Source organism: Oceanicola sp. 22II-s10i (assembly GCF_002210105.1).
Classification (GTDB): domain Bacteria; phylum Pseudomonadota; class Alphaproteobacteria; order Rhodobacterales; family Rhodobacteraceae; genus Pseudooceanicola.
In genome coordinates this window covers 1-55,501 of sequence record NZ_AQQU01000002.1, presented here as the reverse complement: position 1 = coordinate 55,501, position 55,501 = coordinate 1, and the positions used below count along the sequence as shown (strand labels likewise).

Below are 55,501 nucleotides of genomic sequence, written 5' to 3'. Positions count from 1 at the left end.
AGCGCATCTCACGGCCGATCTGGCCGACGAACAGGATCATGGGCGTCGAGTCCTGCATGGCAACGTGCACGCCGGCTGCCGCATTGGTCGCGCCCGGCCCGCGGGTGACGAAGCAGATGCCCGGCCGGCCGCTCAGCTTGCCCCAGCCTTCGGCCATCATCGCCGCACCGCCTTCCTGCCGGCAGGTGACGAGGTCGACGCCGGAATCGATCAGCGCGTCGAGAACGCTCAGGTAGCTTTCGCCCGGCACGCATGAGGCGTGGGTGACACCCTGCGCGATCAGCTGGTCGACCAGGACACGGGCCCCGGTGCGTTCGGTGAGGGTGACGGTCATCGGGGCGGCTCCTTCGCTTGTTCCGGCGCCACTCTTTCCGAAAGGACGGGAAAGGGAAAGGGGGCGAGCGCCGATGCCATGCGCGCGGACAGGGGAGCATTCATGTTCTCGCCTCATGAGTGCTTTCGATTTTCCACCGATTATTTCGGCCCCGTCACGGGACTACCTGTCACGTCGAAGGACACGGCATCCTCCCCGGCCCCGAGGGACAGGGGCGTGCACACCGCGATCCGGAAATCGAACGCCGCTGCGGCGCGCGTGATGAAAGGAAGACTGATGATACTGCAAGAGACATACACCCTGCCGAACGGCGTCGCGATCCCCAAGCTGGGTCTCGGCACATGGATGATCGAGGACGACAAGGTCGCCGACGCGGTCAAGGCCGCCGTCAAGCTCGGCTACCGGCACATCGACACCGCGCAGGCCTACCAGAACGAGCGTGGCGTGGGCGAAGGCGTCCGCGACAGCGGCGTGGCGCGCGAAGACCTGTTCGTGACCACCAAGCTGGACGCCGGGATCAAGTCCTATGACGAGGCCAAGGCGGCCATCGACTGGTCGCTCGCCACGATGGGGCTGGACTACATCGACCTGATGATCATCCACAGCCCGCAGCCCTGGCAGAACTTCGCGGGCGACGACCGCTTCTTCGAGGGCAACCTCGCGGCGTGGAAGGCGCTGGAAGAGGCCTATGCGGACGGCAAGCTGCGCGCCATCGGCGTGTCGAACTTCGAAAAGGACGACCTGCAGAACCTGATCGACAATGCCGAGGTCAAGCCGATGCTGAACCAGATCCTCGCGCATGTCAGCAACACGCCCTTCGAGCTGATCGACTACATCAAGGCCAACGACATCCTCGTCGAAGCCTATTCGCCGGTCGGCCACGGCCAGATCCTCGACAATGTCGAGATCAAGGCGATGGCCGAGAAATACGGCGTCAGCGTTCCGCAGCTCTGCATCCGCTACGTCCTGCAACTGGGCCTGCTGCCGCTGCCCAAGACGGCGAACCCGGCGCATATGCAGAACAACGCGGACGTGGACTTCGTGATCTCCGACGCGGATATGGAGGCGCTGAAGAACGCCGAGCCGATCAAGGATTACGGCGACGCGAGCGTCTTCCCCGTCTACGGCGGCAAGATGTGAGCAGGTCGGGCCGGTCCTGCCCTCCCCGGACCGGCCCGATATGCCGCAGCGGCGCGCACCGGTCGACCGGTGCGCGCCGTTTTCCGTTCCGCATCCTGTCACCTGCGCCCTTCGGCTTCTCATCCACCAGTGTCCTGCGGTATGTCCGCCGGGACGCAACGGAAACAGACGAATGAGGCAGGAATGACAGCGCAGGACAAGGGGCAGAACACGATCGGGCAGGACACCGCGCGCGCGGTCAGCTGGGACATCGACGGGCTGACCTATCAGGGCCTGTCATGGGGCCCCGAGGACGGCACCCCGGTTCTGGCCCTGCACGGCTGGATGGACCACGCCGACAGCTACGGCATCCTCGCCCCCCTGCTGACCGGCTGCCACGTCGTGGCGCCCGACCTCAGCGGACAGGGGCTAAGCTCCCGCCGCGCGGCCCATGCCACCTACAACATCTGGGACGACCTGCCCCAGATCGCCGAACTTCTGGACCTGCTGGGCTGGAGCGACTGCATCATCATGGGCCATTCGCGGGGGGCCAACATCTCGTCGCTGTTCACGGCGGCGCAGCCCGAGAAGGTCCGCGCGTTCATCGCGCTGGACTCGCTGGTGCCGGCGGCGAACGATCCCGCCGACTTCGCCACGACCCTCCGCGCCTTCATCGAGGACACCCGCAGGCGCAAGACCGGCACGTTGCGCACCTTCCCGAGCCGCGACGCCTATATCCGGCGCCGTCAGGAGCAGGGAAACTCGCCCCGGACCTCCGAGGCGCTGGCCGCCCGCGCGTTGGAGGAGGTGCCGGAGGGCGTCAGGATGCGCGGCGATCCGCGCCTGTTCGCCAGTTCGGCGGTCAAGCTGACGCGCGAACAGATGGAAACCGTCCTGCGGTCGCTGCAGTGCCCCGTGCTGAACATCTGGGCCGAAACCGGGGTCCGCAAGAAGCGGCCTCAGACCACCGACCTGATCGCGCTCGCACAACGGCTGGTGCCGGTCTACGAGACGCTGGATCTGCCGGGCGACCACCATTTCCACCTCGATCCGGCGATCGCGGAACCGATCGCCGCGGCGGTGCTGGACTTCATCGACCGCCACGGACTGCGCTGACTCATGACGCCCCGCCCTTTCACGGGCGGGGCGCCACAGGCGCGGCCTCTAGCCGAAGTCGTGCCGGGACAGCGGCAGGCTGCGGATCCGCTGGCCCGTCAGGGCCGCGACCGCGTTCACGATGGCGGGCCCGACCGCAGGCAGCCCCGGTTCCCCGACCCCGCCCATGGGCGCGCCGCTTTCAAGGATCGCGACGCGCACGGCGGGCATCCGGTCCGGCCCGAGGATCGGATACATGCCGAAGTTCCGCGCCGTGGGTTCGCCGTTCTCGTAGACCAGTTCCTCCAGCAGCGTCTGCGACACGCCAAGCGCCACGGCCGACTGCACCTGCGCCTCGACAATCGCCGGATTGACGATCTGGCCGGGGTCCAGCGCGGTCCAGACGGTGTGCACACGCACCTCGCCGTCCTCGAGCGAGACCTCGGCGATCGCCGCCGCCTCGGACCCGAAGGGCGAAGCCATCGCGATCCCGCGCGCCCGGCGCGAGCCGTCCTCGGCCTCGTAGGGGCCGGGCCGCCAGCCGCCGGACAGTTCAACCGTCGCCTCCAGCAATGCCGTCAGCCGGTCGTTCCCCGCCAACAGCCCGCGCCGCATTTCATAGGGGTCCTGACCGCCCGCCGCGGCGAGTTCGTCAAGAAAGCACTCGTACATGAAGTCATGCATCGAATGCCCGACCGACCGCCAATAGCCGATGACGGCGGGGTTCGGCACGTAGACCTGGCCGATATGGCTGTTCGGAATGGCATAGGCCTTGCCCGATATGCCTTCGGTGGCCGAGGCATCGCGGCCCGGAGGCGCGCCATACCAGCGGCCCGTCGGGCCCTCGCCCACCACCTCTGCGGTCAGCGCGACGGGGCCATCGGGTCCGGGCACGCCGCGGAACCGCGCCAGTCCCAGCGGACGCGGGGCGTCACGCAGGAAGTCTTCCTCGCGGGTCCAGATCAGCTTGACCGGGCGCCCGACGGCGCGGGCCAGCGCGATGGCCTGCGGGAACGGGTTCGCGGTTTCGTAGAGGAAATGCCGCCCGAAGAACCCGCCCAGCATCTGCCCGTGGATCCGCACGTTCTGCGGCTCGATCCCGGCCGCGGCAGCCGCTGCGGTCATGAACTGCTCAGGCGCCTGGTTCGGCAGCCAGACATCCAGCGTGCCGTCTTCGTTGAACCGCGCCGTGGCCGATGGCGGCTCCAGCTGGCCATGCACGACAAAGGGGGCGTCATAGGTCGCCTCGATCACCGTCCCGGCCGCCTCGAGCGCGGCGGCGGCATCGCCCGTCGCCTCGATCTGCACCACCTCGCCCGTGGCCGAAGCCAGCGTGTCGCGGAACCCTGCGGAGGAGAAATCCTCGGGCATAGGCCATTTCGACGTGCCCGGCCCCCATTCGATCTGCGCCTCGTCGATCGCGCGGCGGGCCTGCCAGAACCGGTCGGCCACCACGGCCACGGCCCCGTCCAGTAGATGCACCGAATGCACCCCGCGCATCGCCTCGATGGCGGCCCGGTTGGTCACTTCGGTCGGCGCCAGCCCGAGGCGCGGCGCGTGCCGGACGGCGGCCAGCAGCATGCCCTCGACCTCGACGTCGATGGCGTATTTCGTCTGGCCGGTGGATTTGTCACGGACATCCAGACGGGCCACAGGCGTCCTGATCCAGCGGAAATTCGACGGGTCCTTCAGCGGGGCCTCGGCCGGCACCGGCAGGTCCATCGCGTCAGCCGCCAGTTCGCCATAGGCCAGACGCCGCCCGCTGTCGGGATGCAGCACCGCCCCCGGTTCGGTGACAAGCGTCGCGGCTTCCACGTCCCACCGGGTCGCCGCCGCCTCGATCAGCATGGCGCGGGCCGAGGCGCCCAGACGGCGCATCAGGTCGTAGGACGTCCGGGTCGAGGCGCTGCCGCCGGTCAGGCGGAAGCCGCCCATCACGCCGAACGGGCCGCCGGGGGGCGCGATCTCGACCGTGAAGCTGTCGGGCGCGAGGTCCAGTTCCTCGCCCACGATCTGGGCCATGGTGGTGTAGATCCCCTGCCCGCCCTCGTGAAACGGACTCTTCAGTAGGGCCGTCCCGTCGGGCCGCAGTTCCAGAAAAGCCTGAACGGCCGGGCCGCCCTCGGCCGCCTGCTGCCCGCGCGCGGGGCGGAGCGGCAGGGTTGCGGCAAGGACGAGCGCACCGGTTCCGGCCAGAAAGCCCCGGCGCGAGACGTTGACGGGGGTCCGCGACGCGATCCTGTCGAGAAAGGTCATGGATCAGCCCTCCGCCACGCTGCGCACGGCATCGCGGATCTTGTTGTAGGTCCCGCAGCGGCACAGGTTGGTCATCGCGTCGTCGATATCGGCATCCGTCGGCGCGGGCACATCGCGCAGCAGCGCCGTGGCGGCGAGAACCTGCCCGGACTGGCAGTATCCGCACTGCGGCACCTGATGCTCGACCCAGGCGGCGACCACGCGGCGGCCGGTCTCGGTTTCCTCCACGGTCTCGATCGTCGTGATGCGCTGGCCTTCGACGGTGTCGGCGGGCGTCACGCAGGACCGTGTCGGCTGTCCGTCGACCAGAACCGTGCAGGCCCCGCAGGCGGCGATGCCGCAGCCGTATTTCGTGCCGGTCAGGCCCAGCTCCTCGCGGATGACCCAGAGCAGCGGCGTATCCGGCTCGACATCGACTTCGTGGGTGGCTCCGTTGACGTTCAGTTGCATGGCATTCCTCTGCTGCGGCCCGGTCCCCCGCGCCGGCGCGCGGAAGGACTGCTGGTCCACAAGGTGGCTCAGAGGCTGGCAACCACAATGACCGACGCCCGATAGCGGTCATGAGACGACTTCATCAGTTCGCCGGGCAGGTTCGGCGCCTCAGCGCGACAGGGCCGCGACGATCTCCGAGGCGGTGATACGGCCCATGGCCCCGTCCTCCCCGGCGACCGTCAGCACCGTGTCATCCCCGGCCAGCCGCGCGATCACCTCGCGCAGCGGGGTGTCCGGCGCGATGACCGCGCCCTCCTGCGCACCGGTCGCGGGCGTCATCACGTCGGCAGCGCGCAGGACACCGAGTGGGTTCATGTGGGCCACGAACTCGGCCACGTAATCCGTTGCGGGTGCTGTGATAATCTCGGACGGGGTGCCGCACTGCACGATCCGCCCGCCCTCCATGATCGCGATGCGGTTGCCGATCTTGAAGGCCTCGTCCAGATCGTGGCTGACGAACAGGATCGTGCGGCGCAGGTCCTTCTGCAGCGCAAGCAACTCGTCCTGAAGCCGGGTGCGGATCAGCGGATCGAGCGCCGAGAACGGCTCGTCCATCAGCAGGATCGGCGCGTCGGTGGCAAAGGCGCGGGCCAGACCCACGCGCTGCTGCATGCCGCCCGACAGCTCGGCCACCTTGCGGTCGGCCCAGCCCGTCAGGCCGACAAGCTCCAGCTTCTCCTCCGCGCGCCGGTTGCGTTCGGCCTTTCCGACGCCGTCCAGTTCCAGCCCGAAAGCCACGTTGTCGCGCACGTTGCGCCATGGCAGCAGGCCGAAGCTCTGGAACACCATCGCCACGCATTGCCTGCGCAGCCGCCCGAGCGCCTTGGCCCCGTCGCCCGGCAGGGTGCAGCTCCAGTCGCCGTCGCGGATCGTGACCGAGCCGCGCGTCACGGGGTTCAGCCCGTTGACGGCCCGCAGCAGCGTCGACTTGCCCGATCCCGACAGGCCCATGAGGACGAGGATCTCGCCTTCCTCGACCGCCAGCGTACAGTCGTGGACGCCCAGCACCTGCCCGGTCGCCGCCTCGACCTCGGCGCGGGTCTGGCCCTTGTCCATCAACGGCAGCGCCTCGTCCGGCTTGCCGCCGAAGACGATGGAGACGCGGTCGAACTCCACAACGCTCATTTCCGCCCCCCGACCCGCAGCATCCGGTCCAGCACGATGGCCACGACCACGATGACGAACCCGCTCTCGAACCCGAGCGCGGTGTTGACCGAATTCAGCGCCCGGACCACCGGCACCCCAAGCCCGTCGGCTCCGACCAGCGCCGCGATCACCACCATCGACAGCGACAGCATGATCGTCTGGTTCAGCCCAGCCATGATCTGCGGCAGGGCGTAGGGCAGTTCGACCTTCCACAGCAGTTGCCGGGGGGTCGCGCCGAACGCCTCCGCCGCCTCGCGCAGTGCCACGGGGGTCGAGGACACGCCCAGATGCGTCAGCCGGATCGGGGCGGGCAGGACGAAGATCACCGTGGCGATCAGGCCCGGCACCATGCCGATGCCGAAGAACACGATGGCCGGGATCAGGTAGACGAAGGTCGGCAGCGTCTGCATAAGGTCCAGCACCGGCTGCATCCACGCATAGACCCGCGGCCTGTGCGCCGCCGCGATGCCGATCGGCACGCCGACGCCCATGCAGACGATGCAGGCCGACAGCACCAGCGTCAGGCTCTCCGTCATTTCCTCCCAGTAGCCCTGGTTGAGGATGAACAGCAGCCCGACCGCCACCAGAACGCAGGTCTGCCACCGGCGTTGCAGCACCCATGTCAGCCCGGCGAAGAGCGCGATGACGATCAGCGGATGCGGTGCCTGCAAGAGCCACAGCAGACCGTCGATCATCGCCTCCAGCAGGTCGGAGAGCGTATCGAAGAAGAACCCGCCCTTCCGCTCAAGCCAGTCGAAGACGGTCTTGGCCCATTTGCCGACCGGGATCTTGGTGTCGGTCAGCCAGTCGAGCATCGGGCATCCTTTTGTGTTTGTGCGTCGCCGATGGTCCGCAGGAACAGCCCGGCTTCAGAGGTCGCCGCCGCCCGGTCCCACGGACCGGACAGCGCCCGCCCCGCCCCAAAGGGCGGGCGCATCTGCGCCCCCCCTCGGGCCGGGCGCTGCCCTGCGTCACGCATCATCAGACCGAAGCCCCCGTGGCCCCGCTCACTCCAGCTCGGCCTTCACCGCGGCCACGGCGTCGCCGCCGTCCTCGGTCGTCACGCCGTCGAGCCAGGCCATCCAGACGTCCGGGTTGGCCTTCAGCCATTTCTCCGCCGCATCCTCCGGCGACTCGCCGTCGTCGAGGATCGCGCCCATGATCTCGTTCTCCATGGCCAGCGTGAACGACAGGTTGCCAAGGAACTTGCCCAGGTTCGGACATTCACCGGACAGCCCCTTGCGGGTGTTCGTCATCACCTCGGCCCCGCCGAGGTTCGGGCCGAAGTAATCGTCCCCGCCCTCCAGGTAGGTCAGTTCGAAATTGGCGTTCATCGGATGCGGCTCCCACCCGAGGAAGACGACCGGCTCGCCCTTGTCGGTCGCGCGGCGCACCTGCGCCAGCATCCCCTGTTCCGAGCTTTCGACCACCTCGAACCCGTTCAGGCCGAAGGCATCGGCCCCGATCATGTCCATGATCAGCCGGTTGCCGTCATTGCCCGGCTCGATGCCGTAGATCTTGCCCTCCAGCGCATCCTTCTGCGCCGCGATGTCGGCGAAGTTGCCGATCCCCAGATCGGCGGCCGCCTTGTTCACGGCCAGCGTGTATTTCGCGCCCTCGAGATTGGTGCGCACCGTCTCGACCGAGCCATCCTCGCGATAGGGCGCGATGTCGGCCTCCATCGTGGGCATCCAGTTGCCGAGGAATACGTCCACGTCGCCCTTGCTGAGCGCGGTGTAGGTCACCGGCACCGACAGCACCTTGATGTCCGTCTCGTAGCCCAGAGCTTCCAGCACCGTCGTCGTGGCCGCCGTCGTCGCGGTGATGTCGGTCCAGCCCACGTCCGAAAACACGACCTCGCCGCAGTCCGCATATGCCGTGCCCGCGCCCAGTGCGATTGCCAGCGCGATACCGCTCACCATGCTCCGTTTCGTCATTCAGCACCTCCATGCCTGTTGCCGCGCCTCTTGCGCGGTTATTGATTGATGAGTTAATCAAAAACATAGCGCCCCCGGCAAGTCTCCCCAGCCGGGCGCGTCGCCGCCACACTAGAGGAGATTCCCGGCCATGCCAAAGGTGGGAATGGAACCCCTTCGCCGCGAAGCGATGATCCGCGCCACGATCGAGACGATCGGCGAGGCGGGATCGCTCGACGTGACCGTCAGCCAGATCGCCAAGCGCGCCGGCATGTCCTCGGCGCTGGCGCATCACTACTTCGGCTCCAAGGACCAGATCTTCCTCGCCGCGATGCGCCATATCCTCAAGGTTTTCGGCGACAACGTGGCGCTGCGCCTGCGCAACCTCAGCGACCCCGAGGCGCGAATCCGCGCGATCATCGCGGCCAGCTTCTCCGAGGGGCAGTTCGACAAGGACGTCGTGGCCGCATGGCTGACATTCTATGTCCGCGCGATGCAGTCCGAGGACGTCGCCCGCCTGCTGATCGTCTATGCCAAACGGCTGCGGTCGAACCTGCGCCACGACCTGCGGCAGCTCTTTGACGACGAGACGGCCGAACAGGTGGCGCAGGGCCTCGCCTCGATGATCGACGGCTTCTACATCCGCCACGCCCTCCAGCCGGTCGCCCCCGACCGCGACGCGACGCAGGCGCTGGTCTGCGACTACCTGACCCTCTGGCTCGAAAGGAAAGCCCGTGGCTGACCGCCCCAATATCCTCATTCTCATGGTCGACCAGCTGAACGGGACCCTCTTCCCCGACGGCCCCGCGGACTTCCTGCACGCCCCGAACCTCAAGGCGCTGGCCGCGCGGTCCATCCGGTTCCAGAACGCCTATACCGCCTCGCCGCTGTGCGCGCCGGGCCGGGCGTCGTTCATGGCAGGCGCCCTGCCCCGTCGCACCCGCGTCTACGACAACGCGGCCGAGTTCGCCTCGGACATCCCGACCTACGCCCACCACCTGCGCCGCGCGGGCTATGCCACCACGCTCTGCGGCAAGATGCATTTCGTCGGCCCCGACCAGCTCCACGGGTTCGAGGAGCGACTGACCACCGACATCTACCCTGCCGATTTCGGCTGGACCCCGGACTACCGCAAGCCCGGCGAGCGGATCGACTGGTGGTATCACAACATGGGCTCCGTCACCGGCGCGGGCGTGGCCGAGATCTCCAACCAGATGGAATACGACGACGAGGTCGCCTACAACGCGACCCGCAAGGTCTATGACCTCGGCCGCCGCCTCGACGACCGGCCGTGGATGATGACGGTGTCCTTCACCCATCCCCACGACCCCTACGTCGCGCGCCGCAAGTACTGGGAGCTCTACGAGGACTGCGAACATCTGACGCCCGAGATGCCCGCGATCCCCTACGAGGAACAGGACCCCCATTCCAAACGCATCTTCGACGCCAACAACTGGCGCGAATTCGACATCACCGAAGACGACGTGATCCGCTCGCGCCGCGCCTATTTCGCCAACATCTCCTATCTCGACGACCACATCGGCGGGATCCTCGAGGCGCTGCGCGGCACCCGGCAGGAGGACAACACGATCATCGTCTTCTGCTCGGATCACGGCGACATGCTGGGCGACCGGGGCCTGTGGTTCAAGATGAACTTCTTCGAAGGCTCCGCCCGCGTGCCCCTGATGATCGCCGGCCCCGATGTGGCGCCGCGCCACGAGGACCGCCGCGTCTCCACCATGGATATCACCCCCACCCTTTGCGAGATGGCGGGCATCGACATGGCCGAGATCGAGCCATGGGTCGACGGCGCCAGCCTCGTCCCGATCTTCGATCCGCGCGGGTTGCGGATGGACCCGGTGCGCGTCGAATACGCCGCCGAGGCGACGATCACCCCGATGGTCTGCCTGATCGACGGGCCGTGGAAATACATCCGCTGCAATGCCGACCCCGAGATGCTGTTCCACCTCGACACCGACCCGGACGAACGCCGCAACCTGATCGGGTCTTCGCTGCTGGATACCCTGTCGGACGGCGAGGACGTGCTGGCCGCACTCCGCGCCGAGGCCGACGCCTACTGGGATCTCGACGCCTACGACGCCGAGGTCCGCCAGAGCCAGGCCCGCCGTCATGTCGTCTACGACGCGCTCAGGAACGGGTCGTATTTCCCGTGGGACTACCAGCCGCTGCAGAAGGCGTCGGAACGCTACATGCGCAACCACATGGACCTGAACGTGCTCGAAGAGAACAAACGCTTTCCGAGGGGCGAATGACCATGCGCGCCCAGCCCCCCGCCTCGCATTTCATCGGTGGTGCCTATCGCGAAGACGCAGCCGTCACGCCGGTGCCGGATCGCTATCCGTTCGACGGCTCCGTCATCGCCGAGATCCGCCCCGCCACCCGCGCCGACGTCAACCTCGCGTTCGAGAGCGCGCAGGAGGCGCAGAAGAAATGGGCCGCACTGCCCCCCGTCGAACGCGGCCGCGTCCTGCGCCGTGCTGCGGACATCATCCGGTCGCGGAACGAGGACCTGTCGGAACTGGAGACGCTGGACACCGGCAAACCGATCCAGGAAACGCTGGTCGCCGACGCGAGCTCCGGCGCGGATGCGCTTGAGTTCTTTGGCGGAATCGCGACGACGCTGAACGGAGAGATGATCCCGCTCGGCGACGACTGGGCCTACACCCGGCGCGAACCACTCGGCGTCTGCGTGGGCATCGGTGCGTGGAACTATCCCATCCAGATCGCGTGCTGGAAAGCCGCGCCCGCGCTGGCCGCGGGCAACGCGATGATCTTCAAACCATCCGAAGAAACCCCGCTAACCGCCCTGAAACTGGCGGAAATCCTTGTGGAGGCCGGGGCGCCTGCGGGCCTCTTCAACGTCGTGCAGGGCGCGGGCGATGTCGGCGCGATGCTCGTCACCGATTCCCGCTGCGCCAAGGTCTCGCTCACCGGCTCGGTCCCCACGGGCCGCAAGGTCTATGCGGCGGCAGCCGAGGGCATCCGCCACGTCACGATGGAGCTTGGCGGCAAGTCCCCCCTGATCGTGTTCGAAGACGCCGATATCGACAACGCCGTCAGCGCCGCGATCAACGCGAACTTCTATTCCTCCGGCCAGATTTGCTCCAACGGAACAAGGGTTTTCGTGGCGAAGCCGATCCTCTCGGCCTTCTGCGAACGCCTGACCGAACGCACCGCAAACGCCGTCCTCGGCGATCCGCTCGACCCCGCCACCACCATCGGCCCGATCATCAACCGCCGGCAGAAGGACCAGATCCTCGCCGCCATCGCCAAGGGCAAGGCGGCCGGCGCGGAACTGCTGTTCGGCGGAGAGGATGGCGAGGGCCTGTTCGTGCCCCCGACCGCCTTTGCCGCCGTCTCCGACGACATGGCGCTGGCGACCGACGAGATCTTCGGTCCGGTCATGTCCATCCTCTCGTTCGAAGACGAGGAAGAGGTCATAACCCGCGCCAATGCCACGGATTTCGGCCTCGCCGCCGGTGTCTTCACCGCCGATCTGACCCGCGCCCACCGTGTCGTAGCCCGGCTCGAAGCGGGCACCTGCTGGATCAACACCTACAACCTGACCCCCGTCGAAATGCCCTTCGGCGGCATGAAGATGTCGGGCGTCGGCCGCGAGAACGCCCGCGCCGCGCTGGACCACTACACGCAGGTCAAGACGGTCTACGTCTGCATGGGCGATGTCGAGGCGCCGTTCTGATGGAAGCGGATTTCGTCATCATAGGCGCCGGTTCCGCCGGATGCGCCCTCGCCAGCCGCCTCAGCGAAGACGGCCAACATTCCGTAATCGTTCTGGAAACCGGCGGCACGGATGCCGGGCCGTTCATCCAGATGCCGGGTGCGCTCAGCTACCCGATGAACATGGCGCGCTACGACTGGGGCTACCAGTCCGAGCCCGAGCCGCATCTGAACAATCGCCGCCTCGCCACCCCGCGCGGCAAGGTGATCGGCGGGTCGTCCAGCATCAACGGCATGGTCTACGTCCGTGGCCACGCTAAAGATTTCGACACCTGGGCCGAGATGGGCGCGACCGGCTGGCGCTATGCCGACGTGCTGCCCTACTTCAAGCGGATGGAGGACTGGCACTCCGGCGGTCATGGTGGCGATCCCGACTGGCGCGGCGACGGCGGACCGCTGCATGTCACGCGCGGCCAGCGCCGCAACCCGCTCTACCACGCCTTCGTCGAGGCGGGGCGGCAGGCCGGGTTCGAATTGACCAATGATTACAACGGCGAAAAGCAGGAAGGCTTCGGCCCGATGGAGCAGACGGTCTGGCGCGGCCGCCGCTGGTCCGCCGCCAACGCCTACCTGAAACCCGCCCTGAAACGCCCGAACTGCACCTTGGTCCGCGGCTTCGCCCGCCGTATCGTGATGTCCGAAGGCCGCGCCACCGGGGTCGAATATGATACGGGTGCACGGACCGAAATCCTGACCGCCCGGCGCGAGGTCATTCTCTCAGCCTCCTCCCTCAACTCCCCGAAACTGCTCATGCTTTCCGGCATCGGCCCCGGCGCCGAACTGTCCCGGAACGGCATCGAGGTGATCGCCGACCGCCCGGGCGTCGGCCAGAACCTGCAGGATCATCTGGAGCTCTACATCCAGCAGGCGGCGTCCCAGCCGATCACGCTCTACCGGTACTGGAACCTCTTCGGCAAAGCCTATGTCGGTGCGCGGTGGCTGTTCACCGGCACCGGCCCCGGCGCATCGAACCAGTTCGAAAGCGCCGGTTTCATCCGCTCCCGCGCCGGTGTCGAATATCCCGACATCCAGTTCCATTTCCTGCCTCTCGCCGTCCGTTACGATGGCAAGGCCGCCGCCGAAGGGCATGGTTTCCAGGCACATGTCGGCCCGATGCGGTCCAAGTCGCGGGGCGCTGTCACGCTGCGCTCGCCCGATCCCAAGGCTGCGCCGGTGATCCGGTTCAACTACATGAGCGACCCGCAGGACTGGGCGGATTTCCGGCACTGCATCCGCATCACCCGCGAGATCTTCGCCCAGCCCGCCTTCGATCCTTACCGCGCCGCCGAGATCTCGCCCGGTGCCGCCATCCAGTCGGACGACGCGCTGGACGATCACATCCGCGAGCATGTCGAAAGCGCCTACCACCCCTGCGGCACCTGCCGGATGGGACGCGCGAACGACCCCAACTCGGTGGTCGATCCGCAAGGCCGCGTGATCGGCGTCGACCGGCTAAGGGTCGCGGACAGCAGCGTTTTTCCGCAGATCACCAACGGCAACATCAACGCACCCTCGATCATGGTGGGCGAGAAGATGGCCGATCACATCCTCGGCCGGACCTCGCTGCCCGCCGAGAACGCTGAGCCCTGGATCAACCCGCGCTGGCGGCTGTCGGCGCGCTGAGGTCGACCTCGCCCGACATCACCAGATCGAGGAAGGCGCGGATCAGCCGGACGTCACCCCGCTGCGTCAGGTAGACGACCGCCTCCTCCATCATCAGCCCCGATTCGGGGCGGACGGGGATCGGCACCAGCCGCGAGTCGGCGCCGAACTCCGCCATGCTGACAAAGCCGATGCCGCCCCCCGCCGCCACGATCTCGCGCACAGCCTCGCGGCCCTCGGCCTCGATGGCGGGGGTCAGGGTGATGCCTGCGTCCTTGGCGGCGGCCAGCAGCTTGGCGCGGGTCTTGGAGCCCTCCTCGCGCAGCACCAGCGGATGGTCCGCCAGCTCCGCGATCGGCAGGTCCGAGCGGTCCGCCAGCGGAGAGTTGCGGGCGACGAAGGCGACGATGGGCGCTTCGTTGAGGATCCAGCCGGAAATGCCCTGAACGTCGGGCTTTTCCCCCATCACCCCCACGTCCGCCTCATACGCCTTCAGCGCCGCGACGACCTGTTCCGAATTGCCGAAGGTCATCGTCACCCGCACGCCAGGATAGCGGACCCGGAACTCGGCCAGGATGCCCAGCAGGTGGTGCGGCGCATCGGCCATGATGCGCAGATGCCCGCCCCGCAGGCTGCGCCGTTCGGTCAGGAACTCCGCCGCCTCGCGCTCGGCCTCGAACAGGCGGCGCGTGATGGTCAGCAGGTCCTCGCCCGCCGGTGTCAGGCTGACCTGCTTGCGCGAACGGTCGAAAAGTAACAGATCATAGGTCTCCTCCAGCTGCCGCACCTGATCGGACAGCGCGGGCTGCGTCAGGTTCAAGGCACTGGCAGCGCGGGAGAATCCGCCCTCGGTGGCCACGTAGTGGAATGCACGAAGCTGGGTGTATTTCATGTGTATCAGCTAGACTTATCCAAGCATACAATCAAACGATTTTTCATATATCGTTGCATGTGACAGCCTATGCGCGACTCCTGCTCATCGAGGCTGCCATGACCCTCACCGCGCCGATCCCCGACCCCGAGATGGGGGAACCGTTCCTGCTGACCCCCGGCCCGCTGACCACCTCGATCGAGGTCAAGCGGGCGATGCTGCGCGACTGGGGCTCGTGGGACGACGATTTCCGCGCCATGACGCGCGAGATGCGACAGCGGCTTCTGGCCATTGCGGGCGACGACGGGAGCTATGACTGCGTGCCGCTGCAGGGCTCGGGCTCCTACTGCGTCGAGGCGATGCTGGGCAGTTTCGTGCCGCGTGACGGCAAGGTGCTGGTGCTGGCCAATGGCGCCTACGGGCTGCGGGCTGCGAAGACGCTGGAGTATCTGGGCCGCGCCTGCACCCTGATCGACAAGGGCGACTACCTGCCGCCGCGCGGGGCCGAGGTGGCCGTGGCGCTGGCCGCAGATCCGGCGATCACCCATGTGCTGGCGATCCACTGCGAGACGTCATCCGGCATCCTGAACCCGCTGGAAGAGATCGCGGAGGCCACCCGCCGCGCCGGGCGCAAGCTTCTGGTGGACAGCATGTCCGCCTTTGGCGCGGTGCCGCTGATCGCGCCGGACCTCGGGGTCGAGGCCTTTGTCTCCTCCGCCAACAAGTGCATCGAAGGCGTGCCGGGGTTCGGCTTCGTCATCGCGCGCCGGGCCGCCATCGAGGCGGCCAGGGGCAACAGCCATTCCCTGTCGCTGGACGTGCACGCCCAGTGGGAGACGATGGAAAAGACCGGCCAGTGGCGGTTCACCCCGCCGACCCATGCCGTCGCGGCCTTCATGCAGGCGCTGAGGATGCACGAGGCCGAGGGCGGCGCACCGGCCCGGCTGGCGCGTTACACCGACAACCGCGACGTGATGGTCGCAGGCATGCGCGCGCTCGGGTTCGAGACCCTGCTGGCCGACACCTGGCTGTCGCCGATCATCGTCACCTTCTTCTGCCCGGCCGATCCGGCTTTTGATTTCAACCAGTTCTATGCCGCGATGAAAGCGCGCGGCTTTATCATCTATCCCGGCAAGCTGACCGTCGTGGACAGCTTCCGCATCGGCTGCATCGGCCGGATGGACGCAGCGATCATGCGCCGTGCCGTCGCCGCTGCCGCCGAGGCGCTGCACGGGATGGGCGTCACCAATGCCGCCCCGCCCGCCATCGCACTGGCCGAACGCGCCAAGCTTGCCGCCTGAGACCTGAGAGGACCCCGAATGAACGCCCCGACCCGCACCGCCGTCACCGTCAACGACCGCACCTATCCCTGGCCGAACGTGCCGGCCATCGCCATCTGCCTCGACGGCTGCGAACCGGCCTACCTGGAGGCCGCCATCGCCGACGGGCTGATGCCGCACCTCGCCCGGATCCGGGCGGCGGGCACGGACCGTCTGGCGCATTCCGTGATCCCATCCTTCACCAACCCCAACAACCTGTCCATCGCAACGGGCCGTCCGCCTTCGGTCCACGGCATCTGCGGCAACTACCTGTATGAGCCGGAAACGGGTCAGGAGGTGATGATGAACGACGTCCGCTTCCTGCGCGCGCCGACGGTGTTCTCCGCCTTCCAGCGTGCCGGGGCCAAAGTCGCCATCGTGACCGCCAAGGACAAGCTGCGTGCCCTGCTGGGGGCCGGGCTGAAGCATGGCGAGGGCGGCGCGATCTGTTTCTCGTCCGAACGCGCGGACGAGACGACGCTGGAGGCGAACGGGATCGACAATGCCAGCGCATGGCTGGGCCGCCCGGTGCCCGAGGTCTATTCGGCGGACCTGTCCGAATTCGTCTTCGCCGCCGGGGTCAAGATCCTGACCGAGCGGCGGCCGGACGTGATGTACCTGACCACGACCGACTACATCCAGCACAAGTTCGCGCCGGAAGACGCTGAGGCGAAAGCGTTTTACGAGATGTTCGACCGTTACCTCGGCCAGCTCGACGCGCTCGGCGCGGCCATCGTCGTCACCGCCGACCACGGGATGAAGCCCAAGCACAACGCGGCGGGCGAACCCAACGTGATCTACGTGCAGGACGTTCTGGACGAGTGGCTGGGCAAGGACGCCGCGCGGGTGATCCTGCCGATCACCGACCCTTATGTCGTCCATCACGGCGCGCTCGGCGCCTTCGCGACGGCCTATCTGCCCGACGGCGCGGATCGCGCCGACATCGTGAAACGCCTCGCCGCCCTGCCCGAACTGATCGCGGTCCTGACCCGCGAAGAGGCGGTCGCGCATTACGACCTGCCCGCCGACCGGATCGGCGACATCGTCTTGATCTCGGGCGAGAACATGACCATCGGCACCTCCGAACACCGTCACGATCTGGCCGCGCTGAAGGAGCCCCTGCGCAGCCACGGCGGGCTGACCGAGCAGGAGGTCCCCTTCATCGTCAACCGCGTCCTGCCTGACCTGCCCGGCCAGCCGGTGCTGCGCAACTTCGACGCCTTCTACTTCGCCTGCACCGCGGCCGCGTCATGAGGGACGTGGGCCACATCCGTCACGAGGCGATGCGCATCGCGGGCCGCAAGGTCAGCGCCGACGCCGCCATCGAGGTGCGCAACCCTTGGGACGACAGCCTTGTCGGCACAGTCCCCGCGGCCACGGCCGAGCAGGTCCGCGAAGCCTTCGCCATTGCAGGCGCTTACGAGGCAAAGCTGACCCGACATGAGCGGCAGAAGATCCTGCTGCGCACCGCCGAACTGCTCGCCGCGCGGCGCGAAGCCTTGTCGGAACTGATCACGCTGGAACTCGGCGTCTCGCGCGCCGATGCCCGCTACGAGGTGGGTCGCGCGGTCGATGTCTTCACCCTGACCGGCCAGCTCTGCCTGCTGGACGATGGTGAGGCGTTTGCCTGCGACATCTCCCCCAACGGCAAGCAGCGGCGCATCTTTACCCTGCGCGAGCCACTGACCGCGATTTCCGCGATCACCCCGTTCAACCATCCGCTGAACATGGTCGCGCACAAGATCGCGCCCGCCATCGCCACCAACAACTGCACGGTGGTCAAGCCGACGGAACTGACGCCACTGACGGCTATTGCGCTGGCAGATGTCCTCTACGAGGCCGGCTTGCCGCCCGAGATGCTGTCGGTCGTCACCGGCTGGCCCGGCGATATCGGCGACGAGATGATCCTGAACCCGAACGCCGACCTGGTGACCTTCACCGGCGGCGTGCCGGTCGGCAAGCTGATCGCCGCCAAGGCCGCCTACAAACGCTGCGTTTTGGAACTGGGCGGGAACGATCCGCTGATCGTGCTGAAAGACCTTTCCGACGACGACCTCGCCGTGGCTGCCGATCTTGCGGTGACGGGGGCCACCAAGAACTCCGGCCAGCGCTGCACGGCGGTCAAGCGCATCCTGGTGCAGGACAGCGTGGCGGACCGCTTCGTGCCGATGGTGCTGGAACGGGCCCGCGCGCTCAGGTTCGGCGATCCGATGGACGAGGCGACGCAGCTCGGCTGCGTGGTCAACGCGGCGAGCGCGGAGCTCTTCGACCGGCGCGTCACCATGGCGGCGGAAGACGGGGCCGATGTGCTCTATCACCCCGGCCGCCGTGGCGCGCTGCTGCCGCCCATCGTCGTGGACAATGTCCGGCCGGACAGCGAACTGGTGCGCGAGGAGACATTCGGGCCTGTCATCCCGGTGATCCGTGTTCCTGACGATGACGAGGCGGTCATGGCGATTTCCAACGGCACCGCCTTCGGCCTGTCCTCGGGCGTCTGCACCCACGACTACCGGCGGATGCAACACTATATCCGGGGGCTGAAGGTCGGCACCGTCAATATCTGGGAGGTCCCCGGCTACCGGACCGAGATGTCGCCGTTCGGCGGGATCAAGGACAGCGGCAATGGCGAGAAGGAGGGCGTGGTCGAGGCGATGAAGAGCTACACCAACCTCAAGACCTTCTCGCTGCCATGGGAGGGGTGATTTCCCTCAAACCGTTATGCGATATGGGTTTTCCGTCCTAGGCTTGGGCATTGTCCATAGCCTGGGATTTACCGATGCGCATATTGCCGGCCCTTTTCGCCGCCTTTTCATTCATTTCCACCCCTGCGATCGCGCAGGATCCACAGCAGGTATCGGCCGAGATTGCCGCCTTTGAGCAGCTGGCCGAAGTGGCCGCGGCGGGCACAGATCCGGCGGTCAGATTGCAGCGATCAAATGAGATTTCGCTGTTTCTCGTGACCGTCCACGGCAAGCCCGTGTTCGCCTTTCGCCGCGAGTCCAACTGGCGCTTCGGCGATCAGCTGGGTTTCTCGTTCGACTGTGTCGGCGAGGGCAAGGTGCGGATCACCTACCTGATGAGTATGTACATGCAGAAGCCGCTGGCGCCCGAGATCAAGGCCGGGTTCAAGGGCGAGCTTCGGGTCAAGGCCAAGCTGCGGACGGGCAAGTCCATCGACATGATGCTGAAGGACGCCATGATCCTGCACGAGGTCGAGGAACTGGAATCCGGCACACCGCACCGCCGGCAATTCCGGGTGGCTGTCGTCGTCCCCGCCAACGGCAAACTGTTTTCCAGCCTCAGGACGACCGGCAACCTTCAGGCCACGCTGATGAAGAACGACCAGTACATGAACCTCTCCGGCGGCGCGGGGCTGGAGGGCTATGATGCCGACCTCAAGCCCATGATCCAGCATTGCCGCACGACCGATCCCGGCTATGTGCCGCCGCCCCCCTCGCCCGAGGATCTGGCCGACAAGGAGCCGGTCCGCCTTGCCATGGGCCCGACGCCCAATCAGGCCGAGGCGGCGATCCTGCGCAACTTTCGCGCGCGGCTTGCGGTCTTTTCCGGTCTGCTGGGGCTCACCGAGATGGAAATCCGGTCCAAGGGCGGCTTCACCCTGCACGAATGCCACATCACGACCAGCAGCAACGCCTACTGCCGCTATCGGGCGAATTTCGAGCTGGCGGGCGCGGGGAACAATCTGGCGATCCTGATCGCCAACCTCGGCTTTGCGATCAACACGTCGCAATGGGCCGCGTTCGACGTGGTGCGGAACCGGTGGGAACTGCGCAAGCTGTTCGACAGCTGCACCATCGGCGACGACGAAGTGAGGTGCGAAACCCGCACCAAGATACCGGCGCGCTAGGCGTCCGGTCGTCGGGGCACCGGCATCCCGGTGCCCCGCTGGCTTATGCGACCAGTTTGGCCATCCGGCCGCGGATCACCTCTTCGGCGTCCGAGACGATGCGCTCGATCAGTTCCTTGCAGGTCGGCACGTCGTGGATCACGCCCGCGACCATGCCCGCCGACCACATGCCTTCCTCGACATCGCCGGTGCCGTAAACGTTCTTGCCCCGCGCACCCGCGACCAGTTCCGCCACGTCGCCGATCTCGAAGGCCATGCCCTTTTCCTTCTCGATCTGCGCGACCTGCTCGGACACCGTGTTCCGGAACACCCGGCTGGTGTTGCGCAGCGCGCGCATGATCAGGATCGAGTCCCGCTCGCCCGCGTCGACCAGCCGCTGCTTGACGGCGTCGTGGATCGGCGCCTCTTTCGTGGCCATGAAGCGGGTGCCCATGTTGATACCCTCGGCCCCGAGCGCGAGTGCCGCGGCCAGCTGCCGCCCCTCGCCAAAGCCGCCGGACCCGATCACCGGGATGTCCAGTGCGTCGACCGCCAGCGGGATCAGGATCTGGTTGGTGATGTCATCCTCGCCCACGTGGCCCGCGCATTCGAACCCGTCGATCGAGATGGCGTCGACCCCGAGCCGCTGCGCGGTCAGCGCGTGACGGACGGCGGTGCACTTGTGGATCACCTTGATCCCCGCCGCCTTGAACATGTCGATGAACTTGCCGGGGTTGTTGCCCGCCGTCTCGACGATCTTGACGCCGCTGTCGATGATCGCCTGCGCGTATTCGGCATGCGGAATGGGCTTGAGCGACGGCAGGATCGTCAGGTTCACGCCGAACGGCTTGTCTGTCATGGTGCGGCAGCGCTCGACCTCCTTGATCAGCGCGTCGGGGTCCGGCTGCGTCAGCGCCGTCATGATCCCCAGCCCGCCGCCGTTCGACACCGCCGCGGCCAGATCCGCCTTGGCCACCCATTGCATCCCGCCCTGGCAGATCGGGTGTTCGATCCCCATCAGTTCGGTAAACCGAGTCTTCAGCATTCCTAGTCCTCCCTTGTCCGTCCTCCGGTATAGCACCGGCATATCACGGCGGGAGTCGATTCTTGCCGACCGGCAGGTAATTTTCAGAACCGTCTCACGATCCCCAGATTCGCCCCGAGATTGTCGAAGGAATAAAGCGGGATGTTGGAGGACTGGGTGGTATAGGTGATCTCCAGCTCCGGCTGGAACCCCATGTACTGCACCGAGGGGTGGCTGAAGCTGACCGAGGCGGTGAACCGGTCGTCCTTGCGGGTGGTGCCGAAAAAGGCCGATGCCGCGTCATAGGCCGCCCGGCGCACGGAAAGGTCCACCCCGGTGCGCAGGCCGTTCTCGAAGGCGTAGGTGCCGCCGATGCCGATCTGCAGGGCGGTGTACGAAAAGCTGGCCACATCGGCATCCGTCCGTTCCACCGTCGCGCTGGTGCGCAGGTGCATCCGGGGCGAGACCGCATAGGCATAGCGCACTGTCGCCAGGGCCCGCGGGCCGTCCAGCCCCGTGACGCCGTCGAAGCTCAGCCAGTCCACCGCGCCCGCGATCTGCAGCAGCGACCGGTCCGAAGGCTGCGTCGTCAGGCCGAAGGTCAGGCCGGGCCCCTTGGAATAGCCCGCCCCGTCCAGCCAGCGGCGGCTGTAGGTGATCCCGCCCTCGACCGTGGTGCGCGCGGACAGGCTGTGCACCAGTACCGTCTCGCCGCGCAGACGGATGTCGTCATAGGCATTGCCGTCATAGATGTCGGCATCCACGCTCAGCCCGAACCGCAGGCGGGTCCGTTCACCGATGGCGGGCGAAAACGCCAGCCCGGCGCCGATCGCGACGCCATAGGCCCGGCGCTGGCGGGAGCCTGCGCCGATGACGAAACGGCGGCCGCCGATGATGATGGTTTCGGCCCGCGTGCCCTCGGCGGCATTCGTGGCGGGGATGAAGGACAGACGCAGGTGCCCGCTCCAGTCGCCTCCAAGCGCGACGGCACCGTCCGGCACGTCCGAGGGCGGCGGGGCGGTCTGGCCGAGGTCCTGACGGACCTGCGCCAGCGCATCGCGGAAGTCGCCGACATCGGGTCGCAGCGCGACCAGTTGTTCAAGGTGCGGCAGCGCCTCCTGCGGGCGGCCGGTCTGGCGATAGATCACCGCCAGCCCCCACAGCCGCTGTTCCGCCTCGGCCGGGGTCGCGGGCTGCCAGGCCAGCAGCCGCCGGATCGCGGCGTCGGTCCGGCCGGACACGGCAAGGTCGCGGGCGCTCTGGTAGACCGATGCGCCGGTGTCGGCCCGCGCCGCGGCAGGGGCCCATCCGGTCAGGCCGAGACTGAGGCAAAGCAGAAATGCCGGCCACGACGCGCGTTTCGGGGATGAAGACGCAGCGCCGTGACCGGGCCGGATTGGGGAAAAGTGTTTGGTCATCAAATCGCTGCGCCGGAGCGAGCTGCGACGCCGGAGCGCCGCGGCAGACCGGTCAATTCTTGTCGAGGTAGAACGTGCCGCCGGCGGCGACGTCACCGAAACCGCTGCTCTTGTCGAACCACAGGCCCTGCGCAGTACCCGCGATACCCGCACCTTCCTTGCCGAACATGTTCCCGCCCAGCGACATCAGGATCGTGCCCGTGTCGTTGCCCGACTCCAGATCGCCCGCCAGTTCGATCTTTGCGGACCCTGTCGCCGTCGTGATCGGGCCGACGACCGGCGCGTTGATCGTGGACTCGTTGCGGCCCACCACGCTGGGCAGGCCCTTGGCTTCGGCATTGGCCACGGTCAGTTCGCCGTCAGCCGTGAAATCCTGTCCCTTGAAGGTGCCGCGGAAGTTCTTGGCCGAGCCACTCCACGGGTTCCCGCTCTGACCTTCGGTCCAGTCGACGTTGAGGTCCAGGTCCGCCAGAACGCCACCCACGGTGCTCTGGGTCGAAGCTTCCTTGAGGTCCATCTGCGCCGCGCCGGTGTATTTCGCCTTGAGCGTCTTGGGCATGTCGCTGGTCGGGGCAACGCCCGTCACCCGGTCGAATTCCTTCTGAAAGTCCGCCTTGCTGGCCGGGCCGGCGCCACCGCCGCCGCCCCCAGCCCCGCCCCCGCCGCTGGTGCTGGTGCAGCCCGCAGCCGCGAGGCCCAGTGCCAGAATCGCGGCGCCGCGCGTAATCGTCCTGAATTCCATAGTAATCTATCTCCGAAAATTGCGGAGGCTCAGCCCCCTCCGATGGTGGGGATATGAATAGCCAGACCTGCCCCCCCGTCGCCCCCCCGATCAGGGGGGCACCAAACCGTTGAATACCCAGTAATTACTGCGCAAGGTGCGTTGCAGACCGCAGACCCGCGGCCCGAGGGATTTCATGCAGAGATTTTCAACCGTTCCGTTTCTGGTTGCCGCCATCGCATCGCTGGCCTCGGCCGCGCTGGTCGTGCTGCTGGCCACCGGCCAGCCGTGGCTCGGCCTGACGCTGACGGCGGATGGCGAAAGCGGCGTCACCGTCAGCGACCGCGCGGCCGACGGTCCCGCCGCCACGCTCAGCCCCGGCGACCGGCTCCTGGCGCTGCGTCCGGCCGGTGCGGGTGCCGACCGCAGCCTGAGCCTCCGGCCCGACGACCTGATCGAGGAACCGGACGGCCTGCCCGATGTCGCCGCCCTGCGCGAACTTTTCGCCCATCAGGGCCGGATCAGCGACACCCTGAAAGACGGCCCCGTCACCGCCGAGGTGATGCGCGACGGCACGGTGATCGAGGTGCCGCTGACACCCGCCCCGACGCGCCCGCTGACTGACCTGCCGGGGGTCTTCTGGGTCCAGCTTCTCGTGGGCCTGAGCGGGGTCTGGATGGGCGCCTGGGTGCTGACGGTGCGCGGGCGCGACGCGGCATCGGTCTATCTGCTGACCGGCGCGGTCGGGCTGATGTTCGCCTCGCATGCCGCCGCGCTGTACTCCACGCGCGAACTGGCGATGCAGGAAGGCGTCTTCGAATGGGCCTCCTCGATCAACTCCTTCGGGGCGATCACCTTTGGCGTCGCGATGATCTGCCTGTTCCTCGTCTATCCCGTCCGCTACCTGCCGCGTTGGATGGAATGGGCGGCGATCGGCGTGTTCGGCACGTGGGGCGTGCTGTCCTTCCTGCGCCTGACCGTGACCATGCCGATGGCGATCCACATCCCGGTTCTGATCGAGATGATCGGCATCCTGATCGCCGTCGCGGGCCAGATCTGGGTATCGCGGGCCAATCCCCACGCCCGCGCGGCCATGCGCTGGTTCGGCCTGTCGGTCGCCATCGGCGCGGGCGCCTTCGTCGGGCTGATCGCCCTGCCCCAGGCCATCGGCCTGCAACCGCAGATGAGCCAGGGCCACGCCTTTGCCTTCTTCCTCGTCATCTATGCCGGGCTGGCCATCGGGGTCGCCCGCTATCGCCTTTTCGAGCTGGAATTCTGGGCCTTCCGCATCCTGTTCTACGCGGGCGGTGTCGCCCTGCTGCTGCTGCTGGACGCCCTGCTGGTCTTCGTCGTCACGATGGACCGGATCCCGGCCTTCTCCATTTCGCTGCTGGTGGTCGCATTCCTCTACCTGCCGGCCCGCGACGCGATCGCGCGGGCGCTGACCGGGCGGCGGCAGCTGACGACCGAGGACCTGTTCGACCTCGTGTCCGGCATCGCACTGGCACCCAATGCCGACGAGCAGCGCGCCAAGCTGAACCAGTTGCTGACCGACCTCTACCACCCGCTGGAGATCGGCACCGCACCGGGCGACGTGCACAAGCCGACGCTGCAGGACGGCGGGGCGATCATGGACCTGCCCGGCATCGACGCGCTGAACCCGACGCGTCTGAAATGGGCCCACAACGGACGGCGCCTGTTTTCCGGCACCGACCTGAAGCGGGCGGCAGCGATCCTGCAGATGGCCGCCCAGTTCGTCGAGCGGCGCAACGCCTTCGAAGCCGGTGTCGAAGAGGAACGCCGCCGCATCAACCGCGACATGCACGACAACATCGGCGTCCAGCTACTGGGTGCGCTGCACAGCCACGACGCGGGCCGCAAGGACGCGCTGATCCGCCAGACCCTGACCGACCTGCGGGAGATCGTGTCGAACACCACGATCGAAACGCCCGTGCTGACCGATCTGCTGGGCGATATCCGGGCCGAGATCTCGGAACATCTCGCCGCCGCGGACATCGAGCTGGACTGGATCGAGGGTCCGATGCCCTCGGCGCCGGTCGCGCCGCATACCTCCAACTCGCTGCGGGCAATCCTGCGCGAAGGGTCCAGCAACATCATCCGCCACGCGGCGGCCGACCGGGCGACCATCGCCATCCGCGCCTCGGACCGGGGCGCGAACGGCGAACTGGTCATCAGCGTGTCGGACAATGGCCGGGGACTCGGGCCCGCGCAGGAGATGTCCGGACAGTCCGGCGGCAGCGGACTGCGCAACCTGCGCCAGCGGACCGAGGCGCGGGGCGGCCGGTTCTCGCTTCAGGGCGGTGCGGATGGCCGGGGCGCCGAATTGCAGGCGGTCCTGCCGCTGGATCCGGCGCCGGGCCTCGTGGCCCGCCTGCGCGATGTTGGTGAATGAGTATCGGGCCGGATTGGCCGGGGGTAACGGGATGAAGCGGGTTCTGATCGTCGAGGACATCACCGAAACGCGGGACTGGTTGTCCGATCTGGTCCGGGGCGCGTTCGGCGCGGTCGAGATCGACACGGCCGGACTGCTGCGGCAGGCGCGCGGGTTCCTGCGGAACGACTACGATCTGGCGCTGATCGACCTCGGGTTGCCGGACGGGTCGGGGCTGGACCTGCTGCGGGCGATCCGGGACGATCACCGCGACACGCTCTGCGTCGTCACCACCGTGATGGGCGACGACGCGACGGTGGTCGCCGCGCTGTCGGCGGGGGCGGACGGCTACCTGCTCAAGGAAAACCCGGCCGCCGTCCTGACCCGGCAGTTGCAGCAGATCGGCGACGGGGTCCCTGCCCTGTCGCCCAGCATCGCGCGGCGGATCATGGAGCATTTCCGCTACACCGGTCCCGCCGCGGGCGAGGATCAGGACCTGACCGATCGCGAGACCGAGGTGCTGGCGCTGATCGGACGCGGGTTGCGCAACGCCGAGGTGGCGCGTGATCTGGGCATCGCGGAAACCACGGTGGCGGGCTACATCAAGGCGGTCTATCGCAAGCTCGGCATCTCATCGCGCGCCGAAGCCGCATGGCACGCGGCGCGGATGGGACTGCGGCGCGACGACTGAGGCCCGGCACGGCGCCGGGCCCCGCGTAAAGTCGGACTTCAGAAGACGGATGCCGCGGCGAATGCGGCGATCAGGCAGAGACAGAAAACACCTTCGGTCATGGCAACGTTTCCGGTTGGCACCGCAGCAGCGCGGACGTCATCCTTCCAACTCGTCCGGGGTCACGACAGTTCCCGTTCCCGTGAGAGTTGAGTGATCTTACGCCTTACGCTGCGGCACCCCAATCCCCATAGATCGGAGCAGGCAGTTTTCCGCATGGCATGTCGCGATCCGGCGCCGAGGCTTTGCGCTGCTTTCGCACTGAAAGCCTCAGCACCCGCCGCCGGAGGCCCAGGGCTCCAGGGTTTCCGTTCCAGCCCAATACCCTACGCGCCTCCGCCCACGAAACAGGCACAACCCGCCGGGCGGCGGACATCCGCACAGGCATGGTCTCCGATGGCTCAGCCGACCTGCCGTCCGTGGCACCAGACACCCCGCACGACGGGCGAGCCGCCGATCCGCCCGATCCTCACGAGGTCGGCATGCAACCCCTGCGCGATCCGCCCCCGGTCCGTCAACCCGACCGCATCCGCCGGGGCCGATGTCACCGTCGCCACCGCGCGCGGGACGTCCTGCCACAGGTCCGCCAGCAGGAACGCCGACGTCATCAGCGACGACGGCACGTAGTCCGACGACATGATGTCCAGCAGCCCCGCCTCGGCCAGGTCATGCGCCGCGACGTTGCCCGAATGCGATCCGCCCCGGATCAGGTTGGGCGCGCCCATCATCACCGCGATGCCGCTGGCCTTGCAGGCCGCCGCCGCCTCCTCGGTCGTCGGGAATTCGGCCACCGTGCAGCCGTGCCGCGCCGACTGCGCCACATGGGCCGAGGTGGTGTCGTCATGCGAGGCCAGCACCGCGCCGAACCGCTTGGCCTCGCGCACCGCGACCACCTCGTGCCGGTCGCCGTAGGTCTCGCGCAGGGTCCGCAGGTTGTCGACGTGGCGCGCGAACTGTTCGTCGTTCAGCCCTCGCTTGCGCTGGACGTAGTCCTTGAGCTTGGAGATATCGCGGAATTGCCGCTGGCCCGGCGTGTGGTCCATCAGCGACACCAGCCGCACCCGGTCCTCGGGGCCGAACTCCGCCAGCTCCTCCTCCAGCGTCTCGGAACAGACCTCGGCCCGCAGGTGCAGGTAGTGGTTGATCCGGAGCGCGCCGTTCGCCCTCAGCTCCATCAGCTCGGACGACAGCGGGCGGGCATATTTGCGATAGCCGGTGTCCGCGCTCGGCAGCGATCCGACGCGCATGGCGTCGAAGACCGTGGTGATCCCGACCGACGCAAGTTCCCCGTCATGCGCCATGATCGCGGCGGCATGGGGCCAGTCGACCTTGGGGCGCGGCTCGATATGCCGCTCGATATTGTCGGTGTGCAGTTCGATCAGGCCGGGGATCAGCATGTCGCCGCCGAAATCCACGGCACCGGGCACCGCGCTGCCGCCCTGCGAGATCGCGGCGATCCGGCCATCCGCCACGTGGATGGTGCCCTCGATCACCTCGTCCTCGAGAACGATGCGTGCATTGGTGAAAATCATGTCCTGCATTGCTTTACCTGCCTTGAAGGCCGCCTCACTTGCATGAAAGTGTCACGGTCGTGTGACACTACTGGGATACCGGGCGCAGATGACCGACTTCAGCCGCTACGCCGTCTATTACGCGCGCCCTCCGGGGCCTCTCGCCGAGTTCGCCGCCGCGTGGCTCGGCTGGGATCCGGTGGCCGGCGCAGAGGTGCCCCATCCCGACCTGCCCGGCCTGCCGCGCCCGGTGGCCGAGATCACGGCGACACCGCGCAAATACGGCTTTCACGGCACGATCAAGCCGCCCTTCCGCCTGAACGCCTCCGCCTCGCCCGAGGCGCTGGCCTCGGACCTCGACGCGCTGTGCAGCGGAATCGCCCCGGTGCATTGCGACGGGCTGGAACTGCACCGCCTCGGCGGCTTCCTCGCCCTGGTCCCGACCGGCGACACCACCGCGCTGGCGCATCTGGCCGCCGAGGCCGTCCGTGCGCTCGACCATCACCGGGCGCCCGCGCCCGAGGCGGAACTCAACCGCCGCCGGGCCAGGGGCCTCAGCCCCAGTCAGGAGGTCAACCTGATGACATGGGGCTATCCCCACGTGATGGAAGACTTCCGTTTCCACCTGACCCTGTCCGGCCGGTTGCCCGCCGAGGAGGCCGACGCGGTCGCACAGGTGCTGACCCCGATCCTCGCACCGATGACCGAGGGGCCGTTCGTTGTCCCGGACCTCTGCCTGTTCGGCGAGGATGCGGAGGGTCGGTTTCACCTCGTCTCCCGTCATGCGCTGACCGGCTGAAGCGCGGCGAGGCATGCCTCGACCGCCGTCTCCAGCGTCCCGCCATTGTCGATCCGCACTACGTTCAGCCCCTCCGGCAGCGCGTAATCCGACCGCGCCAGCCGCGCCGCGATATCCGCCGGATCCTCGCGATTGCGCGCCGCCAGCCGGGCGGCCAGCACCTCGCGCGGGGCGTCGATCAGCAGCACCGTCAGTTCGGGATAGCGCGCCGCCACCTGCGGCAGCACCGCGCGCGATCCGTTGAACAGCACGTCCCGCCCCTCGGCCAGATCCCGGTCGATCCGGGCGGGGATGCCGTAGCTCAGGCCATGCGCCCGCCAGTGGATCGCGAACCCTCCGGCCATGGCGCGGGCGGTGAATTCCGGTTCGGTCACCGGCTCGAACGGCTCGCCGCCCTTCTCGGCCCCTCGGGTGATGGCGCGGCGCACGATGACCAGATCGGGGCGCCGCCTGCGCACCGCCTCGATCAGCGTGTCCTTGCCCGCGCCGGAGGGCCCGACGACGGTGAAGAGCCGCCCGCCCCTCACGCCGCCCGCCTCGGGGTGAAGGCCGAGACGTCGATCACCCGGTCCGCCACCCGTTCCCGCGCTTCGGCATCGTGGAAGATCCCCACGATCGCCGCGCCGCGCGCCTTGGCCTCTTCGATCAGGCTCAGCACTACCTCGCGGTTCGTGGCGTCGAGCGAGGCGGTCGGTTCGTCCAGCAGAAGCGCCGGATAGGCATGGGCGAAGCCTCGCGCGATGTTCACGCGCTGCTGTTCGCCGCCCGAGAAGGTCGTGGGCGACAGCGACCACAGCCGTTCGGGGATGTTCAGCCGCGCCAGCAGATCGCGCGCCCGCGCCTGCGCCGCCGTCCGGTCGGTGCCGATGGCCAGCAGCGGCTCGGCCACCACGTCGAGCGCCGGGACGCGGGGCACGACCCGCAGGAATTGCGAGACATATCCCAGCGTCTCGCGCCGGAGCGCGATGATCTCGCGCGGCTCGGCGGTGACGACGTCCAGATCGCCCACCCGGATGGACCCGGCAGCGGCGAGGTAGTTGCCGTAGATCATCCGCATCAGCGTGGATTTCCCCGCCCCGGAATTGCCGGTCAGGGCGACGCATTCGCCGGGCTCCACGGTCAGATGCGCCCCCGCCATGACCGGGATCACCGCGCCGCCTTGGTTGTGCAGGGTGAAGGATTTCGAGAGGTTTTCGATCCGGATCATGGGCTTACACCTGCAGGACGGAAGAAACGAGAAGCTGCGAATAGGCGTGTTGCGGGTCGTCCAGAACCTGATCGGTCAGCCCCGCCTCGACCACGCGCCCGCCCTTCATCACCATGATGCGGTCGGCCAGAAGCCGGACGACGGCGAGGTCATGGGTCACGATGATCGCCGACAGCCCCATCTCGCGCACCAGCCCGCGCAGCAGGTCCAGCAGGCGCGCCTGCACCGACACGTCGAGCCCGCCGGTCGGTTCGTCCATGAACACCAGCCGCGGCCCGGTGACGAGGTTGCGGGCGATCTGCAGCCGCTGCTGCATCCCGCCGGAAAAGGCCGAGGGCCGGTCGTCCACCCGGTCCGCCGCGATCTCGACCCGGTCCAGCCAGTCGAGCGCCTTGCCACGGATGTCGCCGTAATGCCGCGCGCCGACCGCCATCAGCCGCTCGCCCACGTTGCCGCCGGCGGATACCGACATTCGCAGCCCGTCCCGCGCGTTCTGGTGGACAAAGGCCCAGTCGGTGCGGCCCAGCATCCGCCGCTCCGGCTCGCTCATCCTGAGCGTGTCGACCGGCCCCCGGTCACGGGTGTCGAACAGAACCTCGCCCGCATCGGGCGCCAGATGCCCCGCCATGCAGTTCAGTAGCGTCGACTTGCCGGACCCGCTTTCGCCGACAATCCCCATGACTTCGCCGGGATAGAGGTCAAAGCTCACGTCCTCGCAGCCGATCCGGCCGCCATAGGTCTTGCGCAGCCCGCGCACGGACAGAAGCGGTGTCATGCCGTTGCCTCCTCGATCGGGCTCAGCCGCCCGCGATGGCCCGCCGCCTGGCGGGTGGTGCAGAAATCGGTGTCGGAACAGACGAACATCCGCCCGCCCTCATCATCGGTGATGACCTCGTCCAGATAGCTGTCCCCGGCCCCGCAGAGATCGCAGGGCGCGGGGGCCTTCGTCGCCTCGAAGGGATGATCCTCGAAATCGAGTGAGACAACCTGCGTGTAGGGCGGGATCGCGTAGATCCGCTGTTCCCGCCCCGCGCCGAACAGCTGGATCGCCGCCATCTCCAGCTTCGGGTTGTCGAACTTGGGGATCGGGCTGGGGTCCATGACATATCGCCCCTCGACCTTCACCGGATAGGCATAGGACGTGGCGATGTGGCCGTGCCGGGCTATGTCCTCGTAAAGCTTGACGTGCATCAGCCCGTATTCCTCGAGCGCGTGCATCTTGCGGGTCTCGGTCTCGCGCGGTTCGAGGAACCGCAGCGGCTCCGGGATCGGCACCTGGTAGACGAGGATCTGATCCTCGCTCAGCGCCTCTTCGGGTATGCGGTGGCGGGTCTGGATGACGCTGGCTTCGGACGTCACCGTGGTGGTCGCCACCTCGGCCGTGCGTTCGAAGAACTTGCGGATGGACACCGCGTTCGTCGTGTCGTCCGCGCCCTGGTCGATGACCTTGAGCCGGTCGTCGGGCGTCAGGCAGGCCGCCGTCACCTGCACGCCGCCGGTGCCCCAGCCGTAGGGCATGGGCATCTCGCGGCTGGCGAAGGGCACTTGGTAACCGGGGATCGCGATCCCCTTGAGTATCGCCCGGCGGATCATCCGCTTGGTCTGTTCGTCGAGATAGGCGAAGTTGTAGTCAGACATGTCGGGCCTCGCGGCGGGCAGAGATCGGAAGGAAGTGACAATGGAATGGACAGTCATCGCCCTGATCGCGGTCGTCACGGCGGTCGCGATCATCCTGAAACGCGCGCTCGGCGGGACGCCGGGCGGCGACGGAGCCACCCCGCCGCTGGAACGCGACGGCGGCGAGAACCGGGGCGGCGCGGACAGCCACGCCGACCGGCCGTGAGGCTGGGCTAGTCATCTCCGCCCCCTTTGCCCGGCAGCACGTCCGAGAACTCGGGCCATGTCTTCCAGTCCGGCACCTTTGCGTTGCCGTCGCCCCGGTCGATGTAGTCGGAGACCTTTTCGCCCGTGTGGATGTAGCGCGGGCAGTTGGTGAAGATGCTCAGCTCGTCCACATGCACCATCAGTTCCGCACCGGGGATCGTGGCCTGCCGGGGATCGTCGAAGTCGATCCGGGCCCGCCCGTTGACCCGCAGGCGGCGCGGGCTCTCCATGTCGATGAACAGCAGCCCGACACGCGGATTGGCGACGATGTTGCCGAGGCTGCGATACATCCCGTTCCCGTCGAGCGAGGGGAAGGACAGGCTGCCCGGCCCGGTCGCCTGGACATAGCCCGGCAGCCCGCCCTTGTAGGAACAGTCGGGAAAGCCCTCGGCGTCGCTGGTGGCGAGGAAGAAGAACTTCGCCCCCTCGATGAAGTCCCGGTCGGCGTCGCTGAACGCGGTGCGGCGGCGGTGCTGTGCCAGACGATCCGCCAGCTTCTCGGACCCGAACCGGCGCTGCAACTCGCGCATCTTGTCGTGATAGACGGGACGCTCTGTCATCTGCCCCTCCCCCGCGCATAGCGTTTCAGCCGTTCTTCCAGCGTGCCGGTGTGCAGCTCGAAGAGGTGATTGTCGGGGCCGTAGAAGTAGAGCGACCGCCCCTCCCCCTCGACGCGCGCGCGCGGCGGCAGCATCTCCAGCCCCTCGGCCTCGATCCGTGCCTGCCGGTCGTCGAACTCGTCCTCCCGGATGCGGAAGGCGATGTGGTTGTAGCTGCGCGCGGGCAGCGGATCGCCCTTCATCGTCGCGACCCAGACCCCGCCGATGTCGAAGAAGCGTTCGTCGGACAGGGAAAAGCGCGTCTCGTCGCTTGCATAAGTGCAGCGCGCCTCGAACACCCGTTCCAGCATCCCCTGAGTCCGGTCGAGGTCCGAGACGATCAGCGTGACATGCGACAGCCCGAGGGTCATTCCGCCGCCTCGCGATGTTCCCTGTCGCCCTGCGCCTCGCGGCGCAACTTGCGGATCAGCTCCAGTTCGGACTGGAAGTCGACGTAGTGCGGCAGCTTGATGTGTTCGAGGAACCCGGTCGCCTGGATGTTGTCGGCATGGGACAGCACGAATTCCTCGTCCTGCGCCGGGGCCCCGACGTTGTCCTCGCCAAGCTCTTTCCAACGCAGGGCCCGGTCCACCAGCGCCATCGAGATCGCCTTGCGTTCCGTCTGGCCGAACGTCAGGCCATAGCCGCGCGTGAATTGCGGCGGCTCGGTCCTGGAGCCCTTGAACTGGTTCACCGTCTCGCATTCGGTCAGCTCGACCTCTCCGATCTCGATGGCGAAGCCCAGCTCGGGGATCTCCATCTCGACCGCCACGGTGCCGATCCGCAGCTCGCCGACAAAGGCATGGCTGCGGGCGTAGCCGCGCTGCGTGGAATAGGCGAGCCCGAGGACAAAGCCCTCGTCCCCCCGCGTCAGCGCCTGCAGCCGGGTCGCCCGGTCGGCGGGGTATTTCATCGGCGTCCGGGTGATGTCGGGCGGCGTGGTGTCGTCCCGCGCCTCGGTCTGGATCAGGCCGTCCTTGTTCAGAAACTCGGTGATCCGGGGCATATCCGCCCGCTCGGGCTTCGCCTGCGGCGCAGGCGCGACTTCGCCCTCGGCGGCCAGTTTGAAATCCAGCAGCCGGTGCGTGTAGTCGAATGTCGGTCCCAGGACCTGCCCCCCCGGCGCGTCCTTGAACGTGGCCGAGACGCGGCGGATGCAAGCCATGCGGTCCGTCTCGACCGGGACCGAGGCGCCGAGGCGCGGCAGCGTGGTGCGGTAGGCGCGGATCAGGAAGATCGCCTCGATCAGGTCGCCACGCGACTGCTTGATCGCCAGCGCGGCGAGGTCGGGATCGTAGAGCGAGCCCTCGGCCATCACCCGGTTCACCGCCAGCGCCAGCTGTTCGCGGATCTGCGGGACGGTCAGTTCCGCGACCGACGTGTCGCCCCGCCGTTCCTCGGCCAGCCAGTCATGAGCGTTCTCGATGGCGCGCTCGCCGCCTTTCACCGCGACATACATCAGTCGGCCTCCACGCGGGTCGTGCGGGGCAGACCGGCGATCCGGTCGCCCGCGGTGAAGAAGAAGTCGAGCCCCAGCGGGAACAGCAGCGCATTCCGGCGGAACGCCTCGGTTTCGGGCAGCGACAGGCGGGCGGCGGTCTCGATCCCCGGCCCGGTCAGTCGTGCGCCGGTTGCGGCGAGGTCCGGGACCTCGACGATCAGCGTGGCGGACCGGTCGGGATATTCCGGCGTGCCGATGCCGAAGCGGTCGACGGGCGACAGCGCGGCCCATGTGCCGAGCGCGAATTGCGCCGCCGCCGCCCCGACCACTGGCGCGCCGATGTGGAAGGCGATCCACTCCCGCACCTCGGCCCGGTCATGTGCGCCCGCGAGATGCACCGGCGTCTCGGGATCGCACAGCACCATCAGCAGCGTCGCGGCGGCGGGCGAGACCGGCGACGGCGCCTCGGCCCCGCCGATCCGCTCGATCCGGCCGGGCCGGGCCAGCGCCGACAGCGCCGCGCGGAAGGCCGTCGCGGATTGTACCGGCGGGTTGTCGAACCCGCCGCCGAGGGTCACGTCGTCCATCAGTCCTCTCCCCGCGCCATGGTGAAGAACTCCACCTTCGTCGCCGCCGCCCGGGCCGCCCGTGCCTCGCGCTTCTCGTCCCGTGCGCGGCGCAGCGGCCCCAGCACCTTGGCCTCGACCTCCTCGGCCTGCGCCCCCTGCATCAGCGCATCGACCAGCGCCGCGCGGGTCGCGTGATCGCGGGACCGGCCCTGCACATAGCCATGGCCGACCGTCCCGTCCGCCAGCCTCAGCGCGCAGCGGGTCACCGTCATCTCGCCCATGTTGAAGGCCGCACCGGTGCCGCCCGCCCTGCCCCGGACCATGACGCCGCCCACCTCGGGCGCGCGCAGGATCCGATGCTCGGGCGCAGGTCCGAGCGCCGACATCAGGTCCGACAGCAGCCTCTCGGGCGCGGTCGCCAGCAGCGACATCCACGCGCGCCGGCGCTCTGTTTCGGGGGATAGGTCCGTGGTGGTCATGGGCATCTAGACACCTTGCCGATTTGTCTAGGAATATATACAACTAGACAAATCCTACGCGACTCGCCGCAGGACGGCAAGCGTCGCGCGCATGAAAGTTTGGTGACAGATGGCCCGAACACCGGTCTGGAAATCCATCGTCTCGACACTCGAGGACGAGATCGCCCGCGGCCACTACCGCCCCGGCGACAAGATCCCGACCGAGGCGGAACTGGCCACGCGCTTCGGCGTCAACCGCCACACGGTGCGCCGGGGCCTGTCGGATCTGTCCGAGCGCGGGATCCTCCACGCGCGGCGCGGCGCGGGCGTGTTCGTGGCGACGACGCCGACCGAATACCCGATGGGCCGCCGCGTCCGGTTCCACCAGAACATCCGCGCCACCGGCCGCACGCCCGAGCGGCGGATGACCCGGCTGGAGACCCGCCCCTGCGACGCGCGCGAGGCGGAACTTCTGGCCCTCGCCCCCGGCGACCAGGTGCTGGTGTCCGAGGGCATGTCCCTGTCCGAAGGCACGCCGCTGGCGGTGTTCGAGAGCCTGTTCCCGGTCACCCGACTGCCGGGTTTCGAGGCGGCGCTGCGCGAAATCCCCTCTGTCACCGAGGCGCTGAAACGCGCGGGCGTGCCGGATTACGTCCGCACCGAAACCCGGCTTCAGGCCGAACCCGCCACGGCCACGCAGGCGCTGCACCTGCGGCTGGCCGAGGGCGCGCCGCTGCTGAAATCGACCGGGCTGAACAAGACGCCGGACGGCGTGCCGGTCGAATTCGGCACGACGTGGTTCGCGGGCGACCGGGTGACGCTGATCTTCGCGGACTAGGCTTCGTACCTGTCGCAGAAGGCCGCGGCGTCGAGCGTGCGGAAATCATCGAGCGCCGCGCGCAGGCGGTCGTGGTCCCAGTTCCACCAGGCCAGCGCCTCGATCCGGTCGGCCACGCCGTCCGGATAGCGCGCGCGCAACGGCACGGCGGGGACGCCCGCGACGATCATGTAGGGCGCGACGTCCTTGGTCACCATTGCGCCGGCGGCCACGATGGCCCCGTTGCCGATGGTCACCTCGGGCTTGATGATCGCGCCATGCCCGATCCATGTGTCGTGCCCGATCACCGTCCGCCGGGCCGCGCGGCGGGCGAAGAAATCGGCATCGTCCTCCACGTCGTCCCAGTAGGAGGCGGAGCGGTAGAGGAAATGGTGCAGCGAGGCATTGGCATAGGGATGGTCCGTCGGCCCGATCCGGGTCGCGGCGGCCACGTTGGCGAACTTGCCCAGCGTGGTGTTCGCGATGTCCGCCCGCTGGTCGCAATAGGCGTAGTCGCCGAATTCCGAATTCAGCACCCGCGATCCGCGCCCGACCTCGCAATAGCGCCCGAAGGTCGTGTTCACGATCACCACGTCGTCGTGCAGGAACGGTTCGTTCGGGCTCAGTCTGGCCATCTGGCGGTCCTTGCGGCTGTGCCTCAGTCGCCCTTGATCAGCTTGCGCCGCAGCCAGCCCGACAGGCTGTCCATCAGCATCACCATCAGGACGATGAGGATGATGTAATAGCTCACCTCTTCCCAGTCCTTCTGCGTGATGATCGCCTGCGTGAGCAAGAGCCCGATGCCGCCCCCGGTGATCGCGCCGATGATCGTGGCCGACCTTGTGTTCGATTCGAGGAAATAAAGCACCTGTGACAGCAGCACCGGCGTGATCTGCGGGATGACGCCAAAGCGATAGCGTTGCACCGGCTTGGCCCCGGTCGAGGCGAGCCCCTCGATCTGCTTGTCGTCCACGTTCTCCAGCGCCTCGGAGAAGAGCTTGCCGAAGGACCCGGTGTCGGTCAGCAGGATCGCCAGCGACCCGGTCAGCGGGCCGGGGCCGAAGGCGCGGGACAGCAGGATCGTCCAGATCAGCCCGTCGATCCCCCGGAACAGGTCGAACACCCGCCGCATCGCCAGCCGCAGCAGCATCAGCGGGGCGAAGTTCCGGGCCGCGAGGAACGCCAGCGGCAGCGCCACCAGCGCCGCGCCGACGGTGCCGAGGAAGGCCATCAGCATCGTCTCGAACAGCGCCCAGGCGGTGTCACCATGGCGCCAGATCGGGTTGTTCCAGAAATCGTGCCATGCGCCCGCGATATTGGACCGCGCGGGGTCGATCCGGTCGCCGAACAGCACCTGCGACACGGAATGCCCGTAATAGGGGCTGTCGAGCGTGAACCAGAACAGCTCCCACCCGAAGTCGTAGACGAAGACCTCGGTCCGGGCGCGGGTCAGCGAGACGCGGGCGGCGTCGGTCTTGATGGTCAGGCGGGTGTTCGAATAGGACATCCAGTCCGGCAGGGTCGCGGGATCGCGGTCCACCTCGATCCCCGAGGTGCCGACCGAGGCGGTGATCGCGCCGTAGCCCGGAATGTCGTAGCGGGTCGTGTCGCCGTCGATCTCGACCACGCCGCCGTCGTCCAGCACGATCCGCGCGCTGTCGTCCCCGACCGTCACCCAGGACGGGTAGTTCGTCGCGTCGTAGGTCCCCTTGCGCTCGCCCTCGACCGCGACCTCGATGCCGCCGGTGCGGTTCGAGCGTTCGACATGGGTCTTGTAGCTGTAGGTGTCCGAGATCAGCGTCACGGCATTGTCCATCCGCGCCCGCTGCGCGAGGCCCGCGATGTCGAAGGCGAAGAAGGCATAGGTCAGGTAGGCCAGCACGAGGACCGGCAGCGCGAATGCGATCAGCCGCTTGCGGGCGATCAGCCGGTCGGCCTGTGCATAAAGGGCGGCGTCGGTCATGCTTTCGCTCCGTGGGTCAGGCGGTGGCGCACGGCGCTCGACAGCTGGTCGAAGGCCACGATGGTCAGGAACAGCAGCAGGAAGATCGCGGCGGCCTGTCCGAACTGCCCCTGCCCCCAAGAGATTGCGTTCTTCAGCTCGTACCCGATCCCGCCCGCACCGACGAAGCCGAGGATGGCGCTGGCGCGGATGTTGATCTCGAAACGCAGCAGCGCGTAGGACAGCCAGTTCGGCGCGACCTGCGGGATCAGCCCGATGGCGATCCGCTGGGACCAGTTCGCACCGACCGAGGCGAGGCCCTCGAGCGGCTTGAGGTCGGCGTTCTCGTTGACCTCGGAGAAGAGCTTGCCGAGCGCGCCGGAGGTGTGGAAGGCGATGGCGATGGCCGCAGGCACCGGCCCGCCGCCAAGGACAAAGATCAGGACCAGCGCGATCACGATCTCGGGCACCGCGCGCATCAGGTCCATCGTCCGGCGGAAGACCGGGATCAGGCGTGGCCATCGGGCAAGGCCACGGGTCGACAGCGTCGACAGCACCACGGCGATCAGCCCGCCGATCAGGGTCGAGACGGCGGCAATGTTGATCGTCTCGATCAGCGCGGGGAAGAACTTCACCAGATGGCCGGGCAGTTCCGCCCGCCGCTCCCACGCCTCGGCGATAACGTCGGCTGGAAAGTCGAGCACCTGCGGCAGGCCCGGCAGGAAGCCGCCGGCGTTGCGGTCATTGGCGACGCCAAAGCCCGAGACCAGCAGGACGACGAGGATCAGCAGGATCAGACCGCCATAGAGCCGCCTGCGGCGCACGAGGTCGAAATAGGCGTCGCGGATGTCGACGGTCGTGGTGCTCATCTGTCCCCCGGATGGCAAAGGGACCCCGCCAGCGATGGCAGGGCCCCGAAGGATGTCGAAAGCTTAGCTGCCGGACTTCTGGCGGCGCACTTCGATGATCGACTCGTAGTAGGAATGGTCGATCGGCACGAAACCGGCGGTCTCGCCCGCCGCCACGCCATAGGCGCAGTCGGGGTCGGTTTCGTTCAGATCGCCAACGAGGGCCGTCATCTTGGCCTTTACCTCGTCCGGCAGGGATTTCTTCAGCACGACCGGGCCTTCCGGGATCGGCTTGGAGCGCCAGATCTCGACCAGATCGTTCATGTCGACCAGCCCCGCGTCCACGGCCTTGCGCAGCGCGCCCGAGTTGTAGCCGTCTTCCCAGTTGCCCATGCCGTCGGCCCAGGTGACGCCGGCGTCGATGTCGCCGTTGGTGACCGCGACGATGGTCTGTTCGTGGCCGCCGGTGAATACGACCTCGCCGAAGTAGTCGCCGGACTCCATGGTCGCGCCGGTCAGCTGCGGGATCTCGACCGAGGGGATCAGGAAACCGGAGGTGGAGTTCGGGTCGCCGAAGCCGAATTTCTTGCCCTTCACGTCCTCCAGCGACGTGATGCCGCTATCCTTACGGGCGAAGCCGATGGAGTGGTAGGTGTAGGAGCCGTCGAGGTTCGCCTTGACCAGCACCGGCTCGACCGCGTCGGGGTTCTGCAGGAAGGTCGCCGCGTAGCCGGACGAGCCGAGCCACGCCATGTCGAGCGAGCCGCCGAGCAGGCCCTGGATCACGCCGTTGTAGTCGGCGGGGGCGAACAGCTTGACCGGCACGCCGAGCGCTTCCTCGGCATAGGCGCGGAGGCATTCGTTCGAGTTCAGACGGTCCTGGGCGTTTTCGCCGCCGAGCAGGCCGATGTTGAATTCCTTGATCTCCTGGGCACCGGCGGCGCTGACGAGCGCGGTGGTGGCCAGAGCGGCTGCGAGCAGTTTTTTCATGGTCGTCTCCGGGTGTTGAGCCTGCGGTCCCTTGGTCGCAGGCGGGTGGATTGAACGGGGTCTCAGACGGTCGCTTCGGCGGCCCGCCGCGCGGCCTGCGCAGGGGTTTCGAGCGGTCCGATCTCGGTCGAGGTGGCGGCTTCGGAAAAGTCCGCCCCGGCGCCGTAGATGTCGCGGGCGACGCCGGTGGTCAGTTGTCCGGGCGTGCCGTCGAACACGACCCGCCCGTCGCGCATACCGATGATCCGGTCGCAGTAGCGCCGCGCGGTATCGAGGGTGTGCAGGTTCGCGATGACCATGCGCCCGTCCTCTTCGTGGATGCGGCGCAGCGCCTCCATCACGGTCTGGGCGTTCATCGGGTCGAGGCTGGCGATCGGTTCGTCCGCGAGGATCACGCGCGGGTCCTGCATCAGCGCCCGCGCGATGGCGACGCGTTGCTGCTGACCGCCCGACAGCGCCTCGGCGCGCTTGGCGGCATGGGCGGCGATGCCGAGGCGGTCGAGGATGTCGATCGCCTTGTGAATGTCCGCGCGGGGAAACAGGTTGAACAGCGTCGGCAAGGTCGACCGGCGGCCAAGCGTGCCGTGCAGCACGTTCGACACCACGTCCATACGGGGGACGAGGTTGAACTGCTGGAAGATCATCGCGCAGTCGGACTGCCAGTCGCGCCGGTCGCGGCCCTTCAGGGTCAGGACATCGCGGCCGTCGAACATCAGGCGACCCGACGAGGCGTCGGTCAGCCGGTTCATCATCCGCAGGAAGGTCGATTTCCCCGCACCCGAGCGCCCGATGATCCCGATCATCAGCGGCCGGTCCACGGTGAAGCTCACCCGGTCCACGGCCGTATTCTTCCCGAAGGTCTTGGTCAGCTCTTCGACTACGAGCATCAATGTCCCCACCACGTTTTGGTGGGCTTAAACGGGGGGACGGTTACCCTTTCGTGACACTTATCCGAAAGTTTGATGACAGCCCCCGGCGGGGGCCGTCAGGCCCGGCGGCCTGCCCGGTAATCAGGCCGCTTCGGGGTCCGCGCCCAGCGAAACGGCGGCGATCGACAGCCACAGCGCCGCGACCGCGCCGTCGATCAGGACCATGCCGGTACGCCGCGCGAGGTCGGGCTTCAGCCCCGACATCCCCGCGCAGCCCAGCACCGCGACACTCGCCCCGTCGCCCTTTGCGGCGAGGATCTCCTCGGCCAGCCGCGCGCGGGCGGGCTCCGCCCCCGCCTCGATCTCCAGCACCGGCAGGCCGCTCGCGCGGACCGAAACGCAGGCCGCCTTGAACCCCTGCGTGGCGATGTTGTTCTCGATCACCGGCACCGACACCGCCAGCGAGGTGACGACCGAGAACCGGTGCCCCATGGCGTCGGCCATGACATAGCCCGCCTGCCCGATCCCGAAGACCGGGCAATGCGCCGCCGCCCGCATCTCGGCCAGCCCGGTGTCGTCGAAACAGGCGATCACGATGGCATCCGCCCCCGCTTCCCGCGCGGCGGGCAGCATCCCCACCAGTGCAGGCACCACGGACGCCCCGTCCTCGGGCCCCTGTATCGCGGGCGGACCGCCGGCATTGGTCCAGCCGATCACCTCGACGCCCGCAGGCGCCACCTTGCGCGCGACTTCGACGACACCGTCGGTCATCGCCTCGGTCGAGTTGGGATTGATATAGAGGATGCGCATCACACGCCCTTGCCCGCGTCCGATCCGAACCGCGCCCGCCGCTTGCCCAGCACCCAAACGGTCAGGATGAAGACCGCGATGATGCCGAAGGAAAACAGCGTCGTCAGCGTGCCGAGCGCGTAGATCACCGGCGTGGTGACATTGGTGGTCATGCCGAAGATCTCCAGCGGCAGGGTGTTGTAGCTGCCCGAGGTCAGCAGCGTCCGCGCGAATTCGTCGTAGCTGAGCGTGAAGCCGAACAGCGCCACGCCGATCAGCGAGGGTGCGATGATCGGCAGGATCACATGCCGGATCGTCTGCCACGCCGTCGCGCCCTGGTCGCGGGCGGCTTCCTCGTAGCTCTTGTCGAAGCGGTTGAAGACCGCGAACATGATCAGCAGGCCGAACGGCAGCGTCCACGTCAGCTGCGACCCGAGGCCCGAGGTCGACCAGTGCACCCGGAAGCCCAGCTGGTTGAAGATCAGCCCGACCCCCAGCGAGATCAGGATCGACGGGATCACCAGCGAGGTGATGGCGAGGTAGAACAGCACGCCCGAGCCCGCGAACCGCTTGCGGAACGCCAGACCCGCCATGACCGAGACGACGACCGTCACCACCATCACGATCAGCCCGAGCGCGAAGGACCGCCGGAATGCGCCCCAGATGTCGCCGACCGCCTGTTCCTCGAACAGGTCGTAGAACCAGTGCAGCGACACGCCGTTCATCGGGAAGGTCAGCCCGCCCTGCGGCCCCTGGAAAGACAGGATCGCGATGGTCAGCGTGGGGCCGTAGAGGAACAGCAGGAATAGCCCGAAAAAGGCGGCGAGGACATAGAAGGACCGGGGACGCTTTTCCATGCTCACAGCTCCTTCCGGATGTTCACGAACCGCAGCAGGATCGCGATGACCAGAAGCACGGTGCACAGCAGCACCACGGCGGTCGCGGCGGCCGAGGGGTATTGCAGCAGCGCGATGTCGTTCGAGATCAGGCGCCCCACGTTGGCCTTCTGCGACCCGGACATGAAGCGCACGGTGATGAAGTCGCCCATCACCAGCGTCACGACGAAGATGGTGCCGATCATGATCCCCGGCTTGGTCAGCGGGATGATGACATGCCACAGCGTCTGCAGCCCGGTCGCGCCGTTGTCATAGGCCGCCTCGATCAGCGACTTGTCGATCCGCATCATGGTGTTGAAGATCGGGACCACCATGAACAGCGTGTAAAGGTGCACGAAGGCGAGGATCACCGAGAAATCGGAATAGAGCAGCCATTCCAGCGGCTGGTCGATCACGCCCCACGAAATCAGCGTCTGGTTGGCGATCCCGTTGCGGCCGAGGAACGGGATCCAGCTGATCATGCGGATGATGTTCGAGGTCCAGAACGGGATCGTGCACAGCAGGAACAGCGCGATCTGCACCGACTGGCTGCGGACGTGGAAGGCGAGGAAATAGGCCACGGTGAACCCGATGGCCAGCGTCAGCGCCCATGTGATGACGGCGTATTTGAAGGTCGCGAAGAAGACCTTGTAGGTCACGGGCGAGCCGAACAGGAAGGCGTAGTTGTCGAACTGGAAGTCCGGGTAGATCGAGAATTCCGTCGCCCCCCAGAAGCTGACGATCACGATCATGACGATCGGCGCCACGAGGAAGGCCAGAAGGATCAGCATCAGCGGGCTCGCGCCCAGCCATCCGATCAGGTGGCGGTTGGTGATCCGCATCGTCTCGCTCCTGCACCGTTCAGGCGACCGGCCCGGCCTTCATCTGGCCGGATAAACTCTCGGGGGTGGTCCGGAGGGGGCGGAAAGCCCACTCCGGGCGGGGGTGCGGGGGGCCCGCGGCCCCCCGCTGGTCGCCGCCGTCAGGCGGCGAAACCACGGCTTACGAGGCGATGAACTCGTTCCACTTGCGGACCATGTACTGGTTCTCGTCCATCACGGCGTTCCAACAGGCCACCGCGCCCATGCGTTCCTCGAACGAACCGCCGTCGCGGGTCTCGCCCGCCTTGGCCAGTACGTCGCCGAACGGGTTGGTGATGTCGCCGGTCGCCTCCTTGCCCTCGAACCAGTAGCCCCACTCGTTCTCGGACATGTAGTTCTTGGAGGTTTCCGGCACGGCCGAGTAATAGCCCTGGCGCATCAGGAACCCGCCGACCCAGCCGTCGAGATACCAGTTGATGTAGTCATAGGCCGCGTCCAGCTTGGCGCCTTCCAGCGATTTCGACAGGCCGATGCCGCCGCCCCAGGAACGATAGCCTTCCTTCAGCGGCTGGTAGACGCATTCGATCCCGCGCGACTTCACGGCGGTGATCGCGGGCGACCACATCGACTGGATCACGACCTCGCCCGACGCCATCAGGTTGACGGACTCGTCGAAGGTCTTCCAGAACGCGCGGAACTGGCCGTTCTTCTTGGCCTCGGTGAAGATGCCGATCGTCTTGTCGATCTCTTCGCGGGTCATGTTGCCCTTGTCGGCATACTGGATCTCGCCCATGGCCTCGCAGACCATCGCCATGTCCATGATCCCGATCGACGAGATGTCGAGGATCGACGCCTTGCCCTTGAACTCGGGGTTCAACAGCTCGGCCCAGCTTTCGATCGGACGGCCGATCAGGTCGGGGCGGATGCCGAGCGTGTCGGCGTTGTAGATCGTGGGGATCAGCGTCATCCAGCCGGTTTCCTCGCTGGCGAAGGTCTTGCTCCCCTGCCCTTCGACGAAGCCCACGGTGTGCGGCGCGGTGCCCTGCGCGATCTCGCTCTCGGGGGTCAGCTTGCCGTCCCGGAAGATGCCGACGATCTTGTCATAGTTCTTGATCTTGGCGGTATCCATCGCCTGCAGGTTGCCGGTCGGCCAGACCTTCTTGCAGATCCAGTATTCGATGTCGGCGATGTCGAAGCTGTCAGGCTGGGTCGCCGCGCGCTGCGTCACGCTGTCGGAATCGAGCGCCGTCATCTCCAGCGTGATGCCGAGGTCTTCCTTAACCTTGGTCGCCACCTCGTTCAGGTTCGACACGCCGGTGCCGAACTGGCGCAGGACGATGTTCTTGTTCTCCTGCGCCCAGATCATCGGCGCCGGAAAGGCGCTCGCTGCCGCGGCGGCGGCCCCGGTCTTGAGGATCGAACGGCGGCTGTATCTCATCTTGGACATTGTAAAGTCTCCCTGCTGTCCTTGAATTCGGTCTGTCGGTCGGGTCAGGCCTCGAGGCGGTGCAGCCGCCCCTCGTCCCATGAAAGCGTCACCGCATCGCCCACGGATTTCGGTGCCGCGTAGAAGGCGTCCTCGGGCACGAGGGCGAGGACTTCCTCCCCCGCCTCTGTGGTCGAGGTCATGGCGACATGCGCGCCCTGGTATTCGACGGCGGTCACGGTGGCGGGCAGCCCGGTGCCGCCCAGCTTCACCTCGTCCGCCCTGAGCGCGACCTTGGCGCCCTGGTAGGAGATGACGTTGTGGCCACCCATGAAGCGGGCGATGAATTCGGTCTTGGGCGCGTTGAACACCTGCCGCGCGGGGCCGGCCTGTTCGATGACGGCGTTGTTCATGACGACCATCTCGTCCGCCAGCGCCAGCGCCTCGTCCTGCCCGTGGGTGACGTGGATGAAGGTGATCCCCAGCTCGCGCTGCAGCCGCTTGAGTTCGGTCCGCATCCGCACCCGCAGAAACGGGTCCAGCGCCGACAGCGGTTCGTCCAGCAGCAGTACCTTCGGCTCCGTCACCAGCGCGCGGGCCAGTGCGACCCGCTGCTGCTGTCCGCCGGACAACTGCGCCGGCAGCCGGTCGGCGTAGCGGCCCATGTCCACCAGTTCCAGCAGTTCGTCGGCCTTCTTGTGCCGGGCCGCCTTGTCGACGCCCTTCATCCGCATGGAAAAGGCGACGTTGTCGCGCACGTTCAGATGCGGAAACAGCGCATAGCTCTGGAACATCATCGCCGTCCCGCGCTGCGCGGGCGGCAGGTTGGACACATCGTGCCCGTCGAGAACGATGGAGCCCTCGGACACCGTTTCGTGCCCCGCGATCATCCGCAGGGTCGAGGACTTACCGCAGCCCGAAGGCCCCAGCAGGCAGACATAGGTGCCCGGCGTGAAGACATAGTTGATGTCGCGCACCGCCACCGTGTCGCCATAGCGCTTGGTCAGATGCACCAGTTCCAGATCGTAGCCCGTGCGCATGTCATCCCCTGTCGCGTCCCTGAGCCAAGGCTGGCGGAGAAAATCACAGTACCGTCAGTGAAACCTGCGCGCCGGGGGCCGGTTTTCTTCCGTTGCGGAAACTTTCAGCGTTCCGGCGGGCTTCGCGCACAATAATTGCAACATGATTGTATACAAACATGCGCACAAAGTGGCGATCTTGCCCTTCCCGCCCGCGCAGGACAGAATCATCCCAACAAGGACGAGGGCAATGAGCAGCGAGCAGCAGATCACAGGCGTAGACGGCATCGCGGCCGCGCTGGAACAGGCGATCCACGAACACCGCCTGAGCCCCGGCATGAAGCTGGGCGAGGACGATCTGGCCGAGGTCTATGGCGTCAGCCGCACCATCGTCCGGGCCGCACTGCAGAGCCTTGCGCACAACCGCCTCGTCGATCTGCGGCGCAACCGTGGCGCCTTCGTCGCCCAGCCCTCGATCGTCGAGGCGCGCGAGGTGTTCGAGGCGCGCGCCCTGCTCGAGGCGCGGACGGCCCGCTCCGCCGCCGAACGCGCGGGGCCCGAGGACATCGCGCGGCTGCAGGCCCATATAGACGCAGAACATGCGGCACTCGCGGCGGGCGACACGGGCCGCGCGCTGCACCTGTCGGGCCAGTTCCACAACGAGATCGCCGAAATCGCGGATCAGGCCACGATCGCCGAGATGGTCGCCCGCCTGATCGCCCGCTCATCGCTCATCATCGCCGTCTACTGGCAGCGCCGGTCGGCACTCTGTGAAAGCCATGCGCATCACGAACTGCTCGGCGCCTTCGCCGCCCATGATGCCGACCGGGCCGAGGAGCTGATGCAGGGCCACCTGCTGGACCTCGTGACCTCGCTCGACCTCCGCTCGGACCGGTCCGCGCCCGCCTCGCTGCGCGAGGCGCTGGCGCAGGGGGGCGCGGCATGAGCGTCACCTGCCGCACGGCGACTGCCGACGAGGTCGCCCTGATGCTCGATTGGGCCGCGTCCGAGGGCTGGAACCCCGGCCGCGACGATGCCGCGGCCTTCCGCACCGCCGATCCGGAGGGGTTCTTCGTCGCCGAAGCCGATGACGCGCCGGTCGCGGCGATCTCGGTCGTCAACCACGACGACGCCTTCGCCTTCCTCGGCCTCTACCTTTGCCGGCCGGAGTTTCGCGGCCGTGGCATCGGCTATGCCCTGTGGCAGCACGCCCTCGCGCACGCCGGAGCCCGCACCGTCGGCCTCGACGGCGTGGCCGACCAGCAGGCCAACTATGCCCGGTCCGGCTTTGCCCTGACCGGCGCCACCGCGCGGCTGGAGGGCCCGATGCCCGCCCTGCCCGCGCGGCCCACCCGACCGCTGCTGCCCGAGGATCTGGAAACCGCGCAGGCGCTCGACCTCGCCGCCAACGGCTATGCACGCACGGCCTTCCTCGACACCTGGCTGCCCCCGGCCGCCACCCGCATCACGATGGTGACCGAAGGGCCCGCAGGCATCACCGGCTTCGCCACCGCGCGGACCTGCCGGGCGGGCTGCAAGATCGGCCCGGTCGTCGCGCCGGACCTCGACACCGCCCTGACCCTGATCGCGTCGGCCGCCGGGATCGCCGGGGCGGAGCCGGTCATCGTCGACGTCCCCGACAGCCAGCCCGCCCTCGCCGACGCACTGCGCGAACAGGGCTTTGTCGAGACCTTTGCCACCGCCCGGATGTATCGCGGCACGCCGCCCGCGCCGGACGGCACGCTGTTTGCGGTTGCCACGCTCGAACTCGGCTGACACATCTTGCTGCGACGCGGCAACGAGGACCGGACCCGATGCAACCCATTCTGATCGCCGGTGCACAGGTGATCCTGACCGACAGCGTGACCCGCGCCGACCTGCTGATCGAGGACGGCACCATCGCCGCGCTCGACGCGCCCGCTGGCCGCGCGCGGGTCATCGACGCCAGCGACATGATCCTCGCCCCTGCCCTCGTCGACATCCACGGCGACGCCTTCGAACGCCAGATCATGCCCCGCCCCGGCGTGTTCTTCCCCACCGACGCCGCGTTGATGGAGACCGACCGCCAGCTTGTCTCCAACGGCATCGCGACCGCATTTCACGCGCTGACGCTGGGCTGGGAACCCGGCCTGCGCTCGGTCGAGCGCGGGCGCGAGATCACCGGACGGCTCGCCGCGCTGGCGCCACGGCTCGGCGCCGACAACCGGGTGCAGCTGAGATGGGAGACCTTCTGCTTCGAAGCCGAGGCGCTGATCGCCGAGGTCCTGTCAGGCCCCGCCCTGCCCTCCGTCGCGTTCAACGACCACACCTCGATGGCGCTGCTCGACCCCTCGGTGCGTCTGCAGGACCGCCCGTTCGAATTCGCCCCCGACTTCCCACGGGTCGACACCTCAACCCCCGCCTTCGCCGCCAAGATCGACGCACGGGCCCGCCGCTCGGGCCTGTCGCAGGCCGACTACGTCGCGCTGATCGACCGCATGTGGCAGCGCCGCGCCGAGGTCCCGGACGCCATCGCCCGCGTCGGGGCGCTGGCCACCGCCGCCGGGGCGTCCATGCTCAGCCACGACGACACGCAGCCCGAAACCCGCGCCTATTACCGTGACCGGGGCGCGCGGATCGCCGAGTTTCCGATGAACCTGCCGACCGCCCGTGCCGCCCGAGCGGCGGGCGACTCGATTGTCTTCGGCGCGCCGAACGTGCTGCGCGGCGGCAGCCACATCGGTTCGCCCTCGGCGGCGGGCATGGTGGCCGACGGGCTGTGCGACATCCTCGCGTCCGACTATTACTACCCGGCCATGCTGTCGGCCGTCGCGCGGCTCCACGCCGAAGGCACGGCCCCCCTGCACAGGCTCTGGCAGCTGATCTCGACCGCGCCCGCCCGTGCCTCGCACCTTTCCGACCGGGGCGAGATCGCACCCGGCCAGCGCGCCGATCTGGTGCTGGTGGACTGGCCGGACGGGGCCCCGCCCGCGATCCGCATGACACTCTCGGCCGGGCGGATCGTCTACGACACCGGACTGGGCTGAGGCGCTAGGGCCGGCACGGGGACACCTGCCCCGCGACCGGCCATCTTCGTTTACCCGGAGGATTTGGTCATCGCTCCGTCCATGACCGAGTCGATGACTGCCTTGAGGCCGCTTTCGGCGAACGGCTTGTCCAGTTTCGCCGTCACCTCGCCCGAGGCCCCTTCAGGAAGTTCCGCGTACCCGGTTGCCAGAATAACGGGCAGGCCCGGTTTCATCTGCCGCAGCGCCTTGGCCAGTTCCACGCCGGTCATCTTGGGCATCGCCTGGTCGGTGATGACCAGATCGACATCAGGTCGTCCCGAGAAAAGTTCCAGCGCCTGAGCGCCGGAACTCGCCTCCAGCACCTCGTAGCCCATGTCTTCCAGCATCCCGACGGTGCCCATGGACACGAGCAGGTCGTCGTCGACGGTCAGGATCGTCAGCTTGCGGTCGCTGACGGCCTTCGGCGCCAGTGCGGGCTGCGTCGTCTCGACCGCGGGCTGGGTGTCCGCGGCCAGGTTCACGGGAAGGTAGAGATAGGCCGTCGTGCCACGCCCCGGCGCGCTTTCCATGCGAAATGCGCCTCCGGACTGCGCGGCAAGGCCATGCACCATGGACAGCCCGAGGCCGGTGCCCTTGCCCACGCCCTTGGTCGTGAAGAAGGGTTCGAAGGCACGCTCAAGGGTGGCGGCGTCCATACCGCAGCCGGTATCGGCAATCGAAACCAGAACGTACTCCCCCGACTTCAGGTCCGAACTGCCGGGCTCCGCCACGGGACGGGCGGAGAACGTCAGACGACCGGTCCCGTCCATCGCGTCACGGCCGTTCACCGACAGGTTGAGGATCGCCATTTCGAGCTGGTTGGCATCCACAAGCACACCCGGCAGATCATCGGGGATATCGAAGATCAGGTCGATCTGCGGTCCGAGCGAGCGTTGCAGCAGGTCGCGCAGATCGGGAAGCAGGTGCTGAACCTTCACCGCGTCCAGATGCAGATCCTGCTTGCGGGCAAAGGCCAGCATCCGCTGGGTCAGCCCCGCGCCGCGATCCGTCGCGGCGATGGCGTTGTTCAGGTAACGGGACACGTCCGTCCCCGGCGAAAGGCGCCGCCGGGCAAGCTCGAGGCTGGAGCGGATCGCGGCCAGCAGGTTGTTGAAGTCATGTGCCACGCCGCCGGTCAACTGGCCGATCATCTCCAGCTTCTGGCTCTGCCTGAGCGCCGCTTCGGCATTTTGCAGCGCGGCGTCCTGTTCGCGCCGTTCGGTCACGTCCCGGCCGGTGGCGAAGATGCGATCCTCGTGGCCCGAGGCCGTCCACGCGAACCAGCGGTAGCTGCCGTCACTATGCCGGAGCCGAAACTCCACCGGTTCGGTGACCGGCGTTTCCAGAACGTGCCGGAACGCGGCCTTGGCCGTCGGCAGGTCTTCCGGATGCACCAGCCGCGCGAACCGCTTGCCCCGCAGCTCGTCCACGTTCCAGCCCAGAAGGCCGCTCCATGACTGGTTCAGCAGGTCCAGCGTGCCGGTGCGCGACATGACCGTCATCAGGTCCAGGCTGAGGTTCCATGCCTGGTCGCGCTGCCGGGTCAGGTCGTCGACCGCGGCCTCTCGCGCCGTGACCTCGTCATGAATGTCGGTGCAGGAGCCATACCAGCGGACGATATTCCCGGCGGCGTCGCGAACCGCCTTGGCCCGGCCGAGCACCCAGCGGTATTCGCCCGACCGGTGCCGGAGCCGATATTCGATCTCGTAGGGTTCGCCCGTGGTCAGCGACTGCCGCCAGACCGACCATGCGCGGTCCTGATCCTCTGGATGGAACATACCGTTCCATTCCTCTCCGTCCGTCGACCCCTCGGGGACGCCGGTGTATTCATACCAGCGCGCATTGAAGTAGTCGTGAAACCCGTCGGGCCGGGTCGACCAGATCATCTGATCCACGGAATTCGCGATGGTATGGAACTTGGCCTCGCTCTCGCGAAGCTGTTCTTCGCGCCGCTGGAGCTGCTCCATCCGGTCGCGCGCCTCGAACTGCCGCCGCCGCGCCTTGAGCGCGGACTTGACGGCCCTCAGCAGTTCCTCGGCATGCATCGGGCGGGTCAGCAGAACGACGTTGCCCAGTGCGTCGATACGTTTCCGCGCGGTGTCCGACCTTGTCCGCTCGCTGCCGATCGCCAGAACGATGAAGGGCAGATCGGACCATGCCGGCTGATCGGCCAGCGCACCGTGCACGCGGTCGACGCTATGACTGTCCAGCGCTTCCTCGGTCAGCAGCACCGCGCCGAGATCGGTCGCCATCAGTGCAAGGAGGCTGCCGAGGTCGCGCGCGACGGACGAAGAAATGCCCTGTTCGGAAAACAGTTGCGACGCAACCTGCGCATCCCGCCCGTGAGGCGCGAAAATAGCAACCGCCGGACTGCCCGGCTCCGTTTCGGCACTTGAAGCAGGTGCAACCACGAGATTCACGTATCGTCCTCGTCCGATCGGAGGTTCATCAGGTCGTCATTGCGGCGGCCGTACACCGGGCTGCCGGTCAGGATACCGCTGAAGTCCGTGATCGGCTCCCCGATGCTCATTCCGGACTTGTCGATCCTGAATTCCCGGATCGACCGCTCATGATCCGAAGTCCGGGTCTTGATGACCGCAATAGACTTGCGCAGATGGCCTTCCGCCTCGAAGTAACGCAGCAGCATGACCGTGTCGGCCAGATAACTGATGTCGATATCCACGCGGAGGTCTCCGGCAATCCCGTGATGACCCACGATCAGGAAGGACACGATGCCGCGCTGCGCGAGATAGCTCAGCAGCTCGTGCATCTGCAGCATCAGGTAGGTATCGCTCGGCATGGCATGCAGATAGGCGTTCAGGCTGTCGATCGCGACGACTTTCGCGCCATGTTCCTCAACGCTCGAGCGGACCGCGCTCGCGAATTGGCCGGGGGACAATTCTGCCGGGTCGATCTGCCGGATTGTCAGCTGACCGTTCTCGACATAGGGCGTCAGGTCCATGCCAAGCGATTTGCAGCGCTGCATCAAGGTCGCCAGGCGTTCATCGAAAAGAAAATACGCTGCACTTTCGCCACGCTGGAGCGCCGACAGCATGCATCTGACCGCTGTCGTGGTCTTGCCGACTCCGGCCGGACCGGACAGCAGACAATTTGTGCCGGGAACAAGTCCATCGCCCAGCAGGGCGTCGAGCCCCGGCAGCCCCGTGGAGATGGGGACGCTGGAAAAGTTCTCGTGGTGATCTGCCGCGACCAGACGCGGGTAGACCTGCAAACCGCCCCGCTCGATGGAGAAATCGTGATAGCCGCCGTCGTACTTGAGACCGCGCATCTTCACGATCCGCAGGCGCCGCCGTTCCGAACCGAATTCGCTCGCCAGCTGTTCGAGACTGATCACCCCGTGTGCCAGTGAATGCAGCTGCAGATCCCCCGGATCGGCGGTGCGGTCGTCCAGCATCAGCACGGTGCAGTTCCGTCTGGCGAAGTGATGCTTCAGCGACATGATCTGCCGGCGGTAGCGCAGAGGGCTCTGCGACAGAAGGCGAAGTTCGGACAGGCTGTCCAGGATGATGAGACGCGGGTCGATCTGTTCCACGCGCTCGAGAATGCCGCGCACGGTCTCGCCCAGCTCCACGTCGCTGGAATGCAGAAGTGACTGTTCCTGGTCGAACCCGAAGTCCCCTTCGTCAGCCATCTCGAAGATCTCGAGCCCGTCCAGCGACCACCCGTGCGACGCGGCAACCGCGCGGAGTTCGTTCTCTGTTTCCGACAGGGTCACGTACAGACCGCTCTGCCCCTCGGCAATTCCGGCCAGAAGGAACTGCAGTCCTAGTGTGGTTTTTCCCGAGCCGGGCGTGCCTTCCACAAGGTAAAGGCGGTTTGGTGTAAGTCCCCCGCGCAGGACATCATCAAGACCACGTATGCCCGTCGTCGCGCGGTTGTCGTCGTATCTACTCATCAGAGCTCTAGCTTTTCTCCGGATCCATTCCCTACTTAAACGGCGCCGGACGACTTTGGTTCCATGGAAACTCGCCAGGCTCAGGAACCGCTATACGACTTGCGTCACCACCACCAATGGCAGCGCGCTTCTCGCTCTCTAACCATGGGCGGGCGCGATGAGCAGTCTCTTCAGGTTGACGGCCGATCACTTGCCATTGCCCGGACCGTTCCTTCCAGGTGCCATGGCCGCCCCCAGGCTGATGATCGCAGCGCTGTGAACGGGATAATCTCTACCAATCTCAATTCGCCGCGGTCATGAATCGCGCCGAAGGAATGCGACCCAACCAAGATACTCTACAGCCGCTGGAAGCGTTGGAGCGAGATGGGGGTCTCCGCCCGGATATTCAACGGGCTGGCGGCACAGAGATCGCTGCCTCTCGTCCTGTCCGGCCGAGGAAGTGGCCTACCTGCCTCCCCTCCCCCGATGGGCCGGCGTCGACTCCCCGGAATGGCATTCGGTCGTGTTCCGGATGCGCAATGGGGCCGGCGCGGTGGTCGTGGGCATCAGGGTCCTTATCGACGAGAACGGCGCCTCCAGGGCTGAAGAACCGAGAAAGGCGATGTTCGGACAGGTCGCTGGCTTCACTGTCCGGGTCTCGGCCACGGTCGAGGATGGACCTGTCTGTGCCGCCGAAGGTTCCGGGACCGCGCTCTCGATCCGGATGGCAACTGGCCATGAAACCTGCGCGGTTGGCAGCGTTACCAATCTCGGCTCGGCGCCCTTGGGCTAACGTTTTTAACCGGCAAACTGAGGGGGGCCGCGGACTGTTTGGCGATCAGCCATCGGATGGCTGACCTGTCGCATCCGAGGCGATCTCCGAATTGGGGTGCGATGTCGCGGAACCCGAGAACGAGCCCGATGTGGCCGAGGCACGAGGTCCGGTCGTCAGGAAAACAGCTTCTGTCGCTGCCTTGCCTCGAGGCGGGCCAGCGCACGTTCCAGGGACCGCCGAACCCGCTGGTTCCGATGGGCACAAGGCGGTGTCTGGGCACCGACAGTGACCCGGACACCGACAAGCCTGTCCAATCTGCTCCGCCTTGCCGCGGCGCGCAGATGTCTTGCCATAAGGGCTTCGAATGCCTCTGGATCGGGCACTTTCGAATCTCGCACCACGCAAAGAAAGTTCCCGTCACCAGAGTAGGCCATCAGGAGACGGCGCGACTCCGCGACTTTGGCAATGCCCTCTGCAATCGTGGCAAGTATCGAACAGAACTCGGCGGTTGTCGTGGACCGGTAGTGCACCGTGACATCCTCGATACGCACCGCGAACATCTTGCAGCGGTACAAGTCTTCGCGGCCCAGTTGGGTAAGATAGTTCCCGAACGAGAACGGAAGGATCAGGCGATCCACCCCGTCGATGGTGAGATCATCGGAGATGTGAAACGGATGGCGGCCCGGAACCCCGTTGCCATCCCCATCAATTTCGCCAGCGGTCTGGCGTCGTTCGACATGGAAGCGGTTCTCTTCGGCCAGAAGCCTCCCGGCAACCTTCACGCGGCCGATGTATTCACTTACCCGGTTTTGCTTCACGAGGTGATCGTTCGCACCGGCCACGAAGGCGCGCTCGATCGTATCACCGTCGTCACGTGCGGTGAGCATGATGATCGGGGTATGTCGATGTCCCGGCAAGGCACGGATGCGTCGACAAAGTTCGATCCCGTCCATTCCGGGCATCTCGATGTCGAGCAGCATGCAATCGAAAGCCGCGCCGGGCGCCGACAGAATGTCGAGCGCCTCAGGTCCGGACCGGGCGACGCCCACGAAGGCGAATTCCGGTCGCGGGAAGAGTTTAGGCAGCATTTCCAGCGCTATCGGGCTGTCATCCACGGCGAGCAATCGCATGCCGCCTTCGCGAGATCTGGGGTTGTTCACGTCAGGTCCTTCACACCAGCCGAAGTCGCGTTGCGCCTCAAGAGAACAGGCTGACCATCAGCAGCACCCAGATGGTCGTCCCGACCATCGCGGAGGGCAGGATCCACCAGTCGGAAGAGACAAGTGGTGCTTCCCCTTCGTCACTGGCCGGCTCCGATCCCGACGCGGCTTCCGGTCTCGACAGTGCGAGCTTCACCTGGAGTTTCGGCAGCGAGAGGTGAAGGGACATCAGGTCGACCAAACTGTCGGGACCGGAACATGTCTTGGGCTCAAGCGCGGCGGCGACCCGGTAGGCCCGCCTGGCCCGAGCAGCGCTTCCGGCGGGAGTGACATTTGCCGCGGACATCCGGCCACGCGGGACGCCTGGGCCAGCATCATGACGGTCAGGCAACGTGAAATGAATGTCACTCATGATGTTCCACCTCTGACTGGCAAGGCTGAGCGCCCCGCGTGACTTTTGTCGTGGTCTGCCCTCGCTGGGGGGTCAGAGAGCAGACCACTTTCGACCGAACCCTGCCAGGTCAGCCGAACTCGCTGTCGGAGGTGTCGCCCAGACCGCCGAGGAGACCGCCCACGAGGCCGTCATCTCCGAGGAGCCCGTCGGTCAGGCCGCCGTCGAGCAGACCGCCGGTGAGACCCTCGTCGCCGAGCACCCCGCCAAGCAGGCCATCGTCGCCGCCGCCGCCGAGGAGGCCGCCCACCAGGCCCTCGTCCCCGAGGAGCCCGTCCGTCAGGCCGCCGTCGAGCAGACCGCCGGTGAGACCCTCGTCGCCGAGCACCCCGCCGAGCAGACCGTCATCGCCGCCGCCGAGGAGGCCGCCCACGAGGCCCTCGTCTCCGAGGAGACCGTCGGTCAGGCCACCGTCGAGCAGACCGCCGGTGAGACCCTCGTCGCCGAGCACCCCGCCAAGCAGGCCATCGTCGCCGCCGCCGAGGAGACCGCCCACGAGGCCCTCGTCTCCGAGGAGCCCGTCAGTCAGGCCGCCATCGAGCAGACCGCCGGTGAGACCCTCGTCGCCGAGCACCCCGCCGAGCAGGCCATCGTCGCCGCCGCCGAGAAGACCGCCCACGAGGCCCTCGTCTCCGAGGAGACCGTCGGTCAGGCCGCCGTCGAGCAGACCGCCGGTGAGACCCTCGTCGCCGAGCACCCCGCCGAGAAGGCCATCGTCGCCGCCGAGGAGGCCACCCACGAGGCCCTCGTCTCCGAGGAGCCCGTCCAGCAGGCCGTCACCCTCGTCGTTCCCGCCGGAAGTCCCCAAAACCCCGGTTCCGGTGAGATCGCCAACGATCCCGTCGCTGCCGGACACGTCCGAGAGGCTGCCATCGTTGCCGACCAGGTCACCCAGCAGGCCCTCGGACCCGGTGACATCGCCGAGCAGACCGTTGTTGCCGGTCAGATCACCCAGCAGGCCGCCATCGGCGACCAGGCCGTCGATCAGGCCGATCTCCTCGGAAATCTCGCCGTCGCCAAGAAGCGGTTGCCCGAGAAGGTCTTCGCCCAGCCCTCCGAGTGCGCCTTCGCTGCCGATCAGGTCACCAAGCAGACCATCGGAGCCCGTCACGTCCCCCAGCAGCCCTTCGTTGCCGGTCAGATCGCCGAGGAGGCCGTCGTCCGAGATGATCGGATCGAGGAACCCTTGCTCCGCACTATCGGTCGGGTCGGTGCCATCCGTGTTATCGGTCGTGTCCGTATTGTCGGTGTTATCCGTCGTATCGGTC

General features: G+C 67.3%; 53 protein-coding genes (1 of these 53 cut by a window edge). 18 read left to right on the top strand and 35 right to left on the bottom strand.

The genetic code is table 11. The annotated features are described in order from the left end of the window. Positions 1-334 carry the 5' end (the start) of a thiamine pyrophosphate-binding protein gene (locus ATO6_RS08195; RefSeq protein WP_088623509.1) on the bottom strand. Its footprint begins 1,328 nt before the window's first position, so only the first 334 of its 1,662 coding nucleotides appear in the window; its start codon is at positions 332-334; its stop codon lies off the left edge, out of view. Between the two features lie 276 nt (positions 335-610). Here ATO6_RS08195 and ATO6_RS08190 point away from each other — a divergent pair, with 276 nt between their 5' ends. Next, the gene (locus tag ATO6_RS08190) at positions 611-1,474 is read left to right on the top strand and encodes an aldo/keto reductase (RefSeq protein ID WP_088623863.1); all 864 of its coding nucleotides are present in this window, start codon (positions 611-613) and stop codon (positions 1,472-1,474) included. A 183-nt stretch (positions 1,475-1,657) separates the two neighbouring features. After that, the gene (locus tag ATO6_RS08185; RefSeq protein WP_088623508.1) at positions 1,658-2,569 is read left to right on the top strand and encodes an alpha/beta fold hydrolase; all 912 of its coding nucleotides are present in this window, start codon (positions 1,658-1,660) and stop codon (positions 2,567-2,569) included. A 48-nt stretch (positions 2,570-2,617) separates the two neighbouring features. Here ATO6_RS08185 and ATO6_RS08180 read toward each other — a convergent pair whose 3' ends face one another. The 5 genes from ATO6_RS08180 to choX form a co-directional block, all read right to left on the bottom strand. Continuing rightward, positions 2,618-4,804, bottom strand: a complete 2,187-nt coding sequence (locus ATO6_RS08180) for a xanthine dehydrogenase family protein molybdopterin-binding subunit (protein ID WP_088623507.1) — start codon at positions 4,802-4,804, stop codon at positions 2,618-2,620. Between the two features lie 3 nt (positions 4,805-4,807). Then, positions 4,808-5,254 (bottom strand): (2Fe-2S)-binding protein, encoded by a 447-nt coding sequence (locus ATO6_RS08175; RefSeq protein WP_088623506.1) that lies wholly within the window; start codon positions 5,252-5,254, stop codon positions 4,808-4,810. A 150-nt stretch (positions 5,255-5,404) separates the two neighbouring features. Further along, positions 5,405-6,421: a choline ABC transporter ATP-binding protein gene (gene choV / locus ATO6_RS08170; protein WP_088623505.1), complete on the bottom strand. Its 1,017-nt coding sequence runs from the start codon at positions 6,419-6,421 to the stop codon at positions 5,405-5,407. Next, a complete protein-coding gene (gene choW / locus ATO6_RS08165) occupies positions 6,418-7,257 on the bottom strand; it encodes a choline ABC transporter permease subunit (protein WP_088623504.1) in 840 nt (279 codons plus the stop codon). Before choW ends, choV begins: the two co-directional genes overlap by 4 nt. Positions 7,258-7,449: 192 nt before the next feature. After that, entirely contained in the window at positions 7,450-8,379 is a 930-nt protein-coding gene (choX, locus tag ATO6_RS08160) for a choline ABC transporter substrate-binding protein (protein ID WP_088623503.1), read from the bottom strand. A 130-nt stretch (positions 8,380-8,509) separates the two neighbouring features. Here choX and betI point away from each other — a divergent pair, with 130 nt between their 5' ends. Genes betI through betA form a run of 4 tightly spaced genes read left to right on the top strand, consistent with a single transcriptional unit; the run spans position 8,510 to position 13,740 of the window. Then, positions 8,510-9,100: a transcriptional regulator BetI gene (gene betI / locus ATO6_RS08155; RefSeq protein WP_088623502.1), complete on the top strand. Its 591-nt coding sequence runs from the start codon at positions 8,510-8,512 to the stop codon at positions 9,098-9,100. Next, positions 9,093-10,631, top strand: coding sequence for a choline-sulfatase (gene betC / locus ATO6_RS08150; protein ID WP_088623501.1), 1,539 nt, complete (start codon positions 9,093-9,095; stop codon positions 10,629-10,631). The genes betI and betC overlap by 8 nt, the downstream gene beginning before the upstream one ends. Positions 10,632-10,633: 2 nt before the next feature. Further along, entirely contained in the window at positions 10,634-12,079 is a 1,446-nt protein-coding gene (betB, locus tag ATO6_RS08145) for a betaine-aldehyde dehydrogenase (RefSeq protein WP_088623500.1), read from the top strand. After that, positions 12,079-13,740: a choline dehydrogenase gene (gene betA / locus ATO6_RS08140; protein ID WP_088623499.1), complete on the top strand. Its 1,662-nt coding sequence runs from the start codon at positions 12,079-12,081 to the stop codon at positions 13,738-13,740. Before betB ends, betA begins: the two co-directional genes overlap by 1 nt. Here the strand turns inward: betA and ATO6_RS08135 are convergent. Next, positions 13,709-14,611: a LysR substrate-binding domain-containing protein gene (locus ATO6_RS08135; protein ID WP_088623498.1), complete on the bottom strand. Its 903-nt coding sequence runs from the start codon at positions 14,609-14,611 to the stop codon at positions 13,709-13,711. The two genes, betA and ATO6_RS08135, sit on opposite strands and share 32 nt — an antisense overlap. A gap of 98 nt (positions 14,612-14,709) precedes the next feature. Here ATO6_RS08135 and ATO6_RS08130 point away from each other — a divergent pair, with 98 nt between their 5' ends. From ATO6_RS08130 to ATO6_RS08115, 4 genes are all read left to right on the top strand, one after another. Further along, a complete protein-coding gene (locus tag ATO6_RS08130; protein ID WP_217898989.1) occupies positions 14,710-15,891 on the top strand; it encodes a 2-aminoethylphosphonate--pyruvate transaminase in 1,182 nt (393 codons plus the stop codon). Between the two features lie 18 nt (positions 15,892-15,909). After that, positions 15,910-17,163: a phosphonoacetate hydrolase gene (gene phnA / locus ATO6_RS08125; RefSeq protein ID WP_088623497.1), complete on the top strand. Its 1,254-nt coding sequence runs from the start codon at positions 15,910-15,912 to the stop codon at positions 17,161-17,163. After that, positions 17,160-18,611 carry a phosphonoacetaldehyde dehydrogenase gene (gene phnY / locus ATO6_RS08120; RefSeq protein ID WP_088623496.1) on the top strand — a complete coding sequence of 484 codons (1,452 nt, stop codon included), beginning with the start codon at positions 17,160-17,162 and terminating at the stop codon, positions 18,609-18,611. The genes phnA and phnY overlap by 4 nt, the downstream gene beginning before the upstream one ends. 74 nt (positions 18,612-18,685) lie before the next feature. Continuing rightward, positions 18,686-19,777 (top strand): hypothetical protein, encoded by a 1,092-nt coding sequence (locus ATO6_RS08115; protein WP_088623495.1) that lies wholly within the window; start codon positions 18,686-18,688, stop codon positions 19,775-19,777. A gap of 43 nt (positions 19,778-19,820) precedes the next feature. Here the strand turns inward: ATO6_RS08115 and ATO6_RS08110 are convergent, their stop codons facing one another. The 3 genes from ATO6_RS08110 to ATO6_RS08100 form a co-directional block, all read right to left on the bottom strand. Then, a complete protein-coding gene (locus tag ATO6_RS08110) occupies positions 19,821-20,801 on the bottom strand; it encodes a nitronate monooxygenase family protein (RefSeq protein ID WP_088623494.1) in 981 nt (326 codons plus the stop codon). 83 nt (positions 20,802-20,884) lie between these two features. Continuing rightward, on the bottom strand, positions 20,885-22,198 hold the full coding sequence (locus ATO6_RS08105) for a surface lipoprotein assembly modifier (protein ID WP_141101953.1): 1,314 nt from the start codon (positions 22,196-22,198) through the stop codon (positions 20,885-20,887). 52 nt (positions 22,199-22,250) lie between these two features. Then, positions 22,251-22,940, bottom strand: coding sequence for a hypothetical protein (locus ATO6_RS08100; protein WP_088623492.1), 690 nt, complete (start codon positions 22,938-22,940; stop codon positions 22,251-22,253). 175 nt (positions 22,941-23,115) lie between these two features. Between ATO6_RS08100 and ATO6_RS08095 the strand changes: the two genes are divergently transcribed. Both ATO6_RS08095 and ATO6_RS08090 read left to right on the top strand, forming a co-directional pair. Next, positions 23,116-25,332 carry an ATP-binding protein gene (locus ATO6_RS08095; protein WP_088623491.1) on the top strand — a complete coding sequence of 739 codons (2,217 nt, stop codon included), beginning with the start codon at positions 23,116-23,118 and terminating at the stop codon, positions 25,330-25,332. A gap of 31 nt (positions 25,333-25,363) precedes the next feature. Further along, positions 25,364-26,002, top strand: a complete 639-nt coding sequence (locus ATO6_RS08090) for a response regulator transcription factor (protein WP_088623490.1) — start codon at positions 25,364-25,366, stop codon at positions 26,000-26,002. Between the two features lie 440 nt (positions 26,003-26,442). Here the strand turns inward: ATO6_RS08090 and ATO6_RS08085 are convergent, their stop codons facing one another. Continuing rightward, on the bottom strand, positions 26,443-27,582 hold the full coding sequence (locus ATO6_RS08085) for an alpha-D-ribose 1-methylphosphonate 5-triphosphate diphosphatase (protein WP_088623489.1): 1,140 nt from the start codon (positions 27,580-27,582) through the stop codon (positions 26,443-26,445). A 79-nt stretch (positions 27,583-27,661) separates the two neighbouring features. Between ATO6_RS08085 and ATO6_RS08080 the strand changes: the two genes are divergently transcribed. Next, complete coding sequence (locus ATO6_RS08080) at positions 27,662-28,351, top strand: DUF1045 domain-containing protein (protein WP_088623488.1); 690 nt, start codon at positions 27,662-27,664, stop codon at positions 28,349-28,351. Here the strand turns inward: ATO6_RS08080 and phnN are convergent. Genes phnN through ATO6_RS08060 form a run of 4 tightly spaced genes read right to left on the bottom strand, consistent with a single transcriptional unit; the run spans position 28,333 to position 31,196 of the window. Then, positions 28,333-28,878 (bottom strand): phosphonate metabolism protein/1,5-bisphosphokinase (PRPP-forming) PhnN, encoded by a 546-nt coding sequence (gene phnN, locus ATO6_RS08075; protein ID WP_088623487.1) that lies wholly within the window; start codon positions 28,876-28,878, stop codon positions 28,333-28,335. The genes ATO6_RS08080 and phnN overlap by 19 nt on opposite strands. After that, positions 28,875-29,558 (bottom strand): phosphonate C-P lyase system protein PhnL, encoded by a 684-nt coding sequence (phnL, locus tag ATO6_RS08070; protein ID WP_088623486.1) that lies wholly within the window; start codon positions 29,556-29,558, stop codon positions 28,875-28,877. The genes phnN and phnL overlap by 4 nt, the downstream gene beginning before the upstream one ends. A 4-nt stretch (positions 29,559-29,562) precedes the next feature. Beyond that, positions 29,563-30,333 carry a phosphonate C-P lyase system protein PhnK gene (phnK, locus tag ATO6_RS08065; RefSeq protein WP_088623485.1) on the bottom strand — a complete coding sequence of 257 codons (771 nt, stop codon included), beginning with the start codon at positions 30,331-30,333 and terminating at the stop codon, positions 29,563-29,565. Next, positions 30,330-31,196, bottom strand: coding sequence for an alpha-D-ribose 1-methylphosphonate 5-phosphate C-P-lyase PhnJ (locus ATO6_RS08060; RefSeq protein WP_176440868.1), 867 nt, complete (start codon positions 31,194-31,196; stop codon positions 30,330-30,332). Before ATO6_RS08060 ends, phnK begins: the two co-directional genes overlap by 4 nt. Positions 31,197-31,236: 40 nt before the next feature. Here ATO6_RS08060 and ATO6_RS25030 point away from each other — a divergent pair, with 40 nt between their 5' ends. After that, the gene (locus tag ATO6_RS25030; protein WP_176440867.1) at positions 31,237-31,401 is read left to right on the top strand and encodes a hypothetical protein; all 165 of its coding nucleotides are present in this window, start codon (positions 31,237-31,239) and stop codon (positions 31,399-31,401) included. A 7-nt stretch (positions 31,402-31,408) separates the two neighbouring features. Here ATO6_RS25030 and ATO6_RS08055 read toward each other — a convergent pair whose 3' ends face one another. From ATO6_RS08055 to phnG, 5 genes are read right to left on the bottom strand one after another with little or no spacing between them, the layout of a single operon-like run. After that, the gene (locus ATO6_RS08055) at positions 31,409-32,002 is read right to left on the bottom strand and encodes a pyridoxamine 5'-phosphate oxidase family protein (RefSeq protein WP_088623484.1); all 594 of its coding nucleotides are present in this window, start codon (positions 32,000-32,002) and stop codon (positions 31,409-31,411) included. Further along, positions 31,999-32,412, bottom strand: coding sequence for a FosX/FosE/FosI family fosfomycin resistance hydrolase (fosX, locus tag ATO6_RS08050; RefSeq protein ID WP_088623483.1), 414 nt, complete (start codon positions 32,410-32,412; stop codon positions 31,999-32,001). Before fosX ends, ATO6_RS08055 begins: the two co-directional genes overlap by 4 nt. After that, a complete protein-coding gene (locus ATO6_RS08045; protein ID WP_088623482.1) occupies positions 32,409-33,500 on the bottom strand; it encodes a carbon-phosphorus lyase complex subunit PhnI in 1,092 nt (363 codons plus the stop codon). The genes fosX and ATO6_RS08045 overlap by 4 nt, the downstream gene beginning before the upstream one ends. Then, positions 33,500-34,069: a phosphonate C-P lyase system protein PhnH gene (phnH, locus tag ATO6_RS08040; RefSeq protein ID WP_088623481.1), complete on the bottom strand. Its 570-nt coding sequence runs from the start codon at positions 34,067-34,069 to the stop codon at positions 33,500-33,502. The genes ATO6_RS08045 and phnH overlap by 1 nt, the downstream gene beginning before the upstream one ends. Continuing rightward, positions 34,069-34,530 carry a phosphonate C-P lyase system protein PhnG gene (phnG, locus tag ATO6_RS08035; RefSeq protein WP_088623860.1) on the bottom strand — a complete coding sequence of 154 codons (462 nt, stop codon included), beginning with the start codon at positions 34,528-34,530 and terminating at the stop codon, positions 34,069-34,071. The genes phnH and phnG overlap by 1 nt, the downstream gene beginning before the upstream one ends. Positions 34,531-34,639: 109 nt before the next feature. Here phnG and phnF point away from each other — a divergent pair, with 109 nt between their 5' ends. Next, positions 34,640-35,347 (top strand): phosphonate metabolism transcriptional regulator PhnF, encoded by a 708-nt coding sequence (gene phnF / locus ATO6_RS08030; RefSeq protein ID WP_088623480.1) that lies wholly within the window; start codon positions 34,640-34,642, stop codon positions 35,345-35,347. Here the strand turns inward: phnF and ATO6_RS08025 are convergent. The 10 genes from ATO6_RS08025 to ATO6_RS07980 form a co-directional block, all read right to left on the bottom strand. Next, positions 35,344-35,961: a chloramphenicol acetyltransferase gene (locus ATO6_RS08025; protein WP_088623479.1), complete on the bottom strand. Its 618-nt coding sequence runs from the start codon at positions 35,959-35,961 to the stop codon at positions 35,344-35,346. The two genes, phnF and ATO6_RS08025, sit on opposite strands and share 4 nt — an antisense overlap. Before the next feature lie 23 nt (positions 35,962-35,984). Beyond that, entirely contained in the window at positions 35,985-37,289 is a 1,305-nt protein-coding gene (gene phnE, locus ATO6_RS08020) for a phosphonate ABC transporter, permease protein PhnE (protein ID WP_088623478.1), read from the bottom strand. Continuing rightward, positions 37,286-38,137, bottom strand: a complete 852-nt coding sequence (gene phnE / locus ATO6_RS08015) for a phosphonate ABC transporter, permease protein PhnE (RefSeq protein ID WP_088623477.1) — start codon at positions 38,135-38,137, stop codon at positions 37,286-37,288. The genes phnE (ATO6_RS08020) and phnE (ATO6_RS08015) overlap by 4 nt, the downstream gene beginning before the upstream one ends. Positions 38,138-38,200: 63 nt before the next feature. Continuing rightward, the gene (phnD, locus tag ATO6_RS08010) at positions 38,201-39,106 is read right to left on the bottom strand and encodes a phosphonate ABC transporter substrate-binding protein (RefSeq protein ID WP_088623476.1); all 906 of its coding nucleotides are present in this window, start codon (positions 39,104-39,106) and stop codon (positions 38,201-38,203) included. Positions 39,107-39,168: 62 nt separating this feature from the next. Continuing rightward, positions 39,169-39,993, bottom strand: a complete 825-nt coding sequence (gene phnC / locus ATO6_RS08005; protein WP_088623475.1) for a phosphonate ABC transporter ATP-binding protein — start codon at positions 39,991-39,993, stop codon at positions 39,169-39,171. A 123-nt stretch (positions 39,994-40,116) separates the two neighbouring features. Beyond that, positions 40,117-40,785 (bottom strand): aspartate/glutamate racemase family protein, encoded by a 669-nt coding sequence (locus ATO6_RS08000; protein WP_088623474.1) that lies wholly within the window; start codon positions 40,783-40,785, stop codon positions 40,117-40,119. After that, complete coding sequence (locus ATO6_RS07995; protein ID WP_088623473.1) at positions 40,785-41,621, bottom strand: ABC transporter permease; 837 nt, start codon at positions 41,619-41,621, stop codon at positions 40,785-40,787. The genes ATO6_RS08000 and ATO6_RS07995 overlap by 1 nt, the downstream gene beginning before the upstream one ends. Before the next feature lie 2 nt (positions 41,622-41,623). Beyond that, positions 41,624-42,481 (bottom strand): ABC transporter permease, encoded by an 858-nt coding sequence (locus ATO6_RS07990; protein ID WP_088623472.1) that lies wholly within the window; start codon positions 42,479-42,481, stop codon positions 41,624-41,626. Positions 42,482-42,641: 160 nt separating this feature from the next. After that, the gene (locus ATO6_RS07985) at positions 42,642-43,907 is read right to left on the bottom strand and encodes a PotD/PotF family extracellular solute-binding protein (protein ID WP_088623471.1); all 1,266 of its coding nucleotides are present in this window, start codon (positions 43,905-43,907) and stop codon (positions 42,642-42,644) included. Between the two features lie 44 nt (positions 43,908-43,951). After that, on the bottom strand, positions 43,952-44,926 hold the full coding sequence (locus ATO6_RS07980) for an ABC transporter ATP-binding protein (RefSeq protein ID WP_088623470.1): 975 nt from the start codon (positions 44,924-44,926) through the stop codon (positions 43,952-43,954). 229 nt (positions 44,927-45,155) lie between these two features. Here ATO6_RS07980 and ATO6_RS07975 point away from each other — a divergent pair, with 229 nt between their 5' ends. Genes ATO6_RS07975 through ATO6_RS07965 form a run of 3 tightly spaced genes read left to right on the top strand, consistent with a single transcriptional unit; the run spans position 45,156 to position 47,931 of the window. Beyond that, the gene (locus ATO6_RS07975; protein ID WP_088623469.1) at positions 45,156-45,851 is read left to right on the top strand and encodes a GntR family transcriptional regulator; all 696 of its coding nucleotides are present in this window, start codon (positions 45,156-45,158) and stop codon (positions 45,849-45,851) included. Continuing rightward, the gene (locus tag ATO6_RS07970) at positions 45,848-46,681 is read left to right on the top strand and encodes a GNAT family N-acetyltransferase (RefSeq protein ID WP_088623468.1); all 834 of its coding nucleotides are present in this window, start codon (positions 45,848-45,850) and stop codon (positions 46,679-46,681) included. Before ATO6_RS07975 ends, ATO6_RS07970 begins: the two co-directional genes overlap by 4 nt. Before the next feature lie 38 nt (positions 46,682-46,719). Further along, positions 46,720-47,931: an alpha-D-ribose 1-methylphosphonate 5-triphosphate diphosphatase gene (locus ATO6_RS07965; protein WP_088623467.1), complete on the top strand. Its 1,212-nt coding sequence runs from the start codon at positions 46,720-46,722 to the stop codon at positions 47,929-47,931. A gap of 50 nt (positions 47,932-47,981) precedes the next feature. Here ATO6_RS07965 and ATO6_RS07960 read toward each other — a convergent pair whose 3' ends face one another. The 5 genes from ATO6_RS07960 to ATO6_RS25405 all read right to left on the bottom strand — a co-directional run. Then, positions 47,982-50,204, bottom strand: a complete 2,223-nt coding sequence (locus tag ATO6_RS07960; RefSeq protein ID WP_254919096.1) for a hybrid sensor histidine kinase/response regulator — start codon at positions 50,202-50,204, stop codon at positions 47,982-47,984. Between the two features lie 164 nt (positions 50,205-50,368). Continuing rightward, positions 50,369-51,868, bottom strand: a complete 1,500-nt coding sequence (locus ATO6_RS07955; RefSeq protein WP_088623465.1) for an ATPase domain-containing protein — start codon at positions 51,866-51,868, stop codon at positions 50,369-50,371. 927 nt (positions 51,869-52,795) lie between these two features. Next, positions 52,796-53,782 carry a PleD family two-component system response regulator gene (locus ATO6_RS07945; RefSeq protein WP_217898988.1) on the bottom strand — a complete coding sequence of 329 codons (987 nt, stop codon included), beginning with the start codon at positions 53,780-53,782 and terminating at the stop codon, positions 52,796-52,798. 37 nt (positions 53,783-53,819) lie between these two features. Next, entirely contained in the window at positions 53,820-54,194 is a 375-nt protein-coding gene (locus ATO6_RS07940) for a hypothetical protein (protein WP_141101952.1), read from the bottom strand. Between the two features lie 109 nt (positions 54,195-54,303). After that, positions 54,304-55,501, bottom strand: a 1,198-nt coding sequence (locus ATO6_RS25405) for a hypothetical protein (RefSeq protein ID WP_254919095.1), incomplete at its 5' end; no start/stop codon positions are given.

What these genes read in the sequence shown, in the direction of transcription:
- betA (WP_088623499.1), top strand. Translation starts at nt 12,079, where the DNA reads ATGGAAGCGGATTTCGTCATCATAGGCGCCGGTTCCGCCGGATGCGCC.
- betB (WP_088623500.1), top strand. Translation starts at nt 10,634, where the DNA reads ATGCGCGCCCAGCCCCCCGCCTCGCATTTCATCGGTGGTGCCTATCGC.
- ATO6_RS07940 (WP_141101952.1), bottom strand. Translation starts at nt 54,194, where the DNA reads ATGAGTGACATTCATTTCACGTTGCCTGACCGTCATGATGCTGGCCCA.
- ATO6_RS08060 (WP_176440868.1), bottom strand. Translation starts at nt 31,196, where the DNA reads ATGTCTGACTACAACTTCGCCTATCTCGACGAACAGACCAAGCGGATG.
- phnH (WP_088623481.1), bottom strand. Translation starts at nt 34,069, where the DNA reads ATGGACGACGTGACCCTCGGCGGCGGGTTCGACAACCCGCCGGTACAA.
- ATO6_RS08190 (WP_088623863.1), top strand. Translation starts at nt 611, where the DNA reads ATGATACTGCAAGAGACATACACCCTGCCGAACGGCGTCGCGATCCCC.
- ATO6_RS07990 (WP_088623472.1), bottom strand. Translation starts at nt 42,481, where the DNA reads ATGCGGATCACCAACCGCCACCTGATCGGATGGCTGGGCGCGAGCCCG.
- ATO6_RS08175 (WP_088623506.1), bottom strand. Translation starts at nt 5,254, where the DNA reads ATGCAACTGAACGTCAACGGAGCCACCCACGAAGTCGATGTCGAGCCG.
- ATO6_RS08090 (WP_088623490.1), top strand. Translation starts at nt 25,364, where the DNA reads ATGAAGCGGGTTCTGATCGTCGAGGACATCACCGAAACGCGGGACTGG.
- phnE (WP_088623477.1), bottom strand. Translation starts at nt 38,137, where the DNA reads ATGAGCACCACGACCGTCGACATCCGCGACGCCTATTTCGACCTCGTG.
- choV (WP_088623505.1), bottom strand. Translation starts at nt 6,421, where the DNA reads ATGAGCGTTGTGGAGTTCGACCGCGTCTCCATCGTCTTCGGCGGCAAG.
- ATO6_RS25030 (WP_176440867.1), top strand. Translation starts at nt 31,237, where the DNA reads ATGGAATGGACAGTCATCGCCCTGATCGCGGTCGTCACGGCGGTCGCG.
- ATO6_RS08180 (WP_088623507.1), bottom strand. Translation starts at nt 4,804, where the DNA reads ATGACCTTTCTCGACAGGATCGCGTCGCGGACCCCCGTCAACGTCTCG.
- ATO6_RS07955 (WP_088623465.1), bottom strand. Translation starts at nt 51,868, where the DNA reads ATGAGTAGATACGACGACAACCGCGCGACGACGGGCATACGTGGTCTT.
- ATO6_RS08185 (WP_088623508.1), top strand. Translation starts at nt 1,658, where the DNA reads ATGACAGCGCAGGACAAGGGGCAGAACACGATCGGGCAGGACACCGCG.
- ATO6_RS07960 (WP_254919096.1), bottom strand. Translation starts at nt 50,204, where the DNA reads ATGGCGACCGATCTCGGCGCGGTGCTGCTGACCGAGGAAGCGCTGGAC.
- phnE (WP_088623478.1), bottom strand. Translation starts at nt 37,289, where the DNA reads ATGACCGACGCCGCCCTTTATGCACAGGCCGACCGGCTGATCGCCCGC.
- betI (WP_088623502.1), top strand. Translation starts at nt 8,510, where the DNA reads ATGCCAAAGGTGGGAATGGAACCCCTTCGCCGCGAAGCGATGATCCGC.
- ATO6_RS08100 (WP_088623492.1), bottom strand. Translation starts at nt 22,940, where the DNA reads ATGGAATTCAGGACGATTACGCGCGGCGCCGCGATTCTGGCACTGGGC.
- ATO6_RS08130 (WP_217898989.1), top strand. Translation starts at nt 14,710, where the DNA reads ATGACCCTCACCGCGCCGATCCCCGACCCCGAGATGGGGGAACCGTTC.
- ATO6_RS08105 (WP_141101953.1), bottom strand. Translation starts at nt 22,198, where the DNA reads ATGACCAAACACTTTTCCCCAATCCGGCCCGGTCACGGCGCTGCGTCT.
- ATO6_RS08115 (WP_088623495.1), top strand. Translation starts at nt 18,686, where the DNA reads ATGCGCATATTGCCGGCCCTTTTCGCCGCCTTTTCATTCATTTCCACC.
- choW (WP_088623504.1), bottom strand. Translation starts at nt 7,257, where the DNA reads ATGCTCGACTGGCTGACCGACACCAAGATCCCGGTCGGCAAATGGGCC.
- choX (WP_088623503.1), bottom strand. Translation starts at nt 8,379, where the DNA reads ATGACGAAACGGAGCATGGTGAGCGGTATCGCGCTGGCAATCGCACTG.
- phnA (WP_088623497.1), top strand. Translation starts at nt 15,910, where the DNA reads ATGAACGCCCCGACCCGCACCGCCGTCACCGTCAACGACCGCACCTAT.
- ATO6_RS07995 (WP_088623473.1), bottom strand. Translation starts at nt 41,621, where the DNA reads ATGGAAAAGCGTCCCCGGTCCTTCTATGTCCTCGCCGCCTTTTTCGGG.
- ATO6_RS08025 (WP_088623479.1), bottom strand. Translation starts at nt 35,961, where the DNA reads ATGGCCAGACTGAGCCCGAACGAACCGTTCCTGCACGACGACGTGGTG.
- ATO6_RS08110 (WP_088623494.1), bottom strand. Translation starts at nt 20,801, where the DNA reads ATGCTGAAGACTCGGTTTACCGAACTGATGGGGATCGAACACCCGATC.
- phnG (WP_088623860.1), bottom strand. Translation starts at nt 34,530, where the DNA reads ATGACCACCACGGACCTATCCCCCGAAACAGAGCGCCGGCGCGCGTGG.
- phnL (WP_088623486.1), bottom strand. Translation starts at nt 29,558, where the DNA reads ATGATCCGGATCGAAAACCTCTCGAAATCCTTCACCCTGCACAACCAA.
- ATO6_RS08095 (WP_088623491.1), top strand. Translation starts at nt 23,116, where the DNA reads ATGCAGAGATTTTCAACCGTTCCGTTTCTGGTTGCCGCCATCGCATCG.
- phnC (WP_088623475.1), bottom strand. Translation starts at nt 39,993, where the DNA reads ATGCTCGTAGTCGAAGAGCTGACCAAGACCTTCGGGAAGAATACGGCC.
- ATO6_RS08055 (WP_088623484.1), bottom strand. Translation starts at nt 32,002, where the DNA reads ATGACAGAGCGTCCCGTCTATCACGACAAGATGCGCGAGTTGCAGCGC.
- phnK (WP_088623485.1), bottom strand. Translation starts at nt 30,333, where the DNA reads ATGACACCGCTTCTGTCCGTGCGCGGGCTGCGCAAGACCTATGGCGGC.
- ATO6_RS07985 (WP_088623471.1), bottom strand. Translation starts at nt 43,907, where the DNA reads ATGTCCAAGATGAGATACAGCCGCCGTTCGATCCTCAAGACCGGGGCC.
- ATO6_RS08045 (WP_088623482.1), bottom strand. Translation starts at nt 33,500, where the DNA reads ATGTATGTCGCGGTGAAAGGCGGCGAGCGCGCCATCGAGAACGCTCAT.
- ATO6_RS07965 (WP_088623467.1), top strand. Translation starts at nt 46,720, where the DNA reads ATGCAACCCATTCTGATCGCCGGTGCACAGGTGATCCTGACCGACAGC.
- ATO6_RS07975 (WP_088623469.1), top strand. Translation starts at nt 45,156, where the DNA reads ATGAGCAGCGAGCAGCAGATCACAGGCGTAGACGGCATCGCGGCCGCG.
- ATO6_RS08135 (WP_088623498.1), bottom strand. Translation starts at nt 14,611, where the DNA reads ATGAAATACACCCAGCTTCGTGCATTCCACTACGTGGCCACCGAGGGC.
- phnD (WP_088623476.1), bottom strand. Translation starts at nt 39,106, where the DNA reads ATGAAAAAACTGCTCGCAGCCGCTCTGGCCACCACCGCGCTCGTCAGC.
- phnY (WP_088623496.1), top strand. Translation starts at nt 17,160, where the DNA reads ATGAGGGACGTGGGCCACATCCGTCACGAGGCGATGCGCATCGCGGGC.
- ATO6_RS08085 (WP_088623489.1), bottom strand. Translation starts at nt 27,582, where the DNA reads ATGCAGGACATGATTTTCACCAATGCACGCATCGTTCTCGAGGACGAG.
- ATO6_RS07980 (WP_088623470.1), bottom strand. Translation starts at nt 44,926, where the DNA reads ATGCGCACGGGCTACGATCTGGAACTGGTGCATCTGACCAAGCGCTAT.
- fosX (WP_088623483.1), bottom strand. Translation starts at nt 32,412, where the DNA reads ATGACCCTCGGGCTGTCGCATGTCACGCTGATCGTCTCGGACCTCGAC.
- ATO6_RS08080 (WP_088623488.1), top strand. Translation starts at nt 27,662, where the DNA reads ATGACCGACTTCAGCCGCTACGCCGTCTATTACGCGCGCCCTCCGGGG.
- ATO6_RS07970 (WP_088623468.1), top strand. Translation starts at nt 45,848, where the DNA reads ATGAGCGTCACCTGCCGCACGGCGACTGCCGACGAGGTCGCCCTGATG.
- phnF (WP_088623480.1), top strand. Translation starts at nt 34,640, where the DNA reads ATGGCCCGAACACCGGTCTGGAAATCCATCGTCTCGACACTCGAGGAC.
- ATO6_RS08000 (WP_088623474.1), bottom strand. Translation starts at nt 40,785, where the DNA reads ATGCGCATCCTCTATATCAATCCCAACTCGACCGAGGCGATGACCGAC.